The sequence below is a fragment of the Bradyrhizobium sp. WSM4873 genome (assembly GCF_055811355.1).
This window is the reverse complement of record NZ_JBVVPS010000008.1, coordinates 56,744-109,023: the sequence shown is the minus strand read 5'-3', so window position 1 is coordinate 109,023 and position 52,280 is coordinate 56,744. Positions and strand designations below refer to the sequence as shown.

The 52,280-nt window shown below is 64.1% G+C and carries 51 protein-coding genes and 1 tRNA gene (1 of these 52 cut by a window edge); 25 read left to right on the top strand and 27 right to left on the bottom strand.

Features of this window, described 5'->3' with window-relative positions:
- Positions 1–334 precede the first annotated feature (334 nt).
- Positions 335–1,078, top strand: coding sequence for a polysaccharide biosynthesis/export family protein (locus AC0L21_RS14025; protein ID WP_473262378.1), 744 nt, complete (start codon positions 335–337; stop codon positions 1,076–1,078).
- A 24-nt stretch (positions 1,079–1,102) separates the two neighbouring features.
- Here the strand turns inward: AC0L21_RS14025 and AC0L21_RS14020 are convergent, their stop codons facing one another.
- From AC0L21_RS14020 to AC0L21_RS14005, 4 genes are all read right to left on the bottom strand, one after another.
- Complete coding sequence (locus tag AC0L21_RS14020) at positions 1,103–1,585, bottom strand: hypothetical protein (protein ID WP_473262375.1); 483 nt, start codon at positions 1,583–1,585, stop codon at positions 1,103–1,105.
- Positions 1,586–1,724: 139 nt separating this feature from the next.
- A complete protein-coding gene (locus tag AC0L21_RS14015; protein ID WP_473262372.1) occupies positions 1,725–2,396 on the bottom strand; it encodes a dienelactone hydrolase family protein in 672 nt (223 codons plus the stop codon).
- A gap of 204 nt (positions 2,397–2,600) precedes the next feature.
- A complete protein-coding gene (locus tag AC0L21_RS14010) occupies positions 2,601–2,936 on the bottom strand; it encodes a hypothetical protein (RefSeq protein ID WP_473262370.1) in 336 nt (111 codons plus the stop codon).
- 20 nt (positions 2,937–2,956) lie between these two features.
- Positions 2,957–3,721, bottom strand: coding sequence for an alpha/beta fold hydrolase (locus tag AC0L21_RS14005; protein WP_473262368.1), 765 nt, complete (start codon positions 3,719–3,721; stop codon positions 2,957–2,959).
- 306 nt (positions 3,722–4,027) lie between these two features.
- Between AC0L21_RS14005 and AC0L21_RS14000 the strand changes: the two genes are divergently transcribed.
- The 3 genes from AC0L21_RS14000 to AC0L21_RS13990 all read left to right on the top strand — a co-directional run bounded on the left by AC0L21_RS14000 (position 4,028) and on the right by AC0L21_RS13990 (position 8,160).
- Positions 4,028–4,519, top strand: a complete 492-nt coding sequence (locus tag AC0L21_RS14000) for a (2Fe-2S)-binding protein (RefSeq protein WP_211395185.1) — start codon at positions 4,028–4,030, stop codon at positions 4,517–4,519.
- Entirely contained in the window at positions 4,516–6,798 is a 2,283-nt protein-coding gene (locus tag AC0L21_RS13995; RefSeq protein WP_473262362.1) for a xanthine dehydrogenase family protein molybdopterin-binding subunit, read from the top strand. The genes AC0L21_RS14000 and AC0L21_RS13995 overlap by 4 nt, the downstream gene beginning before the upstream one ends.
- Before the next feature lie 267 nt (positions 6,799–7,065).
- On the top strand, positions 7,066–8,160 hold the full coding sequence (locus AC0L21_RS13990; RefSeq protein WP_473262360.1) for an HD-GYP domain-containing protein: 1,095 nt from the start codon (positions 7,066–7,068) through the stop codon (positions 8,158–8,160).
- A 154-nt stretch (positions 8,161–8,314) separates the two neighbouring features.
- Here the strand turns inward: AC0L21_RS13990 and AC0L21_RS13985 are convergent, their stop codons facing one another.
- Complete coding sequence (locus AC0L21_RS13985; RefSeq protein ID WP_473262357.1) at positions 8,315–9,895, bottom strand: AMP-binding protein; 1,581 nt, start codon at positions 9,893–9,895, stop codon at positions 8,315–8,317.
- 213 nt (positions 9,896–10,108) lie between these two features.
- Complete coding sequence (locus tag AC0L21_RS13980) at positions 10,109–10,528, bottom strand: VOC family protein (RefSeq protein ID WP_473262353.1); 420 nt, start codon at positions 10,526–10,528, stop codon at positions 10,109–10,111.
- A gap of 125 nt (positions 10,529–10,653) precedes the next feature.
- Here AC0L21_RS13980 and AC0L21_RS13975 point away from each other — a divergent pair, with 125 nt between their 5' ends.
- Positions 10,654–11,628, top strand: coding sequence for a Bug family tripartite tricarboxylate transporter substrate binding protein (locus AC0L21_RS13975; protein ID WP_473262349.1), 975 nt, complete (start codon positions 10,654–10,656; stop codon positions 11,626–11,628).
- A 167-nt stretch (positions 11,629–11,795) separates the two neighbouring features.
- On the top strand, positions 11,796–12,074 hold the full coding sequence (locus AC0L21_RS13970; protein ID WP_473262346.1) for a DUF3551 domain-containing protein: 279 nt from the start codon (positions 11,796–11,798) through the stop codon (positions 12,072–12,074).
- 76 nt (positions 12,075–12,150) lie between these two features.
- Here AC0L21_RS13970 and AC0L21_RS13965 read toward each other — a convergent pair whose 3' ends face one another.
- Positions 12,151–13,398, bottom strand: a complete 1,248-nt coding sequence (locus AC0L21_RS13965; RefSeq protein ID WP_473262342.1) for a S1C family serine protease — start codon at positions 13,396–13,398, stop codon at positions 12,151–12,153.
- Between the two features lie 202 nt (positions 13,399–13,600).
- Between AC0L21_RS13965 and AC0L21_RS13960 the strand changes: the two genes are divergently transcribed.
- From AC0L21_RS13960 to AC0L21_RS13940, 5 genes are all read left to right on the top strand, one after another.
- The gene (locus AC0L21_RS13960; RefSeq protein WP_473262340.1) at positions 13,601–14,218 is read left to right on the top strand and encodes a hypothetical protein; all 618 of its coding nucleotides are present in this window, start codon (positions 13,601–13,603) and stop codon (positions 14,216–14,218) included.
- Positions 14,205–14,579 (top strand): winged helix-turn-helix domain-containing protein, encoded by a 375-nt coding sequence (locus AC0L21_RS13955; protein WP_007616058.1) that lies wholly within the window; start codon positions 14,205–14,207, stop codon positions 14,577–14,579. The genes AC0L21_RS13960 and AC0L21_RS13955 overlap by 14 nt, the downstream gene beginning before the upstream one ends.
- A 31-nt stretch (positions 14,580–14,610) precedes the next feature.
- Complete coding sequence (locus AC0L21_RS13950; RefSeq protein ID WP_473262338.1) at positions 14,611–15,351, top strand: di-trans,poly-cis-decaprenylcistransferase; 741 nt, start codon at positions 14,611–14,613, stop codon at positions 15,349–15,351.
- A gap of 122 nt (positions 15,352–15,473) precedes the next feature.
- Entirely contained in the window at positions 15,474–16,022 is a 549-nt protein-coding gene (locus tag AC0L21_RS13945) for a GNAT family N-acetyltransferase (protein ID WP_473262335.1), read from the top strand.
- A gap of 57 nt (positions 16,023–16,079) precedes the next feature.
- Positions 16,080–16,565 carry a Crp/Fnr family transcriptional regulator gene (locus AC0L21_RS13940; protein ID WP_007598226.1) on the top strand — a complete coding sequence of 162 codons (486 nt, stop codon included), beginning with the start codon at positions 16,080–16,082 and terminating at the stop codon, positions 16,563–16,565.
- Here the strand turns inward: AC0L21_RS13940 and AC0L21_RS13935 are convergent.
- A complete protein-coding gene (locus AC0L21_RS13935) occupies positions 16,504–17,331 on the bottom strand; it encodes a metallophosphoesterase family protein (protein ID WP_473262329.1) in 828 nt (275 codons plus the stop codon). The two genes, AC0L21_RS13940 and AC0L21_RS13935, sit on opposite strands and share 62 nt — an antisense overlap.
- A 220-nt stretch (positions 17,332–17,551) precedes the next feature.
- Between AC0L21_RS13935 and AC0L21_RS13930 the strand changes: the two genes are divergently transcribed.
- Both AC0L21_RS13930 and AC0L21_RS13925 read left to right on the top strand, forming a co-directional pair.
- Positions 17,552–18,238 (top strand): DNA-3-methyladenine glycosylase I, encoded by a 687-nt coding sequence (locus AC0L21_RS13930; protein ID WP_473262325.1) that lies wholly within the window; start codon positions 17,552–17,554, stop codon positions 18,236–18,238.
- Positions 18,239–18,479: 241 nt separating this feature from the next.
- Positions 18,480–18,773, top strand: a complete 294-nt coding sequence (locus tag AC0L21_RS13925; protein WP_007598221.1) for a hypothetical protein — start codon at positions 18,480–18,482, stop codon at positions 18,771–18,773.
- A 115-nt stretch (positions 18,774–18,888) separates the two neighbouring features.
- Here AC0L21_RS13925 and dinB read toward each other — a convergent pair whose 3' ends face one another.
- On the bottom strand, positions 18,889–19,992 hold the full coding sequence (dinB, locus tag AC0L21_RS13920; RefSeq protein WP_473262323.1) for a DNA polymerase IV: 1,104 nt from the start codon (positions 19,990–19,992) through the stop codon (positions 18,889–18,891).
- A gap of 43 nt (positions 19,993–20,035) precedes the next feature.
- Here dinB and AC0L21_RS13915 point away from each other — a divergent pair, with 43 nt between their 5' ends.
- Positions 20,036–20,506, top strand: coding sequence for a TspO/MBR family protein (locus AC0L21_RS13915; RefSeq protein ID WP_473262320.1), 471 nt, complete (start codon positions 20,036–20,038; stop codon positions 20,504–20,506).
- Between the two features lie 94 nt (positions 20,507–20,600).
- Positions 20,601–20,810 (top strand): hypothetical protein, encoded by a 210-nt coding sequence (locus AC0L21_RS13910; RefSeq protein WP_211395202.1) that lies wholly within the window; start codon positions 20,601–20,603, stop codon positions 20,808–20,810.
- A gap of 91 nt (positions 20,811–20,901) precedes the next feature.
- Here the strand turns inward: AC0L21_RS13910 and AC0L21_RS13905 are convergent.
- From AC0L21_RS13905 to AC0L21_RS13860, 10 genes are all read right to left on the bottom strand, one after another.
- Positions 20,902–20,978, bottom strand: a tRNA-Arg gene (locus AC0L21_RS13905).
- 74 nt (positions 20,979–21,052) lie between these two features.
- On the bottom strand, positions 21,053–22,108 hold the full coding sequence (locus tag AC0L21_RS13900) for a sensor domain-containing diguanylate cyclase (RefSeq protein ID WP_473262317.1): 1,056 nt from the start codon (positions 22,106–22,108) through the stop codon (positions 21,053–21,055).
- Position 22,109: 1 nt separating this feature from the next.
- A complete protein-coding gene (locus tag AC0L21_RS13895; protein WP_473262315.1) occupies positions 22,110–25,220 on the bottom strand; it encodes a bifunctional diguanylate cyclase/phosphodiesterase in 3,111 nt (1,036 codons plus the stop codon).
- A 136-nt stretch (positions 25,221–25,356) separates the two neighbouring features.
- The gene (locus tag AC0L21_RS13890) at positions 25,357–26,442 is read right to left on the bottom strand and encodes a branched-chain amino acid ABC transporter permease (protein WP_473262311.1); all 1,086 of its coding nucleotides are present in this window, start codon (positions 26,440–26,442) and stop codon (positions 25,357–25,359) included.
- The gene (locus AC0L21_RS13885; protein WP_027566072.1) at positions 26,439–27,449 is read right to left on the bottom strand and encodes a branched-chain amino acid ABC transporter permease; all 1,011 of its coding nucleotides are present in this window, start codon (positions 27,447–27,449) and stop codon (positions 26,439–26,441) included. Before AC0L21_RS13885 ends, AC0L21_RS13890 begins: the two co-directional genes overlap by 4 nt.
- The gene (locus AC0L21_RS13880; RefSeq protein WP_473262308.1) at positions 27,446–28,168 is read right to left on the bottom strand and encodes an ABC transporter ATP-binding protein; all 723 of its coding nucleotides are present in this window, start codon (positions 28,166–28,168) and stop codon (positions 27,446–27,448) included. The genes AC0L21_RS13885 and AC0L21_RS13880 overlap by 4 nt, the downstream gene beginning before the upstream one ends.
- The gene (locus AC0L21_RS13875) at positions 28,165–28,941 is read right to left on the bottom strand and encodes an ABC transporter ATP-binding protein (RefSeq protein WP_473262306.1); all 777 of its coding nucleotides are present in this window, start codon (positions 28,939–28,941) and stop codon (positions 28,165–28,167) included. Before AC0L21_RS13875 ends, AC0L21_RS13880 begins: the two co-directional genes overlap by 4 nt.
- A gap of 221 nt (positions 28,942–29,162) precedes the next feature.
- Complete coding sequence (locus tag AC0L21_RS13870; RefSeq protein ID WP_473262533.1) at positions 29,163–30,329, bottom strand: substrate-binding domain-containing protein; 1,167 nt, start codon at positions 30,327–30,329, stop codon at positions 29,163–29,165.
- A gap of 237 nt (positions 30,330–30,566) precedes the next feature.
- Complete coding sequence (locus tag AC0L21_RS13865) at positions 30,567–32,303, bottom strand: putative bifunctional diguanylate cyclase/phosphodiesterase (RefSeq protein ID WP_473262303.1); 1,737 nt, start codon at positions 32,301–32,303, stop codon at positions 30,567–30,569.
- Between the two features lie 208 nt (positions 32,304–32,511).
- A complete protein-coding gene (locus AC0L21_RS13860; protein WP_473262532.1) occupies positions 32,512–33,477 on the bottom strand; it encodes a sensor histidine kinase in 966 nt (321 codons plus the stop codon).
- 195 nt (positions 33,478–33,672) lie between these two features.
- Between AC0L21_RS13860 and AC0L21_RS13855 the strand changes: the two genes are divergently transcribed.
- Positions 33,673–34,512: an SDR family NAD(P)-dependent oxidoreductase gene (locus tag AC0L21_RS13855; protein ID WP_473262300.1), complete on the top strand. Its 840-nt coding sequence runs from the start codon at positions 33,673–33,675 to the stop codon at positions 34,510–34,512.
- Between the two features lie 140 nt (positions 34,513–34,652).
- Here AC0L21_RS13855 and AC0L21_RS13850 read toward each other — a convergent pair whose 3' ends face one another.
- A complete protein-coding gene (locus AC0L21_RS13850) occupies positions 34,653–36,041 on the bottom strand; it encodes a cytochrome P450 (RefSeq protein ID WP_473262297.1) in 1,389 nt (462 codons plus the stop codon).
- Between the two features lie 228 nt (positions 36,042–36,269).
- On the bottom strand, positions 36,270–37,505 hold the full coding sequence (locus tag AC0L21_RS13845) for an LLM class flavin-dependent oxidoreductase (protein WP_473262295.1): 1,236 nt from the start codon (positions 37,503–37,505) through the stop codon (positions 36,270–36,272).
- On the opposite strand from AC0L21_RS13845, the gene AC0L21_RS13840 reads away from it, so the two are divergent.
- Positions 37,449–37,793 carry a hypothetical protein gene (locus AC0L21_RS13840; RefSeq protein WP_473262538.1) on the top strand — a complete coding sequence of 115 codons (345 nt, stop codon included), beginning with the start codon at positions 37,449–37,451 and terminating at the stop codon, positions 37,791–37,793. The genes AC0L21_RS13845 and AC0L21_RS13840 overlap by 57 nt on opposite strands.
- 195 nt (positions 37,794–37,988) lie before the next feature.
- Positions 37,989–39,155, top strand: a complete 1,167-nt coding sequence (locus AC0L21_RS13835) for an extracellular catalytic domain type 1 short-chain-length polyhydroxyalkanoate depolymerase (RefSeq protein ID WP_473262293.1) — start codon at positions 37,989–37,991, stop codon at positions 39,153–39,155.
- Position 39,156: 1 nt separating this feature from the next.
- Here AC0L21_RS13835 and AC0L21_RS13830 read toward each other — a convergent pair whose 3' ends face one another.
- Complete coding sequence (locus AC0L21_RS13830) at positions 39,157–39,459, bottom strand: hypothetical protein (RefSeq protein ID WP_247463976.1); 303 nt, start codon at positions 39,457–39,459, stop codon at positions 39,157–39,159.
- Positions 39,460–39,590: 131 nt separating this feature from the next.
- On the opposite strand from AC0L21_RS13830, the gene AC0L21_RS13825 reads away from it, so the two are divergent.
- On the top strand, positions 39,591–39,971 hold the full coding sequence (locus AC0L21_RS13825; protein ID WP_473262290.1) for a winged helix-turn-helix transcriptional regulator: 381 nt from the start codon (positions 39,591–39,593) through the stop codon (positions 39,969–39,971).
- Positions 39,972–39,974: 3 nt separating this feature from the next.
- Here the strand turns inward: AC0L21_RS13825 and AC0L21_RS13820 are convergent, their stop codons facing one another.
- A complete protein-coding gene (locus AC0L21_RS13820; RefSeq protein WP_473262286.1) occupies positions 39,975–40,655 on the bottom strand; it encodes an MBL fold metallo-hydrolase in 681 nt (226 codons plus the stop codon).
- Positions 40,656–40,826: 171 nt separating this feature from the next.
- Here AC0L21_RS13820 and AC0L21_RS13815 point away from each other — a divergent pair, with 171 nt between their 5' ends.
- A complete protein-coding gene (locus AC0L21_RS13815) occupies positions 40,827–42,431 on the top strand; it encodes an alpha-amylase family glycosyl hydrolase (protein WP_473262284.1) in 1,605 nt (534 codons plus the stop codon).
- Positions 42,432–42,587: 156 nt separating this feature from the next.
- On the opposite strand, the gene AC0L21_RS13810 is transcribed toward AC0L21_RS13815, so the two are convergent.
- Positions 42,588–44,285 carry an alpha-amylase family protein gene (locus tag AC0L21_RS13810; protein ID WP_473262282.1) on the bottom strand — a complete coding sequence of 566 codons (1,698 nt, stop codon included), beginning with the start codon at positions 44,283–44,285 and terminating at the stop codon, positions 42,588–42,590.
- Between the two features lie 242 nt (positions 44,286–44,527).
- On the opposite strand from AC0L21_RS13810, the gene AC0L21_RS13805 reads away from it, so the two are divergent.
- Entirely contained in the window at positions 44,528–45,016 is a 489-nt protein-coding gene (locus tag AC0L21_RS13805) for an MmcB family DNA repair protein (protein WP_473262279.1), read from the top strand.
- 153 nt (positions 45,017–45,169) lie between these two features.
- Here AC0L21_RS13805 and AC0L21_RS13800 read toward each other — a convergent pair whose 3' ends face one another.
- Positions 45,170–45,724 (bottom strand): ActR/PrrA/RegA family redox response regulator transcription factor, encoded by a 555-nt coding sequence (locus AC0L21_RS13800; RefSeq protein ID WP_007598178.1) that lies wholly within the window; start codon positions 45,722–45,724, stop codon positions 45,170–45,172.
- A gap of 102 nt (positions 45,725–45,826) precedes the next feature.
- On the bottom strand, positions 45,827–47,137 hold the full coding sequence (locus AC0L21_RS13795; protein ID WP_473262531.1) for an ActS/PrrB/RegB family redox-sensitive histidine kinase: 1,311 nt from the start codon (positions 47,135–47,137) through the stop codon (positions 45,827–45,829).
- 105 nt (positions 47,138–47,242) lie between these two features.
- On the opposite strand from AC0L21_RS13795, the gene AC0L21_RS13790 reads away from it, so the two are divergent.
- The 4 genes from AC0L21_RS13790 (at position 47,243) to AC0L21_RS13775 (ending at position 51,504) form a co-directional block, all read left to right on the top strand.
- Positions 47,243–48,046: an ABC transporter ATP-binding protein gene (locus tag AC0L21_RS13790; protein ID WP_473262276.1), complete on the top strand. Its 804-nt coding sequence runs from the start codon at positions 47,243–47,245 to the stop codon at positions 48,044–48,046.
- A gap of 132 nt (positions 48,047–48,178) precedes the next feature.
- A complete protein-coding gene (locus AC0L21_RS13785) occupies positions 48,179–48,997 on the top strand; it encodes an ABC transporter permease (RefSeq protein ID WP_473262273.1) in 819 nt (272 codons plus the stop codon).
- 121 nt (positions 48,998–49,118) lie between these two features.
- The gene (locus tag AC0L21_RS13780) at positions 49,119–50,447 is read left to right on the top strand and encodes a polyhydroxyalkanoate depolymerase (protein ID WP_473262269.1); all 1,329 of its coding nucleotides are present in this window, start codon (positions 49,119–49,121) and stop codon (positions 50,445–50,447) included.
- A 217-nt stretch (positions 50,448–50,664) separates the two neighbouring features.
- A complete protein-coding gene (locus tag AC0L21_RS13775) occupies positions 50,665–51,504 on the top strand; it encodes a M48 family metallopeptidase (RefSeq protein WP_473262266.1) in 840 nt (279 codons plus the stop codon).
- A gap of 175 nt (positions 51,505–51,679) precedes the next feature.
- On the opposite strand, the gene AC0L21_RS13770 is transcribed toward AC0L21_RS13775, so the two are convergent.
- On the bottom strand, positions 51,680–52,280 hold the 3' portion of the coding sequence (locus AC0L21_RS13770; RefSeq protein ID WP_473262263.1) for a hypothetical protein. The gene runs 59 nt beyond the window's last position; 601 of the gene's 660 nt are visible here — the last part of the coding sequence; its start codon lies beyond the right edge, outside the window — the gene reads right to left on this strand; the stop codon is at positions 51,680–51,682.

The following is a 52,280-nucleotide window of genomic DNA, read 5'->3' as shown; positions in this document are numbered from 1 at the left end:
CCGGAACGGGAGCCTAGTTCCGTTCTTATACTAACACAAGCCCTAAAATGCCGCCGGCTTTGGTGAGTGGTTGGGCTTGAGCGGCGGGTGCGGTGCACCTCTCCCGCTTGGGGGTGTGGTCGCTGCGCTCGTAGAGCGCGGCGGGTGAGGGCTGTATCCTCTGGGGGATTGTCCCGTCTTGGAGAGACCCTCTCCCCAACCCTCTCCCGCAAGCGGGAGAGGGAGCGCATCAGGTCCCGTTGCGCACGCTGCTGTCGCGCCACCCACCCCTCAACGCTTTATTAACCATAACCGGTGCATCACTGAAGCTGTCTCGTTTCGAGGGATAAGTCCGGTGCCGGTTGCACGCGCGTTTCGATGGTCGATCTCGGCAGCGTCCCTGGCAGCGTCCGCCGCGCTGACCCTTGGCGGCTGCATGCAAACCGCTGGTCCCGCCTATGTGCAGCCGCGCGCCGATCTCGATTCGATGGCCTATGGCCAGCCGTACAACGCGCCGCAGCCGGTCGTCGTCGGCAGTGGCGGGGGTGCCATCGCAGCACTCAGCAATTCCTTTGCCTCTTCGCCTGCACCCATGCCGGTCGGTTATGCCGCGCCGATGGCGGCGCCGGTTCGCTACGATTCCTCCTACCATCTCGATGCCGGCGACAGGCTGCGCGTCGTGGTCTATGGCCAGGAAGGTCTCACCAACAGCTACGCGATCGACGCCGGCGGCTCCATCACGATGCCGCTGATCGGCGGCGTGCCGGCACGCGGCCGCACCCCGGCGGGCCTTGCCGGCGAGATCGCCGCGCGGCTGCGCAACGGCTACATCCGCGAGCCTTCGGTCGCCGTCGAGATCGAGGCCTATCGCCCGTTCTTCATTCTCGGCGAAGTCTCCGCGCCCGGCCAGTATCCGTATGTGCCGAACATGACGGTCGAAAGCGCCGTCGCGATTGCCGGCGGCTTCTCGCCCCGCGCCAAGCGCGACGTGGTCACCGTCACCCACACTGAAGCCGGCGGCGCCATGCGCGCCGTGGTGCCGCTTGGCACTCCCTTGAGTCCCGGCGACACCGTGTTCGTCGGCGAGCGCTGGTTCTAGAGCGCTTTCGAGCGAAGCTCTAGCTCACCGCCTGAAATCCAGCCGCCCGTTCGGAAAACATCCGTCGATCCTGGTGGCATCGACCACCAGCCCAACCCATGGCCGTGTGATCGCCGGATTGGTCAGGTTGATATATTTCCCGACCAGGCGACCCGCGCAATCGCGCGCCGCATCGATCAGCCCGTGCCGGCGGCCATGGTCCCAGTCGAAGCGCAAGAAGATGCGCTCGCCTGTGACCCGCACTTCCGCGCGTCCCTCTTTCCAGGCTTGCGCCGTATCGCCGGCAATGGTCGGATCTGCGCCGCCATTCCAGCGGCTGGCCCAGATGCCGTCGAGCGGGTCTGACTGTGCCGCGATTTTTGCCCAAGCCGCCGCGTTGAGGTCGGCGACATCGCCGGCAAGCGTGGCGATTGCGGCGTAATCCATGACGTCGCGATCATCCGGCGCGGGCACGTCCATGGTGCCGAACGGATTGCGGATGACGATGTTCGTATTGGCTTGCTGCATCACGATCTCCCGGCGTGGGTTGGCTTGATCAGCCAGCTCTATCGCCGTGCGGCAGGATGCAGCCACCCGATTCCTGCTCGTCATTCCGGGTGCGCGAAGCACGAGCCCGAAATGACAGCGAAGACAGCCGCGCGCGCTTCTATTTCAAATGCCTCGCGAAAAATTCCATGCTGCGCGGCCAGGCGATGTCGGCGCTGGCCTTGTCGTAGCTCGCCCGCTCGTCGCAGTGAAAGCCGTGCTGCGCCCCCGGATAGACGAAGACCTCCACGTCCGGCCGCTTGGTCTTGATGGTCTCGACGTCGGTCAGGGGAATGCCGGCATCCTTCTCGCCAAAATGCAGCTGCGTCGGCGCTTTGGGTGTCTCGTCGGCAAAGCGCACGACGGCGCCGCCGTAATAGCCGATCGCGGCCTTCAGGCCCGACAGCCGGGTCGCAGCGACGAAGGCGACGCTGCCGCCCAGGCAAAAGCCGATGATGCCGACGGGGCCGACGCTTTTCACCGCATCGATCGCCGCCTGCGTGTCGCGCAGCATCGCGTCCCAATCCGGACTGGCGACGAATTTGCGCGCTTCGGCGATCTCGTCAGGCGTGTAGCCGGACTGGAAGCCCGGCGAGGTCCGGTCGAAGATCGACGGCGCGATCGCGACATAGCCTTCCCCGGCGAGGCGATCGCAGACCGAGCGGATGTGATGGTTGACCCCGAAAATTTCCTGGATCACCACCACCGCGCCCTTCGCCGTGCCCGCGGGGTCGGCGCGATAGGCACTGAGCTGGAAATTGTCGGAGGCCGTCAGCTTGATGTCTTGTCCCACGCGGGTTGTCCTTTTTAGTTAGTCTTCGATTGCGCGTTCCGCTCGTTCCACAAACTCGTCATGCCCGGGCTCGTCCCGGGCATCCACGTTCTTGGTGAGGCAGGAAAGACCGTGGATGGCCGGGACAAGCCCGGCCATGACGATGTGGCAGCTTCAACGCATGATGGCGCAGACAGGATTGCTCTGCGTCACGAAAAGCCACTCTCACTCCCACATCCAGTTCTCGCCGTAATCCTCCTTCCATCCCGCCAACCGGCCATGACGGAATTGCAGGAACAGGCGGTGACGGTTGGAGATCAGTCCGCCGCCGCCGATGTTGCGAAGCGCGAGATAGATCTCGTTGCCGGGGCGTCCGCGCACATATTGCAGCGGCTGGCCGAGGGCGCGCGCGGTTTGCCCGGCATCCATGCCGAAGGCGAGCGGCGTGTTGTTCGACAAGGTCGCGACGAAGGGCAGGCGGGGCGGTGTCCCGCCGAATTGCTCGGCCTGCGCGGATACCGACAGCAACACCGCGCCCGCAGCCAACATCGTTCGCTTCATCGCCACTGTTCCCGTCCGACCTATTCCGGCAAGTTCTTCAGGAAAGGCAGCACCGCGTCAACAAAAGCCTGCGGCTGGTCGATGTTGACGGCGTGTCCGGCGGCGGGAATCACGATTTTTTGTGCGCCGGGAATTTTCGCGGCCATGTAGTCCGACGCTGCGAGGAACGGTGTGTCGTCGGCACCGACCACGATCAGGCTGGGCACCTTGATCTCCGGCAGCAGCTCGATCACCTGCGCGTCGCGCTGGGTCAGCATGCCGCGTGCGGCGAGCGCCAATCCCCTGGCATTGCGATGGTTCGCGGTGGCGCGCTCGCGCGTCGCCGCCTTCAGCACGTCGAGCCCTTCGCGATCGAGCTTGTCGGCAGTGGCGAGCGCCCGCGCGTTCCAGACCTCGCGTGCATCGTCCTTCTTGAAGCCCGGGCCGGTGTCGATGATCAGCAGCGCGCGAACGCGCTTTGGATGCGCGCGAGCAAAGGCAAGCGACATGTAGCCGCCGAGCGACAGTCCGCCGATGATGGCGCGCTCCGTGCCGACCGCATCGAGGATCGCCGCCATGTCGCCGACCGTGAGCCCTTCGCTGTAGGCGGCGGGATCGTCGGGATAGTCGGACTGGCCGTGACCGCGCATGTCCCACAAGATGAGCTTGTGATCCCTGGCAAGCGCCTCGACCTGCCCATGCCACATCGCCGACGTCGATGAGTAGCCGTGGGTCAGCAGCAGCGGCGGACCTTCGCCATGAACCTCGTAGTAGATTTTGACGCCGTCCCGATCGATCCGAGGCATTGCATCCACCCTGTTAACTCGTTTCTTCGCTCATCCTAACGCGGTCGGTTACTCGGAGGAAACTGCCGTGCCGCGATGGCCTGCATGCTTGGCGTGCACTCTATTGCGTTCAGTCGCTGCATCACCGCCGCTCTCGCGACGCACAACGAGCAGACGTCGCGTTTGTTCGACCGATTCCAAATTGCATTTGCCTCCGCGCTCGAACGCGATCATTCTTGCGATCAAGGCTGGCGCCGGCCCGGTGGGCGTCCGCCAATACAAGTTGCCGTCGTAAGCGGCTTCATGCACCGGCAGGGGAAGACGCCTATGCCAACTCTCACCATCAACGGGCGGAGTCTGTCCGTGGATGCGGCGAACGATACGCCGCTCCTTTGGGCGATCCGCGAGCAATTGCAGATGACCGGCACCAAGTTCGGCTGCGGTGCCGGGCTGTGCGGGGCCTGCACCGTGCACGTCAACGGCGAAGCCGTGCGCTCGTGCCAGACCATGGTCGGCGATGTCGCCGGCAAGAAGATCACCACCATCGAAGGCCTCGCCGCCAAGGGCGACCATCCCTTGCAGAAGGCGTGGATCGCCGAGCAGGTGCCGCAATGCGGCTACTGCCAGTCCGGGCAGATCATGCAGGCGGCCTCGCTGCTGGCGAAGAATCCCAACCCGACCAAGGAAGAAGTCGTGGCGCATATGGACGGCAATCTCTGCCGTTGCATGACCTATTCACGGATCCAGAAGGCAATCATGCGCGCCGCAACCGAGATGCGCACTGCGTCCGCCACCGGCAACGAGCGGAGGCCCACATGAATAAGCACATCAAGAGCGTCTCACCTGAGACATCAGATCTCAGCCGCCGCTCCTTCCTGGTCGGCACTGCAGCAGCCGGCCTCGTGCTCGGTTATGCCGGCGTGCCCGGCATCGGTGAGGCGCTCGCTGCGCCCCAGAACTTCGAGCCGAGCGTCTGGTACGCGATCGCGCCCGATGGTCTCGTCACCGTCACCTGCGGCAAGGCCGACATGGGCCAGCACATCGCCTCCACCATGGCGCAGATCGTGGCCGAAGAGCTGGGCGCCAAATGGAGCGACATGCGGGTTCAGCTTGCCTCCAATGATCCGAAGTTCAACGATCCCGTGCTCGGCGCGCAGATCACCGGCGGCAGCTGGTCGACCATGATGAACTTCGAGGCCATGAGCCGCGCCGGCGCCGCCGGACGGATGGCCCTGACCGAAGGCGCAGCCGCCGCGATGGGCGTGCCGGCATCCGAGCTCGTGGTGCGCGATTCCATGATCTCGCACCCGAAGTCGAAGAAAACGATGTCGTTCGCCGATGTCGTCAAGAGCGGCAAGGCGACAAAAACCTTCACGCCGGACGAGCTCAAGGCGATCGTGCTGAAGACGCCGGATCAATACACCATGATCGGCGTGTCGGTGCCGCAGCTCGACATCCCCTCCAAGACCAACGGCACGGCCAAATACGGCATCGACGTGATGCTGCCGGGCATGGCCTATGGCGCGGTGGTGACGCCTCCGGTACGCTTCGGGGCCACGGTGAAATCAATCGACGACAGCGCCGCCAAGAAAGTGCCGGGCTTCATCAAGGCCGTCACCCTCGACGACAAGACCGGAACGACCTCGGGCTGGGTCGTCGCAGTCGCCAGCACCTACGCCAACGCCAAGAAGGCGGCGCAGGCGCTCAAGATCGACTATGACGGCGGTCCGAACGCGAAAGTGTCGAGCCAGTCGCTGCTCGAAGAGGCCAAGCGGCTTCAGAAGCAGGAGGATTCCGGGCAGTTCTTCGTCAAGGACGGCGATCCTGCGGCGGCGTTCGGCACGGCGGCCAAGGTGCTGGAGGCAGAGTACACCACCAGCATCAACATCCACGCGCCGATGGAGCCGATGAACGCCACGGCGGAGTTCAAGGGCGAGATCCTGCACATCTATTCCGGCAACCAGTTCGCAACGCGCTCCGGCGCGATCGCGGCGGGTGCGGCCGGGATCGATCCGAAGTTCGTGGTCATGCATCAGATGTGGCTTGGCGGCGGCTTTGGCCGCAGGCTCGATGCCGACATGATGATTCCGGCGGTGCAGGCGGCGAAGGCGATCGGCAGGCCGGTAAAGGTGATCTACACGCGCGAGAACGACATGACGATGGATTTCTCGCGTCCGCTCACCTATCAAAAAGTAAAGGCGGGCGTGGACGGCGACGGCAAGCTCGTCGCGCTCAGCCACGACGTGGTTTCGGCCTGGCCGACTCAGCGCTGGGGCATTCCCGATTTCCTGACGCCCTCGGTCGACAAGAAGGGTCCGCTGGACTCCTTCACGGTGAACGGGGCCGACTTCTTCTACACCGTGCCCAACCATCATGTGCGCGCGATCAAGAACGAGATGGCGCACAACGCGACGCCGTCCGGCCAGCTCCGCTCGGTCGCGCCGGGTTGGACCTTCTGGGCGGTCGAGAGCATGATCGACGAGATCGCGGCGGCGGCGGGCAAGGACCCCGCGCAGTTCCGCATCTCGCTGCTCGACGGCGCCGGCAAGAACGACGGCGGCGCGCAGCGGCTGCGCAACACGTTGCTCGCCGCGATGGGCCTTGCCGGCTACGGCACCAGGAAGCTGCCGAAGGGTGAGGGCATGGGCGTAGCCTGCGTCTCGTCGCAGGAACGCGCGACCGCAAGCTGGACGGCCTGCGTCGCCCACGTCGCCGTCGCGCCCTCGGGCGAGGTCACCGTGAAGAAGCTCACGGTCGCCACCGACGTCGGCACGCAGGTGCATCCCGACAACATCCGCGCCCAGGTCGAGGGTGCGGCGCTGTGGGGCCTGTCGCTGGCGATGTACGAAAAGGCGACGCTCAAGGATGGTGGCATCGAACAGACCAATTTCGACAGCTACACGCCCTTGCGCATGAGCCAGGTGCCGGAGGTCGCGATCGCCGTGATCGCCAATGGCGAGAAGGCCACCGGCGTCGGCGAACCCGCGGTGACGGTGATCGCACCCGCGATCGGCAACGCCATCTTCAACGCCTCCGGCGCCCGCGTCCGTGCCCTGCCGATCACGGCCGAAGCCGTGAAGGGCGCGATGAAGGCGTAAGGCTGGTTGCGATTGTTGACCTGACATGATCCGCCGGGGGGCAGTCCCCCGGCGGATTTGTCGTTAAAAAAGCTTTGTGTTTGCAAGCACATCTCTACTGTGCATGGGGTTGTTTTCGACGTTTTTCTGATTGGAACCGGGAGGAGCCGAACTCCGTAAAATTGTCCCTGATTCCGCAGGGTTCCTTTGAGCACGCCTCTTAAGGGCCGGAGAACCTGATCCGGCATAGGCTTTGGCCCGAAACACGCCCGTGCTCTTGGGGAAGCCATGAACGCCTCAGCCAAACCCGCCGCCAAACGCCGGCTTCTGCTCGCCTCCGACCGGAGCGACGAGAGCAGCGAGCTCGCCAGCATCCTCAAGGCGGTCGGCGACGTCGCGACGGTGACGACGCAGGAGCTCCCCGAGCAGCCCTCGCGCGATCTCTCCGGCCTCGTGGTCGACATCAATCTGCGTTCGCCCGAGAGCGTGCAACGGGTGCGCAACAAGCTACGCGGCGATGCCTATCGTTCGATGCCTCGGCTGTTCGTGCTTGCGGACGCCCTGCATCACGGCACCATGCAGGCTTGGGCGCTGGGCGCCACCGACACCATCTCGCGGCCGCTTCAGCCCGAGGACATCCTGCAGCGCATCCGCGCGGCCTTCCCCGACACCGCCGTCTATGATGCGACCGATCGCGGCAAGACGCTCAATCGCGGCGTCGAGGCCGCGCATGCGGTGCTGAAGAAGATGTTCGAGAAGCTGCCGCTCGGCGTGCCCCTGACCTTCGACGACGTCATCGCCGCCGAGAGCAAGATCCTGAAGGCGATCAAGCACTCCTCGCTGCGCGAGTGGCTCACCACGGTGGGCTGCCACCATGTCGGCAGCTATCGGCACTGCTTGTTCGTGACCGGATTTGCGGTCTCCTTCGCCCAGCATCTCGGCATGCGCGAGGACGACCAGCGCCGGCTGACCCGTGCCGCGCTGCTGCACGACGTCGGCAAGGCCTTCGTTCCCTCCGCGCTGCTCGACAAGCCCGGCAAGCTCACCGACGAAGAGATGGCCGAAATCCGCCAGCATCCGCGCCGCGGCTATGACGCGCTCGCAGCTCAAGGCGGCTTCCCGCCGGAGATGCTGGACGTCGTGCTGCATCACCACGAATTCCTCGACGGCTCCGGCTATCCCAACAATCTCTCGTCGAACCAGATCAGCGATATCGTGCGGGTCACGACCATCGTCGACATCTACGCGGCCCTCGTGGAGAAGCGCGCCTATCGCATGCCCTTCACCCACGCGCGCGCGTTTGCGATGATGGAAGGCATGGGCGGCAAGCTGGACCAGCAGCTGCTGCAAGCGTTCCGACCGGTGGCGCTGGGGTCGTTCTGATCCCTCGATGTCGTCCTGGCGAAAGCCAGGACCCATTACCCCGAGCGCTCGTTTGGCGAAGACTGTAGCAACGACCATCCGGGCCATTGCATAGATCACGCGGTATGGGTCCTGGCTTTCGCCAGGACGACGTCGTGGTAATCGCCCGTGCTACCTATCCCACCATCTTCCTCAGCTCCGCCTTCGCGACCTTCTCCAGCGTCGAGCGCGGCATGTCGTCGACGAAACGGATCTCGCGCGGCACCTTGAAGTCGGCGAGGCCGGCGCGGCAGGCGGCCATCACCGCCTCGTGCAGATCGGGCCGCGCGGCGGCGACGCCGCCCTGCGGGATGACGAAGACGACTGGCACCTCGTCCAGCATCGGATGCGTCTTCGCCACCACGGCGGCCTCGCGCACGCCGGGGACGAGTGCGACCACCTGCTCGATCTCGGACGCGGCGACGTTCTCGCCGCCGACCTTGAGCATGTCCTTGCTGCGGTCTGCGAAGCGGATATAGCCGTTCTCCAGCCGCACCACGCGATCACCGGTGAGAAAGAAGCCGTGCTCGTCGAAGCTCTCGCGTGTCGCTTTCTCGTTGTGCAGATATTCGGCGAACAGCGACAGGCCGACAATGCCCTTGATCGAGAGATTTCCGGTGCCGCCGACCTCAGTCGGCCGCCCGTCGTCGTCGGTGATGCGGATTTGATATTCCGGCGCGGCGCGGCCGATCGACATCGGGATGTTGGGCTGGTCGATTTCGCCGAGGATGCCGTGGGTGATGGTCTCGGTCATGCCCCACCAGCCGATGATCTTGACGCCGAAGGCGGCGAAGGCCGGCGGCTCGTTGATCGCGGTGCCCCACAGACGGAATTTGTGATCGCGCGGGATGTCCTGCTCGAGCAGCGCCTTCATGCAGAACGGGATCGTCGAGGTCCAGGTCGAGCCGTGCTCGCGCGCGGCGCGCCAGAAGCGGCTGGCGGAAAAGCGTGGCTGGATCACGCAGGTGGCACCGACCCATAGCGTCGCCAGCATCGAATAGGCCAGCGCGTTGGTGTGGAACAGCGGCAGATAGGCCTGGTGCACGTCGCTTGCGTGCAGGTCCTCATGCGCGGCGTTGATCTTGGCACCCCACAGCGCGTTGGCGTGGGTCCACAGCACCGCCTTGGGGCGCGATGTCGTGCCCGAGGTGTATTGCACGCTGCACGGCGCGCGCGGATCGGTCGCGCGCCTGGGACGGTCGGCACTGTCGGCGAACAGCGATTCGAAACTATCGCCGCGCGAGCTCGCTTGCTCTGGAGCCGCACCCGCATCATGCGAGGTCACCGCTATCCAGCGGATGTTGCGGCAGTTCTGCGCGACGATCTCGGCATAGGCGGGCTGCGTGATCGCGCCGACCGCGCCGCAATGATCGGCATAATAGTCGAGCTCGGCCGGCGCCGATCGGGTGTTGGTGGTCACCGCGATGGCGCCGAGTTCGACACAGGCGAACCAGGCCAGCAGCGCCTCGATGCAATTGTCGAGGTGAATGAGCACGTATTCGCCCGGCTTCACGCCGCGCTTCGTCAGTCCCGCCGCGAGCGCGCCGACCCGCTCGTAAAACTCGCCATAGCTCCAGCCCCGCGCGGGCGCGTCGAATGGCGCCCAGATCAGGAACGGATGCGAGCTGCGCACCTCGGCCCGCATCTTCAGCAGCCAGGGCACGCCGAGCCCGTCGAACGGGCCTACGATTCCGGCGGCGGTTTGTTGAACTGGCATGGCTCCTCCCGTGCAGCCTGCATCTTGCCGGCGGCTGCGTTTTCTTTATTGCGTCTTCCTGCCATCGGACGGCGCGGGGCGCAAATGCCGTGCTCTCTCTGCCGTCATGGCCGGGCTTGTCCCGGCCATCCACGCGTTGACGCATGGTACGAAGAACGTGGATGTCCGGGACAAGCCCGGGGCATGACGACGGAGTGCGTGGCTCGAAGCGCCTTACCGGCCGCCGTCCTCATACGACGAAATCTCGATCAGGCTGCCATCCGGATCTCTGCAATACACCGAGCGCAGGGTGCCGCTGGCGCCCTGCTTGAGAACCGGGCCTTGTTCGATCGCGACGCCATGTGCCTTCAAATGCGCCACCACCTCGTCGGGGCTGGCGGAGGTGAGGAAGCACAGATCCTCGCTGCCCGCCGTCTGGTGGTCCGCGGTGAACCACTCCACCTTGTCGGCATCGCGCGGCCGGACGTTGATCTTCTGGTTACCGAATTGAAGCGAAGTCCGCGGCGCTTTGCCGCCGCCGGGGTCGAACACCTTGACTTCCATGCCGAGAATCTTGCCGTACCACTCGGCGGTCACTGCCACGTCCGCGACGTTGATCACGAGATGATCGAGGGCTTCGACCTTGACCGCCATGCCTTATCCTTTCGTCGTGATGCGCCCCGTGCACTTTCCGCCTGCGGCAAGCTTTGTTACAACCGCGCCGACGCCACTTTCAAGCTATCTGGCTTCAAGAACAACACGTTGGGAGAACCCTTGAGATGATCACTCGCCGTACCGCGCTGAGCCTGCTCGCCGCCAGTCCGCTTGCAGCCAGCCCGCTGTCGAAGGCGCTTGCCGCCGATTACCCGACCCACCCGGTGAAATGGGTGGTCGGCTATCCGCCGGGCGGGGCCACCGACATCCTGGCGCGGCTGATCGGTCAGCGGCTGTCGGAGAAGTTCGGCCAGCAATTCGTGATCGAAAACAAGCCGGGTGCCGGCAACAATATCGCCACCGAATCGGTCGTCAACGCCGAACCCGACGGCTACACGCTGCAGCTGGTCAATCCGGCCAACTACATCAACGCCTCGCTCTACAGCAACCTGAAGTTCAACTTCGTGCGCGACATCGCGCCGGTCGCCTCGTTCCAGCGCGTGCCGAACGTGATGACCGTCAACAAGGACGTGCCGGCCAAGACCGTCGCCGAATTCATCGACTACGTGAAGGCCAATCCCGGCAAGGTCAACATGGCCTCCTCCGGCAACGGCACCTCGGTGCATCTGTCCGGCGAAATGTTCATGGCGCTCACGGGCTGCAAGATGCAGCACGTGCCCTATCGCGGCGCCGCGCCCGCGATCACCGACATGCTCGGCGGCCAGGTGCAGGTGATCTTCGACAACATGCCCTCGATCATCCAGCACATCCGGTCCGGCTCGCTCCGCGCCATCGGCGTCACCACGGCGGAGCGCTCGCCGCAGCTGCCCGACGTGCCGGCGATCGGCGAGACCGTGAAGGGCTACGAGGCGAGCGCGCTGTTCGGCATGGGTGCGCCGAAGAATACGCCCAAGGAGATCATCGCCAAGCTCAACAGCGAGATCAACACGCTGATAAAGGAGCCGGACATGGCCAAGCGCCTGGTCGAGCTCGGCGGCGAGCCGCGGGCGCAGACGCCCGAGGCGTTCGGCGAGGAGATCAAGGCGGAGACCGAGAAATGGAAGAAGGTCGTCGAGTTCGCCGGCCTGAAGGTCGAGTAGCGATCTTGTGACGTCCGTGACTGGAGCCCTGCCCGTTCGGCAGGGCTTTTTTCTTGCGTATCAAGGTTTCTTGCGTGTCAGCGTCCGTCGATCTGGAATAAAACGGCGTGGCGAAACCTGATGTTGTATGGCGCGTATCTCGCGCTGTGAGGATAGGAGTTGGGATCATGCGCAAGACGCAATTGGCACTGCTGGGCCTCGGCGCGACGGTCCTTGCCGGCTTCGCCGCCGTCACGCCCGCAGCGGCGCACGACTATCCCTGGTGTGCCCAGGGTGGCGGCTACGATTATCCAGGCGATTGCACCTACAGCACCTATGGACAATGTCAGGCCAGTGTGTCGGGCCGGCTCATGGCCTGCGGGGCCAACCCGCTCGTCGCCTACGGTCAATCATCCCTGCCGCAACCGCGGCAGCCGCGGCGCACGCGGCCCGTCGCGCCGTATTGAGGAACTCGCGGTTTGACTGGTAGCCCGGATCGCATTCGCGCCATCCGCGGCCGCGCAGACGCGGCCTGCGTTGCCGCTACCGCTTCGCCTCGGCCTGCTCCGTGCCGTTGCACGAGATCAGCATCGTATAGGGCCGCGCGTTGCCGGCGATGTCGGTGGTCTTGATCTCGCCCTTCGGTTCGGCAGTCTGGTAGGGCACCACGGAGTTGTCGAGGAAGTCGCGCAGCGCGCCGGTCTTGATCGCAAAGTTGATGTTTTCGGGGATGTTACCGGTCGCAGCGGCGATGCGCAGTGCAGGGATCTTTGCGGTGACCACGCCCACGATCTGCCCGGTGGTGTCGAACAGCGGGCCGCCGCTGTTGCCGGGCTGCACCGGCGCGCTGATTTGCAGGAAACGCGAATCGTTGCGCAAGCCGCTGAGCGAGCTCACGATCCCGGTCGTTACGGTGAAGTCCGAGGTCAGCAATCCGTGAAAGGGAAAGCCGATCACGACGACGGAATCGCCGGACCGGATTGAGCGGTCGCGTATCCGCGCATAGTCCTTGAATGTCGCCGTCGACGGCGCCTGCAACAGAGCGAGATCGTTGTTGGCGTCGCTCGACACGACGCGCAGCACCATCGAGGCGTCGCCGGTGAGGTTGCCCTTGATGTCGCCGACGCAGCCATCGATGACATGGTTGTTGGTGACGATGTGTCCGCCGGCGCTCACGACAAAGCCAGTGCCGCTCTTGGCTCTGGCAGGTTTGCTGCCGTTGGCTGGCGGTGCCTGCTTGTCCGGCGTGGCCTGCGGCTTGGCGGCAACCTTTGTGAAATCGCCGGCCTTGCTCAGCCCGTCGGCTTTGACCCTGGTGACGCAATTGGCCAATGCCGCAATCACGGGCCCGGCCGAGGTCAGGTCGAAATTCAGCACGGTGCGGCCGCTCGTCGCGACAATCAGGCTCGCCTTCTGAAACGTTCGTACCACGTTGGCAGGCATGACGGAGCTGAGCATGTTCGTCTGGTTGGCCGTGGCGAACAGTCTGGCCTGCTCCTGTCCGTCAAAGATGACGTCGATCGCGGTGTTCTCGCCCTTGGTGAAGCGGTAGCTGGGACTCGCAAAGCTCAATATCCACGAGCCCCCAGAATTCTGGCCGACGACGAGAATGACGCCGTTGGCATAAGGCGCCGTCGCGGCACAATGCGAGAAGGCTCCCGTTTCGTCATTGCTGAACGCACCGCCGACCCAGTTGCCGATTTTGACGCTGCCGAACGGCCCGGCCGCATGCGCTCCGATGACGACGCTCAGCTGCAATAAAGACGCAACGATGAATGACTTAAGCCACATACTTTTCCCCCAGAGCGCATTCCCGCGCATCTTATCTGGGGGAGGAGGTGTCGCGCAACCGGCAGTTGTCTGGTGGGGGATTAGTGTCAAGAGGCGACGTTCGGGCTTGCCTTTGCTTTGCGATCCGATATACTTTGCAGTACAAAGTGTACCGGACCGATAGTCCTGGCAAGCATGGGCGGAGCGAGGTTTGGCGTTGCCAATGCGCGATCTCGACAAGGCACTGGCTGACATCGTGGCGATCCGCAGCCAGATTGCGGCCGGCACGGCGTTCCGCGGCTACGGCCCGGCCACCATGGCGGCGACCGGCGCGGTCGCGCTTCTCACCGCAATCCTGCAGTTCTGGCTGCTTGGTGATGCCACCAGCGAACCGCTCGGCTTCTTCTTCGGCTGGTTCATCGCCGCCGGGCTCTCCGCCCTGATCATCGGCATCGAGATGCGCGCGCGTTCGCGCCGCCATCATTCGGGCCTCGCCGATGCCATGATCCACCAGGCCGTCGAGCAGTTCCTGCCGGCAGGCGTTGCCGGTGTACTGCTTGCGGTGGTGATGTGGAAGTTCGCGGGCGAAACGCTGTGGCTGCTGCCAGGCTTGTGGCAGATCCTGGTGTCGCTCGGCATTTTCGCCTCCGTCCGCTCGCTGCCGCGCACCGTGGCGCTCGCCGGCGCCTGGTATTTCATCTCCGGCTTCGCAGTCGTCGTGCTCGCGAGCCAGACCCACACGCTGTCGCCATGGACCATGGGCCTGCCCTTTGTGATCGGGCAGTCGGTGATGGCGGGCATTCTGCATTTCGCATCCGGAGACCATGATGTCGAAGATTGACAGCGCACCCTTCTCTTATGAAGGACTGGACCGCGTGATCCACGAGAAGGCGAGGCTCGGACTTCTGACCTCGCTGATGGCGCATCCGAAGGGTCTGGCGTTCGCCGATCTCAAGCAGCTCTGCGGCCTCACCGACGGCAATCTCAGCCGGCATCTCGCCGTGCTCCAGGAAGCCGGCCTCGTCGAGGTGACCAAGGGCTATGAGGGCAATCGCCCGCACACCACCTGCCGCCTGACCAAGGCCGGCCGCCGCCGCTTCCTCGACTATCTCGCCGTGCTCGAGCGCCTGGTGCGCGACGCCGCCAAGGCCGCCGGCCGCGAGGCGGCGCCGCTCGGCCGTCTCGGTATCGTCTCGACCTGATCCTCCCCCTTTTTTGACCGGAGACTTTGCAATGCAAAGTGACCTTGCGTCCCTCAACGAGAAGCTTCACGTCGGCATCATCATGGACGGCAACGGCAGATGGGCGACGCGGCGCGGCCTGTCGCGCGTTCGCGGCCATGAGGCCGGCGTCGAGGCGATCCGCCGCATCGTCGAAGCCGCGCCCAAGCAGGGCATCGGGACGCTGACGCTCTACGCCTTCTCCACCGACAATTGGCGAAGGCCGAAGGCCGAGGTCGCCGCGCTGATGACGCTTCTGCGATTCTACCTCGCCAACGAGGTGCAAAGCCTGGTCAAGAACGGCGTGCGCCTCACCGTGATCGGCCGCCGCGACCGTCTGCCCGACGGCATTGCCAATGCGATTTCGCGTGCGGAAGACGCCACCGCGCAAGGCAGCACGCTTCATGTGCGTATCGCGGTCGACTATTCCGCCCGCGACGCCATCCTCAACGCGGCGGCGAAGGCGGCGGCGCTGACGAGTCTCACCCGCGAGGCGTTCTCGCAGCTCGTCACCGGCGAGGCCGGTTTGCGCGACGTCGACCTCATCATCCGCACCTCGGGTGAGAAACGGCTGTCGGACTTCCTGCTCTGGGAAGGTGCCTATGCCGAGCTGCACTTCACCGAACGGATGTGGCCCGAATTCGACGCGGGCGATCTCGCTGCGGCCCTGGTCTCCTTCCACGGCCGCGAGCGCCGCTTCGGCGGGCTCCAGGCGATCGTGCCGGAGGAGGTGCCTTCACTCTCTCGCGTGTGATGCCCGGCACTGAGGCGCGAAACAGTTCGCTTTCGGCCGCAAGATTGGCAGCCCCGTCCAAGCGCTAAGCGGGCGGTCCCGGCTAGGTCTGCATTCAATGCAACCTGCCGAGAGCCTCGCGCATGTCACAGTCATTGCTGGATGCCGTTGTCGAGTCAGCCGAAGCCAGCGCCACGGTCCGTATCAGGCCGGCCAGCGCGTCCGATGTCGAGGGCCTCTCGATTTATTTCACGAGCCTCTCCACGACATCACGCAACAAGCGCTTCATGGGCGCGCGGGCGGACCTTGGCGTGGTCGCGGCCGAGTGCGTCGCCAAGACCAGCCATCCCGGTCATTTCACCCTGCTCGCCGAGATCAGGCAGGAAGGGCAAGGCACGATCATCGGCGAAACCAGATACGCCTACGATGCGGCTGCCCGGCATGGTGATTTCGCCATCTCCGTTGCCGATGTCTTTCAGCGCAAGGGCGTCGGCCTCCGCATGATGACAGCCATGGAGAAGCACGCGAGCGATCTCGGTCACGAGATGATTGCAGCCGAGACCGCGCGCGTGAACGCCGAGATGCGCGGCCTTGCGAAGAAGGCAGGATTCGAGGACACCGGTCTCGGAAACTGGCAGTCGGTCCATCTCGCGAAGCGTCTGTCGCGGGTGCGGGTCTTGCCACAAATTTGAGCAAGCGCGCGACGCCGATCGTGCCCTAGTATCTCCCTACGACGGGAGCTTGGTCGGATGCGCGCAGTTCTGGATTATTGCACCGGTGGGACGGAGCGGCAGGTTGCGGCCGGCACGCTTATCGTCGCCGAGGGTGGCACCACCGGTCATCTCTATGTGCTGATGCAGGGCAAGCTCGAAGTGCTCAAGGGCGAGATGGTGGTCGCCACGGTGGCCGAGCCCGGCGCGGTGCTGGGGGAAATGTCGGTGCTGCTGGGGCAGCCGCACACGGCGACCGTACGGGCCTGCTCTGATTCCGTCGTCTACGAATTCGAGGACGCCGCCTCGTTCCTCAAGCAGGAGGCGGGCGTGGCGCTTCTGATCGCCAAGATGCTGGCGCAGCGGCTCAATGTGGCCAACACCTATCTCGCCGATCTCAAGCAGCAATATGCCGGCCACGGCACGCATCTGGCCATGGTCGGCGAGGTGCTCCAGAGCATGATCAACCTGCCGCCGCTCGAGGTCTCGCCAGGCTCGGATCGGCAATCCGATCCAAGAATGTGAGCCAGTCGGGCGCCGCCTCGATCGGAGCGGCGGGCCGCTGCAGCGGCGCGCCAAGATCGATCCATTGCGCCTCACCGGCCGCAAGCCAGAACGCCCTGTCCGCATCGAGGTCCAGTACGATATATGTCGGCGGGCGGCCGGGTTGCAGGCCGGTGTTGAAGACCCAGGTCTGGCCGAGCCGGTCGAACCACGAGCCATCGGTAGTGAACGGCGACTGATGCACATGGCCCGAGATCACCATCGAGGGCTGGTACTGCATGATCCATTGCACCAGATCGACGTCACCGAAGAAGCGCTGGCCGCCCCAGCTCGTCGGTGAATCCGCCGGCGGCGCATGATGGATCCAGATCCAGCGCTGCGGCCGGTTGGCCGCGGCGGCGCCGAGCTGCGCGACGAGACGTTGCTTGACCAGCGGCCCATCCCACCATGGGCACACCGTGAACAGCGTGTCGCCGACGGTGAGGCTGTCACCGTCGCAGGCAATGCCCAACTCGCGCACCTCCGAGATCCAGCGCGAGATCTTTTCGCCTTCCGCATTGCGCTCGTCGAGATCGTGATTCCCGGAGCACAGGATCACCCGGGTCTTCGTGGCGAGCAGCGCAAGGTACTTCTTCACCACCACGATCTGCGCGCGAAAATCCACCATCGAGCCGATGTCGAGTGCATCGCCGGCGAAGATCACGAGGTCGAATTGCGGAGCGGCGCTGACGAGCCAGTCGAGCTGAGGCAGCGAATAGTGCAGGTCGGCCACGACCAGGCATCGCATTGGAAATCCAGGGGTGAGACGTCAAAAATGCTCAGGGATTGCAAAATATCTGAACGCAAGAAGCAGACCAGCCGCATCTCTCGCCAATTCAATGCGGGCAGTATGCTGCGGCCCATCCGCGGGTGCAAGCATCGAAGCGTCGCCGGGCTGGACCGGATCATCGAATTCTGATGTCGTGGCGTACCCTCAACAGCTCGTATCCCCAACAGCTCGTGTCCGCATGACCTCCTTCAAGACCATTCGTGCTCGCGCCGAAAAACGCAAGGGCGGGCCCAAGGCGCTCGAAAAGCTGATGCCCGAAAAGCCCGACCTGAAGGGCCTCGTCAAACGCAGCGACGACCGCATCCTCGCAGAGATGACGAAGCGTGTGTTTTGCGCGGGCTTTGCCTGGAGCGTGATCGAGACGAAATGGGACGGGTTTGAAGACGCCTTCCTGCGTTTCCAGCCGGCCAAGCTCACCTTCCAGCCGGAGGATTATTGGGAGGGCCTGCTGCGCGACGCGCGCATCGTGCGCAACGGTGCCAAGATCATGTCGGTGCGCGACAACGCCGCCTTCATCCAGGAGATCACAAGAGAGCACGGCAGTTTCGGCAAGTTTCTGGCGAAATGGCCGCCGTCCGACCAGATCGGCCTGCTCGATCTCCTGAGCAAGCGCGGCAGCCGGTTGGGTGGCAACACCGGCCAGATGCTGCTGCGGTTCGTCGGCTGGGACGGCTTTGTGACGTCCAGGGACGTCGTGGCGTGCCTGCGCGATGCCGGTCTCGATATTGCCGAAGAGGTCAAGTCGAAGGGGGATCTGGCAAAAGTGCAGGCGCAGTTCAACGCTTGGGCCGAGGAGACCGGGCTGTCCTACACATATCTGTCACGCATCTGCGCACTGTCCGTCGGCGAGAACAGAAGCGAGTAGCGAACTCGGCTCTTGGAATTCAGCTGTTGGAATTTGGCTCTTGGGATGTCGAATCATGTGCGTCCTGTGGCGATCTCGTGCCGCAAGCGCGGCAGACGCGACACGCGATCACGAAATGCATTTCTCCGGAACATTTGTGCGTAGCACCTGTTCGGGAGATTGGGCCGGGCGAACATCGGCGCAGGGAACGCCCGCTTTGGCTCAGCTCAATGAAACCGACGTGACAGAAACGGAGCAGCTCATGAAGCTCACATCCGAACAGGTGAAGCAGACCGTCAACCAGCTCGGCGCTCAGGTGCTGCCCGACGAGCATCCCGCCATGCCGCAGCTCAACAGCATGTTCGGCGAGCATACTTTCTTCGTCGACGAGACAGGGCTGAAGGTCGTCGAGCCCACGGCGCCACCCGGCACCGAGCGCCAGAGCGGCGAAGTCGTCAGCCTCGCCGATTGGGGCGATTCCGAGCTGACCCGCCTGATGGCGCACGAGCCCGAGCCGACGGGCGTGATCGTCGTGTTCGAGCACGTGAGGCATTGATCCAGCCCAGCGGATCGACCTTCGGTGGCGAGGCTGAAAGCCCGCCGCCGTTCATTCACGGAGTGAGCGCGCTCTGCGCAGCTGTCCGCGTTCGCCGAAAGCCCGTTAGATTGGTTCAGATGCCGAGAGTCAGCTGCGGCGGCTCCGCATCGTCCCCGGCCTGGAGGGAAGACAGCGAGACTCCCAGCAGCCTGACGCTCTTGGGCAGCGGAATCTCGCCTTCGAGCAGGCCGCAAGCCAGCCGCTCAAGATCGTCCCGGCCTGCGACCGGCGAAGGGGCCGACCTGCTGCGCGTGATGATCTCGAAGTCGGCAAACTTGATCTTCAAGGTGACGGTGCGGCCACGGCTGCCCGTCGCCTCGCAATGGCGCCACACCTTATCGACAAGCGGCTTGAGCTCGGGGACCAGCGTGTCGAATTCGGTGAGATCGCTTGAAAACGTGGTCTCCGCGCCGATGGACTTGCGGACCCGGTTGGCCCGGACCGGCCGTTCGTCGACACCGCGCGAGATCCAGTAGTAATAGGCGCCCGACTTGCCGAAATTCGCATTCATGAACTCCAGCGTCTGACGACGAATATCGAGACCGGTGAACATGCCGAGCGCGTTCATCTTCGCGCCCGTGGCCGGGCCTATCCCATGGAATTTTCCGACGGGCAGCGTCTCGACGAAGGCGGGTCCCATCTCCGGTGAGATCACGAACTGACCGTTGGGCTTGCGATGATCGGAGGCGAGCTTGGCCAGGAACTTGTTGTAGGAGATGCCGGCCGAAGCGTTGAGGCCCGTCTCGGCCTTGATCCTCTCGCGGATCCTGAGTGCAATGTCGCGCGCCAGCGGGATGCCTTGCAGGTTTTCGGTCACGTCGAGATAGGCCTCGTCGAGCGACAGCGGCTCGATGATCGGGGTATGCTCCGCGAAGATGTCGCGGATCTGCCTGGAGATCGCTTTGTAGACCTCGAAGCGCGGCTTGACGAAGATCAGATCGGGACATTGTCGCTTCGCCGTCACGGATGGCATGGCAGAGCGAACGCCGAATTCGCGGGCCTCATAGCTGGCGGCCGCGACAACGCCACGTTCCGCCGAGCCTCCGACCGCGACCGGCTTTCCGCGCAGCTCCGGGTTATCGCGTTGTTCCACGGACGCGTAGAAGGCATCCATGTCGATATGGATGATCTTGCGGACGGGCGAGGCCTCGCCCGTCGCCGTGTCGGATTCGCTCATGGAAAGATGATACAATTGCGCGAGGTGAAGCGCGAGGTGATGGATGTTTCAGTTGTTGGTCTTCGTCGTCGGAGTGGTCGGACTCGGCTGGCTGATCGGCGCGACCAATCTCCCCGGAGACTGGTATGCGGCTCTCGCCAAGCCGGGTTTCGTGCCGCCGAACTGGGCGTTTCCGGTGGCGTGGACTATCCTTTATATCATGATCGCGGTCGCGGGCTGGCGAACCTTCCGCCGTGAACCCAGCCGTGAACCCATGGGCGAAGCGATGATGGGCAAAGCGATGCAGGCCTGGGCCGCGCAACTGATCCTCAATTTCGCCTGGTCGCCGGTGATGTTCACGATGCACCGGATCGGAGCTGCGCTCGTCATCCTCATCTGCCTGTTCGTCGCGATCGTGACCTACATCCGTCTGGAGGCATCACGAGACAGGCTGGCCGCCGCATTGTTCGTGCCCTACGCAGCCTGGGTCGCGTTTGCCGGCGTGCTCAATGCGGCCATCTGGCGTTTGAATTGAGACGTTCAGTCCAGAGCTCATCAAAGAACAATCTCAGGCTTGTGAGTGGCAAGCATCGGCGGGCGACCTAATATGAGCTGGCGGAGGACAGCACATGCAATACAGCTCCGAGCTCGTTCACACGATGCGTCAGGCACTCGAGACCGTGATGGCAAACGTCCCGGCCCATCAGTCGGTGTTCGGTCTCAAGGCCGCCGTCGCCGAATGCATTTTGAAGGCTGCCGCACACGGCCAGACGTCATATGACGGACTGGTGACGTCGGCTTCCGACCAGATCCAGGCGATTATCTCGATGCTGACCTGAGCGAGTGCTCGGCTGAGCAGGCGATGACTCCAGCGCGAGCGGTAACAAGGCAGCTCGGGTGAGGGGAGCTCCAGCGCGCACTGGAAGAGACTGGCGCACCCGACACGATTCGAACGTGTGACCTTTGCCTTCGGAGGGCAACGCTCTATCCAGCTGAGCTACGGGTGCTAGTCGAGGTTCATTTAGCCGATTGGCGAGGGGCGGGCAACCGCTTCCGCCGTCTCCCGCCAGGCTGATTTGGGCTAGGCTGATTTACGGGCCGTGCGGCCAGGAACCGGCACGCCGTCCCGCCCGAGCTTGGCGAACTCGGCGAGCAGCCGTTCGGCGCAGATGATGCGGTTGCGGCCGAGCCGTTTGGCCGCATAGAGCGCCTGGTCGGCGGCGCCCAGCAGCCGGTCGGGGCTGCCGTCGGTTTCGCCGGGAACGTGGCTGGCGACGCCGACGCTGAGGGTGACGTGGTCGCCGGCCCCGATGGCGCCATGCGCGATCCGCAAGGCCATCACGGCGCAGCGGATCTCGTCGGCGATGACGCAAGCGGTATCGCAATCCATGTCCGGCAGGATCAGCGCGAATTCCTCCCCGCCATAACGGCTGGCGAGATCGAGCGGGCGCACGGCATAGCGGCTGACGACGGACGCGACCGCGCGCAGGCATTCGTCGCCGCTCTGATGGCCGTGGCGGTCGTTGAACAGCTTGAAATGATCGACGTCGACGAACAGCAGCGCCATCGGCTTCTGCGTCCGCTGGGCGCGGGCCCATTCGGTCATCAGCATCTGGTCGAACGCGCGACGATTCGACAGGCCGGTCAGTCCGTCCTTGGTGGCAAGCTCCTTCAGGGCCATCTCGGCGCGCTTCTGGTCGGTAAGGTCGCGCAACGTCTCCACCACCGCGATCAGATGGCCGGCCTCGTCGTGGATGGGGCCGGCGTCGATGGCGAGATAGAGCTGGCTGCCTAGCTTCGGCATCACGCACCAGTTCTCGGCGCTGAAGCCGAGCCCGTTATGGCCGCGCGCGGCATACTCCGAATAGAACTCCGGCAGCTGTTCCGGGCGGTCGAGCGCAACGAGGTCGGCGAGGCAAGGGCGCCTGGTCTCGTAGAAGGCCTGCCAGTGCTTATTGGTGCCAATCACCTCGGAGGCGGCGACGCCGGTCAGCCGCTCGCAGGCTCTGTTCCAGATCACGACGCGGCGCTTGGGGTCGATCACGAAGGTCGGCACCACCAGATGCTGCATCAGCCGCACGGCATAGGAATCCGCAACGTCGACCGTCTTGGCTGGCGCTTTCCCCGGCTTCGCCATCTCAGGCCACCGCCGCCACCGGCAAGGCATGGTTTGGGCCGAACAGCTTTCGCACTTCGCTGGCCGGCTTCGGCTTGCTGAAGAGATAACCCTGCATCTCCGTGCAGCCGAGCGCGCGCAGCATCTCGCGCTGCGCCTCGGTCTCGACGCCCTCCGCGACCGTGGTCATGTTGCTGGCGGCGGCGATGTTCACCACCGCCTGCACGATCACGGGCGCGCCGCTCGCCTCGGCGATATCAGCGACGAAGCAGCGGTCGATCTTGATCTTGTCGAACGGGAAGCGCTTGAGATAGCTCAGCGAGGAGTAGCCGGTGCCGAAATCGTCGAGCGCGATGCGCACGCCGATGGCGCGGAGCTGGTGCAGGATCGAGAGCGCCGCCTCGTCGTCGCGGATCAGCACGGCCTCGGTGATCTCGAGCTCGAGCCGGCACGGGGCAAGTCCGGAATCCGCGAGCGCGCCGGCGATCCGCAGTGCCAGCGTCGAGCATTTGAGCTGTACCGGCGAGACGTTGACCGCGACGCGCACATGCGCCGGCCAGGTCGCGGCCTCGTTGCAGGCCATGCGCAGCACCCAGTCGCCGAGCTCGTTGATCAGGCCGGTGTCTTCGGCAATCGGGATGAACTCTGCCGGCGACACCATGCCGCGCTGGGGATGCCGCCAGCGCAGCAGCGCCTCGCAGCCCGAGACCTCGTTGGTGCGCAGGTCGACCAGCGGCTGATAGTGGATCTCGAAACCGCCGTTCACGAGGGCCTGCCGCAAATCCTGCTCCAGGCTCAGGCGCGCCTTGGCGCTCGCATCCATCTCCGGCTCGAAGAAGCGGTGGGTGCGGCGTCCCTCGGCCTTGGCGCCGTACATCGCGAGATCGGCATTCTTGATGAGCTGGTCGAGATCGGTGCCGTCCTGCGGCGCCATGGCGATGCCGATGCTGGCGTCGGTGGAGAGCTGATGGCCGAAGCAGTGATAGGGCCGGCGGATCGCCTCGAAGATCCGTGTCACGAATGACACCACGTCGGCGGATGATTTGATCCCGGTCTGGATCACCGCGAATTCGTCGCCGCCGAGCCGCGCGATCAGGTCGCCCGGTCCGAGGCAGCTGCGGATGCGGGCCGCGATCCCCTTCAACAGCTCGTCGCCGACGTGATGGCCGAGCGAATCGTTGATGCCCTTGAACTCGTCGACGTCGATATAGAGCAGCGCGAATTGATTGCCGCCGCCGATCTTCTCCAGTTCGCGCTCGATCTGCTCGCGGAACAGCGTCCGATTGGGCAGGTCGGTGAGCGCATCGTAATGCGCCATATGCGCGATCTTCTCGTCGGCGCGCCGCCGTTCGGTGACATCCTCGACGACGTTGATGAGGTAACGCGGCTCGCCGGATTCATCGCGGATTCCGATCCGGGTCGAGGTGATGTAGCGCATCCCCTTGGCCTGGCTCTGCCAGGCATGTTCGTCCTTGAACAATCTCTCGCCCGACTTCAGCGCCTTGCTGTCGTCGTCGGTGACGATCCTGGCGGAGGCATCCGGGTAGATGTCGAAGGGAGTCTTGCCAACGATGTTTTCACTCGATTGGCCGAATTGCTCTTCGGCGGTCCGGTTGACCAGCAGATATTGCCGCGTTTGAGCATCCTTCACCGTAATCTGCGATGGGATGTGGTCGATGATCTCGCGCAGGAACATGTAGTTGCGGTCGCGTTCCTGCTCCAGCTTGCGGCGCTCGGTGATGTCTTCGATCGTGGCCACCCATCCGCCCTGCGCGAGCGGAGTATTGATGACCTGAAAAGCTCGGCCACTTGGCAACTGATGGGTTCTCGTGGAGACCGTGCCCTCCGCGACGATCCTCATGACGTCGGCGCAAAATGCCTCGACATCGCCTTCGAACGCGCCGCGCTCCTTGCGATGATACATCGCCTCGCGGATGTGACAGCCGGGCTTGATGACGTCGTGAGAGAGGCCGAACATGTCGGCGTAGCGGCGGTTGCAGGTGACGATGTATCCGGCGGCATCGTACAGGATCAACCCTTGCGACATGTTGTTCAAGGCGGTGTCGAGCCGCCCCCGTTCAGCCTCCAGCCGTTGCTGCGCCTCGCGGTTCTGCCGGTTGATCTGGCGAACGATCAGGAACAGGATCAGCGCAATCACGGTTGCCGAAAGCGCGGCGGTGGTGACCATGAAACCGGTCTGCTGCCGCCAGTCGGCCAGCGCCGCGCTCGTGGTGTTGGTCGCGACGATGATCAGCGGGAAATGCGAAAGCGAGGCCCCGGAGCCGAGGCGCTCGTCGCCGTCGATCGGGCCCCTGACGCGCAGGGTGTGCCGGCCACCTTCGGTCAGCATCTTGCGCATCAGCGGCGCGTCCTTGAAGTCCCTGCCGATCAGCTCTTCGACATGCGGGTAGCGCGACAGCATCCTGCCATTGCGGTCGAACAGCGAGATCGCCGTGCCCTCCGCCAGCGCAACGGATGCGAAATAGTTCTGGTAGCTGTCCGGATCGATCCGGCGGACCAGCGCGCCATAGAAGCTGCCGTCCGCGCCGTTCAACCGGCGCGCGACGACCGTGGTCCATTTTCCGATGATGAAGCTGCGGACCGACTCCAGAATCACTGGTTCGGCCGTCGGATTGGATTTGAACGTCTGAAAGTATCCGCGCGAGGTGATGTTGATCTTGGGGAGCGGCTGGGCCCGCGACCAGTTGATCAGTTCGCCGTCGGCATCGTAGATCGCGATGTCGCCGAGGTAAGACACGGAGCTGATCTTGCTCCGCAGCATCTGGTTCGTCGCGGGCCCGGACATGCGCTCGCGAAACATCGCGGCCGAACTGATCTCCGGCAGGTTCATCTGCCCGATCACATCGGCGGCGACGACGTCGGAATCCTCGAATTGCTGATCGAAGTGCCGCGCGATCAGCTGCACCGTATTTTCCAGCTCGCGCTCGCGGTTGGCCAAGGTACGTTCGCGAAATTCGCCGACGGCCATCGCGGTCACCGCGAAGATCCCCGCGACCAGCAACACGCCGCACAAAGTGAGCCACAGCACCGGTCCGCGCCGAACGGCTGCCTCCCAGCCGTGCTTCGCGGCTAGGAACATTCCGGCTGCAATTCCTGCAAAGACCTGGCGCATGCCCCCTCCCTGGAGGGACAGGAATACAGCACACAAATGGCGTAAAGCTTAGGAAAGCCAGTTACCTGAGCGTTAATCCCGTTGCGCGATCGCAGTCGTGTCCAGCGAGCTGCCGCGCTGCATCATGAATCGCGTGTTAATGCGAGCTGCCCGCGCTCTTGTCGCCGCCGAGATTGCGCAGCCGCCCGACCACGCCGGTCGGAAAGAAGTAGACGCTGGCGATGAAGAGCAGCCCGAGCCACAGCAGCCAGCGGTCGGGATGTAACAGCCCCGGCAGCAGCGGCAGACCGGCTTCCGACGCCGCCTTGGAGGCGACGCCCATCAGCGCCTGCAGATAGTTCTGGGCGAGGATGAAGATGGTGGCGCCAATGATCGCGCCGTAGATCGTGCCCATGCCGCCGATCACGACCATCAGCAGAATGTCCAGCATGATCGAGAAGCTGAGCGAGGTATCGGGGCCGGCATAGCGCAGCCACAGTGCATTGAGAATGCCGGCGCCGGCGGCGACCAGTGCGGCGATGCAGTTGGCGTAGCTCAGGTGGAAGACGGTGCGGAAGCCGAGCGCCTCGGCGCGGAAGCGGTTTTCGCGGATCGCCTGCAGCACGCGCCCGAACGGCGAATTCACCACCCGCAGCAAAGCGAGGATCATCAGGGCAGAGACGGCGAACACCAGATAGTAGGTCAGGATGCGGCCGTTGAGCTCGAATCCGAGCACGTTCCTGGAGATCAGCACCGTGCCGGGCCTGAGCAGCTCGGGCAGCTGAAAGCTGCGCCCGTCTTCGCCGCCGGTCAGCCAGGACAGCTGCGAGGCCAGCACCTGGAAGGCGGATGCGACCGCGAGCGTGATCATGGCAAAGAAGATCGCGGCCACCCGCAGCGAGAACAGTCCGATCGCAAGCGCAAGCAGCGCAGCAAGCGGCAGGCCGACCACGATGCCGGTTGCAACCGCACCCCAATTCGGGCCCATCCCGTACAGCGCGATCGCGATCGCGTAGCTGCCGATCCCGTAGAACATGGTGTGTGCGAACGAAACCGAGCCGGTATAGCCGAGCAGCAAATCGTAGGAAGCTACCAGCGCGGCGAAGACGCAGATCTTGGCTGCGACGTTCAGCGCCTTCGCCCCGGGGAACAGGAACGGCGTCGCCAGCAGCGCCAGGATGATGAGGACGAGAATGAGCGTGAGCACGCGGCTGCGCGGCGGGTCGCCTGACAGGATCATCATCGGCTGGTCACCGCATAGAGGCCGCGCGGCCGCCACATCAGAATGGCGACCATCAGCAGGATATTGGAGACGAGGGCGAGCTTCGGCACCAGGAAGCCGCCGTAATTGGCAATCATCGCCACCAGGATCGCGCCGATGAAGCAGCCGCCGATCGAGCCTAGGCCGCCGATGATGACGACGATGAAGATCAAGACGGTGAGGTCGTCGCTCATGGAGGCGTGAACCTGCTCGCGATACAGCGCCCACATCACGCCGCCGAGGCCGGCCAGCGCCGATCCCGTCATGAACACGCCGAGGAACAGGCGGCGGATGCGATAGCCGAGCGCCTCGACCATCTCGCGATTCTCGACGCCGGCGCGGATCAAAAGCCCGAGCTTGGTCCGGTTGAGCACGAGCTGGATCGCGATGAAGACGGCGAGGCCGATCAGCGTCGCCAGCACGCGGTATTTCGCGATCGCGACATCGCCGAGGATGAAGGAGCCGCGCAGCGACGTCGGCAGCGGCGTCGGAATGATCTGCGGCCCCCACACCGCATAGAGCGTCTGCTCGGCGACGATCAGGCCGCCCGTCGTCATCAGGATTTGCTTCAGATGCTGGCCGTAGACGGGCAGGATCAGTACCCGCTCGACGATGAGGCCGAGCGCGCCGGAGACCGCCATCGACAGCAGTGCCGCCGGCGCCAGCACCGCGAGGTTGATCCACAGCGAATCCGCCTGGAGGGAGGCCGCGAACGGCGCCAGCACCAGGGTCGCGACATAGGCCCCGACCGCGATAAAGGCGCCATGGCCGAAATTGAGCACGTCCATCAGGCCGAACACGAGCGTGAGGCCGGAGGCCATGATGAAGATCATCATGCCCATCGCGAGGCTCGCGGCCGTCAGCGTCAGCCAGGTGCTGGGCGAGCCGATCAGCGGGATCATCACCAGGGCGACCGCGATCGGTAGCAGGATCGGCGCGATGTCACGCTTCGGCTTCGGCAGCGGATCGGTTGCGGCGAGCTCGGTCATTGATGCGTCTCCAGGCTGAGGCCGAGCAGCCGCTCCTGCAGCGGCACGTCGGAGGCCAAGGCCGCCATCTCGCCGCGATGGACGATGGTGCCGTTGTCCATCACCAGCACGTCGTCGCCGAGCTCGCGGGCGGCAAAGAAATTCTGCTCGACCAGAAGGATCGTGGCGCCCTTGCGCTTGATCTCCTTCAGGCACTCGATCAGCGCCATCACGACCGCCGGAGCCAGTCCCTTGGTCGGCTCGTCAATCAGCAGGAGCTTGCGCGGTTCGATAATGGCGCGGGCAATCGACAGCATCTGCTTCTGCCCGCCCGAGAGACTTCCAGCGCGCGACAGCCAGAACCGGCGCAGCGCCGGAAAGAAGCCAAAGATCCAGTCGAGCTGGGCGTCGTCGAGCGGCCCGTCGCGCGCCGCCAGCACCAGGTTTTCCTTCACCGTGAGGTCGGAGAACACCGCCATGCTCTCCGGCACGTAGCCGACACCGAGCCGCGCGATGTCGGGCGTCGTACGGCTCTCGATGCGCTCGCCGGCAAGGCTGATCTCGCCGGAGGAGGCCTGCCAGAGGCCCATGATCGTGCGCAACGTCGTGGTCTTGCCGGCGCCGTTGCGGCCGAGCAGCATCGTGGTCTGCCCCTGCGCGACAGCGAGATCGATGCCCTGGAGGATGTGATAGCGGCCGATATGGGTGTGCACCCCGGAGAGCTTCAACAGATCGGTCATGCTGCGCTCCCTCCAACTTTATTCGGCGCGACGCCGAGATAGGCTTCCTGCACGATCGGCGACGCGATCACTTCGGCCGGCGGGCCGTCCGCAACAAGTTGGCCGTTATGCAGCACGATGATGCGGTCGGCGAGCGATCGCACCACGTCCATCTTGTGCTCGACGAGCAGAATGATCCTGCTCTTGTCCTGCTTGAGCTGCGCGATCAGGTTCAGCACGAGCGGCACCTCGTCGATGCTCATGCCTGCGGTCGGCTCGTCGAACATGAAGACCTTTGGCTCGAGCGCCATCATCAGCGCGACCTCGAGCTTGCGCTGATCGCCATGCGACAGTGCGGTCGCGGCGACGCCACGGCGGCCGCCGAGCGCGACCTGATCCAGGATAGCATCGGCGCGGGCGATCAGATCGCGGCGGACCATCCAGGGCCGCAGCATATCGTAGTGAGTGCCGTCGGCGGCCTGCACGGCGAGCCGGACGTTTTCCTCCACCGACAGATTCGGAAAGAGGTTGGTGAGCTGGAAGGCGCGCCCCAGGCCTGCGCGCGTCCGCATCGGCGCGGAATGCTGGGTGATGTCGGTGCCGTCGAACAGGATGCTGCCGCTCGATGCGTGGAGCTGACCGGAGATCAGGTTGAAATAAGTGGTCTTGCCGGCGCCGTTCGGACCGACGATCGCGGTAAGTTCGCCCGGGCGGAAGCTGCAGGTGACACTGTTGACCGCGACATGGCCGCCGAAGCGGATGGTGAGGTCGCGGGTTTCGAGGGTCAGCGTCATGGACGATCTGGCAAATGATGAAATGAGATGTATCAGCGGCCGCGCTGCGCCCCCTCCCCCGCTTGCGGGGGAGGCACAGGCGGCCCTCGGCCGCCGTTCTTGAAAGAACGCCGATGCGGAGCATCGGCTATGGGAGAGGGTGTCTCGGCAATCGAGAACCCCAAGAGGATAGAGCCCTCTCCCGGCCTCTCCCGCAAGCGGGAGAGGTGAAGTCAAAAAACTCAGCGCTTGTTCTTGATCGGAACGTCCATGTCCTCGATCTTCAGCTCGCGCACCGGCTCGAGCACGGCCCAGGCGACATTCGGATCGACCTTGACCTTGAAGTGATACATGCTCTGGAGCGCCTGATGGTCTTCCTTGCGGAACATCATCTTGCCCTTCGGCGTGTCGAACTCCAGGCCTTCCATCGCGCTGATCAGCTTCTCGGTGTCGGTCGACTTCGCCTTGGTGACGGCGGCGACGACGGACATCGCGGCGGCGAAGCCGCCCGCGGTGAAGAAGTCCGGCGGCGCGTTGAAGCGCTTCTGGTGCTCGGCGACGAGCCAGTCATTTACCGGGTTCTTCGGGATCGCGTAGAAATAATAGGTCGCGCCTTCCATGCCGGGCAGGCCCTTATAGGCGGCGAGCGCCGGCAGGATGTTGCCGCCGGTGGACAGCTCGATGCCGTAGCGCTTCGGATCCATGTCCTGGAGTTTCGCCAGCGGATTGCCGGCGCCGGCCCAGATTACCCAGATCACCTTGCGGCCCGGCTTGTCCTTCAGCGCGTCGAACAGGCGCTGGCCGACCGCGGTGAAGTCGGTGGTCGAAGTCGGGGCATATTCTTCGGCGGCGAGGGTCGCGCCGGTCTTGCCGAGCGCCTCCTTGAAGGCTGCGACGCCGTCGCGCCCGAAGGCGTAGTCCTGCGCCAGCGTCGCGACGGTGACGCCCTGCTTGCCGATCGCGACCGCGTTCGAGATCGCGTCCTGCGACGAGTTGCGCGCCGTGCGGAAGATGTAGCGATTCCACTTCTCGCCGGTAATCTGATCCGCGACCGCGGGCTCCACGATTAGGATCTTCTTGTTCTCCTCGGCGACCGGCAGGATCGCGAGTGCGGCGGCCGACGAGGTCGTACCGATCGCGATGTCGACCTTGTCGTCCTGATAGGCTTCCGCGAGCGCGGCCTTGGAGAGATCCGGCTTGCCCTGGTCGTCCTTGGTGATGACGACGATCTTGCGCCCGTCGAGCGTCATGGTGCCCTTGGTGGCGTATTCAAAACCCATCTGCAGGCCGGTCTCGGTCTGCTTGGCATAGGCTTCGAGCGGACCGGTCTTGCCATAGATCAGCGCGATCTTGAGATCGTCGGCCTGTGCGGAGGTGCCCGCGGCGAGGGCGAGGATGGTGGTTGCCATGACGAGTGATCGACGCACGGTGGTCCCTCCTGATGAAATGCTTTGGCCATAGCGATTTGCACAACCACGCAGACATTGCAATTCCACCTTCCGGCGAACCACGGGAACGGCGTGTGTGATACTGTCTCGGTCCGGCCGCGCCGGATCGCTTCCGCCGAGGAAATCGGCAGAAGCGATTGTCGACATCACCCGTGGAACGGGTTGCTCAAGCTCTGAAAAGTAACGATCAGGCCCGGGTTACCGCCGGTATCCGTTCGCGCGGGAATAGCCCTGCCGGTTCTGTTGCGTCGCGCGGTTTGTGACGCTGGCGCGTGCTTCGCTGGAGATGGGCGTTGCGAGCTTCAGCTCCTCCAGGAAGATCGGCCGGGAGAAATAATAGCCCTGGGCGTAGCGGATCTTGGTCGCAGCCTGGAGGTAGGCGAGCTCCTCGTAGGATTCGATGCCTTCGGCAATCACGGTCATGCCGAGCGCCTCGCTCAGGGATTCGATTGCGCGCAGAATCCCCTGGTTGCGTGGACGCTTATGGATATCGGTGATGAAGGAGCGGTCGATCTTGATCTCGTCCGCGGTGATGTCGGCGAGCGCCGAGAGCGAGGAATAGCCGGTACCGAAATCGTCGATCGAGATGGCGACGCCGAGCTTGCGGAACATCGGCAGGATCTCGGCCTGGAAATGATTCTTGGCGACGAAGGCGTCTTCCGTCACCTCGATCATGAAGCGCTGCGGAAAACCGGTGTGGTCGAGCGCCTGGGCAAAGCTGCGCATGAATTCGGGGTTGCCGGCCTGCTTGGCCGCGACGTTGATGCTGATGGTCGCTTCCGCACCGAATGTCTCGTTGATCAGGTCGATCGACTTGACGATCTCGGCGAGCACGAGATGGGTCAGCTCGTCGATCAGCCCGAGTTCGGTGGCGAGATTGATGAACGAGCCCGGCGCCTGGATCACGCCCTCGTCGTCGCGCAGCCGCACCAGGGCCTCGATGCCCTTCACCTCCTGCGTGCGAATGTCGACCTTGGACTGGAAGGCGCAGCAGAAGCGTTTCTCGAGGATGGCCTGCCGCAGCGACTGCTCGATCTTCATCCGGGCCAGCGCCTCGCGCTCCATGCTGGAATCGAAGAAGGCCGCCGATCCCTTGCCGTCATTCTTGATGCGGTACATCGCGATGTCGGCATTCTGGCGCAGTGTCTCGAAGCTGCTTCCGTGCTCGGGGTAGAGGCTGATGCCGACCGAGGTTGAGGCGAACACTTCCGAATTGTCGATGAAGAACGGCGCCGTCAGCCGTTCCAGGGTCGACTGCATGAATTCGGCGACTTCCTCCTGGTTCTGGATCGGCGACAGCAGCAGCAGGAATTCGTCGCCGGAGATGCGCGACAGCATGTCCGAATCGCGCAAGCCGCGTCCAAGCCGCTTCGACAGCTCGACCAGCAGGGCATCGCCCACGGTGTGACCGTAATAGTCGTTGATGTGCTTGAAATTGTCGACGTCGAGAAAGGCGAGCGCAAAGCGCTCGCCGGCGAGCCCCTGCGCGAGCAGGCTGGCGGCGCGATGCTCGATCACGCGCCGCGAGGGCAGGCCGGTCAGCTCGTCGAAATAGGCCGAGCGGAACAGCTGGTCCTCGAAATTCTTCTGCTCCGTGATGTCGGAGGAGGCCGAGATCAGCAGCTCGCGTCCGTCGAGACGGATCGGACGATGGGTGGTCAGCAGCACCTGGCGTGCGGCTCCGTCGTGGAGCGCTTCCTCGGCGACGACCGCCTGGCCGGAGCTCAGGGCCTGCCGGCAGGCTTCGAGGCGCGACGCGAGATCGCGCGAGGGGCGGCTGCCGTCAATGCCCAGCTGGGCGGCCGCGACATCGTTGACCAGGAGAAGTTCGCCTTGCGCGTCCTGCACAGTCAGGCCGGCAGGCAGCATTCTAACGATTTCCTTGAGGAATCCGAGTTCGGCTTCGCTCGCGCCGGAATATTTGTTGTCGTTCATAGAAGTCATGAATCTTGTTGTTTCAGCGCGCTTTTGCAATGGCCGCGATCTTGCGCGGTTCCCTCTTAAGTTTGGTTAAGGGGTCCGGAGAATTACGGTGGTGTTTTGCGGCGATGCGACGCGCGCAGCCCATCGTCATTAACAGGGCGTCAACGCGTCCGGCGAAACCGCGAACGACGCGCGTGAGCGGGTTTCGTTTGCGCCGCGTCTAACCGTCCTTGGGGATACGGCATTGCATGGTGCAATGAAGTCCGGTCCTGAGATAGGAGACCTCCGTCTTGCCGTCGAAGGCCGACAGCGCCGACTTCAACAGCTTGGTGCCGAACCCGGGCTCGGAGATCTTGTCGACACTCGGGCCCTCGGTTTCATCCCAGGTCACAGTCAGGCGGTCGTCGCTGACGGTCCATGACACCTGCAACAATCCTCGCGGCGCGGAAAACGCGCCATATTTGCCCGCGTTAGTGGCGAGCTCGTGAAACATCAGGGACAGCGTGACCGCAAGCTTTGGCGGCAGGAACAGCCGGTCGCCGTTGAGCGTGAAGCGGACATGGCCATAAGGGCCGAGTTCGGAGATCAGGAGGTCGCGAATGTCGCAGCCGCCCTTGTCGATCCGCGAGATCAAATCGTCGGTCGCTGCAAGCGATCGCAGCCGCGGATCGATCCGGGCCCAGATTTGCGGCTGATCGTGCAGCACCTGATGCAGCACGGCATGCACCGTCGACAGCTTGTTCTTCAGCCGGTGCTGGAGCTCGTCGACCAGCAGCTTGCGGTAGTCTTCTTCCTCGATCAGGCGTCTGGAAATCCGGCGCTGCTCGACGAGGAGCGAGCGATAGTGCTCGACGCCCCAGATCGTGAGCGCGCAGACCGCCCAATAGAGTGCCAGCAGCGCGAATCGCGCGTTATCGGCAAGCGCATCGCCAAAATTCACGACGACGCCGAGCACACCGCCGACCAGCGCCGTGATGATGCCGATGCGGAAGCCGCCGAACGCGGCCGCAAAGAACACGGCCGGGAAATACGGCGTGAAATAGACGTCGGGCCGCACATGGGCGAGAGCCCAGCGCGCCAGCGTCGCAACCAGCAGGCAGGCAACCGCAAACGCAAGGCTCAGGCCGAGCGATGGCGGTGCCACGCCCTGCCAGCCCTTGCGGAATTCGTCGATCAGCTTCCCCATGCGCAGTCCGGTCGCGATACGCATTCGACAATCGAGCGGTCGCCAGGAATGTTACGCATGTCGCCGGCCCCAAGCAAAGCTTGCCTTGTCGGAAGCCGGCAGGAATAGTGCCTGCTGCGGCGCCGACCGTCGTGGCGCCGTCGTCGATCGGTGTCCGCCATTTGGCGTCAAGGGGTTCGAAAACAGGGACATTCCATGGGCAGGCTGGATGGCAAGGTCGCGGTGATCACGGGCGCGACGAGCGGGATCGGGTTGCGGACTGCTGAAGTCTTCGTTGCCGAAGGTGCCAAAATTGTGATCGCGGGGCGGCGTATACCGGAAGGCGAGGCGCTGGCGAAGCAGCTCGGGGCGAATTGCGTCTACCGCCAGACGGATGTGACGGACGAAGCGCAGATGCAGGCGCTGATCGCGCTCGCCATCGAAAAATTCGGCCGCATCGACTGCCTGTTCAACAATGCCGGCGGCCCGGCGCAGACCGGCGGCATCGAAGGCCTCGAGGTCGAGCGCTTCGACGCGGCGATGGCGACCCTGCTGCGCAGCGTCATGCTCGGCATGAAGCACGCCGCGCCCCACATGAAGAAGCAGGGATTTGGCAGCATCATCAACAATGGCAGCATCGCCGGCCGTCTTGCCGGCTTCTCGTCGTCGATGGTCTATGGTGCGGCCAAGGCGGCGGTGATCCACCTCACCAGATGCGTGGCGATGGAGCTCGGCGAGTCCAACGTCCGCGTCAACTCGATCTCGCCCGGCGCCATCGCGACCGGCATTTTCGGCAAGGCGCTCGGCCTTTCGACCGACGCGGCGGAGAAGACGCCGGCGGTGATGCGCGAGGTCTACAAGACCGCGCAGCCAATCCCGCGCGCCGGCCTTCCCGATGACATCGCCCATGCAGCGGTGTTCCTGGCCAGCGACGAATCCAGCTTCATCAACGGCCATGACCTCGTCATCGACGGCGCGATGACCGGCGGCCGCAACTGGAGCCAGCAGCAGCAGGGCTATGTCGCGTTGCGCAAGGCGTTCGATCAGGGGGCGTAGGAGGTTGGTCTCGTGCCCCGGACGCGGCGCGGCGCGAAGTGCCGCTCCGCAGAGCCGGGGGCCATCTCTCGCACGGAACGTGGCTCACTATTCTGGATCCCGGATCGCGCTTCGCGCGTCCGGGACACGCAAGTGGAGCGCTAAACCGCCTTTACCCGCACCCGCAATCCGTCGCGCGGTTTCGGGATCGGCCACATCTGCCAGTCCGGCTTGTAGCCGTGCTCCAGCGACACCTCGATGTTCTGCAAGAAGTGCCGCGCGAAGCATTTGGCCTGCATGTAGGCGAAGTGCAGGCCGAGGCACATATGCGCGCCGCCGCCGAACGGCACCCAGGCGAAGCGGTGTCGGTTGCGCTGGGCCTCCTCGGTGAAGCGAGAGGGATCGAAGCGGTCCGGCTCCGGCCAGATGTCCTTCATGTGGTGGGTGTAGAGCGGATTGACGCCGATCGCGGTGCCGGCCGGAATCGAAAAACCCTTGAAGGTGAAATCGCGCATGGCGCGGCGCGGCATCGAGGGCACCGGCGGCTTGATCCGCAGCGCTTCCTTGAACGCCATCTCCGACAGCGGCATCTTTTCGAGATCGTCGAAGCTGCTCGGCGCACCAGGGGCGAGTCCCAGCGCCATGACTTCCGCGCGAAGCTTGTCCTGCCAGTCGGGATTTGCCGCGAGCTCGCCGATGAACGACGTCAGCGACGAGGTCAGCGACGAGGTCAGCGTGTCGTGCGCCGCCATCATCAGGAAGCTCATGTGGTCGATGATGTCCTGTTCCGACAGTAGCGCGCCGTCCTCGTGGGTTGCGCGGCAGAGCTGCGAGAACAGGTCATCGCCGCCGTGATTGCCGCGTCGCAGCGGAATCTGCTCGCGGAAATAAGCGACGATGCGCTTGCGCCCCCTGACGCCCGCCGCCATTTGCGTGCCGGGCAGGGGCCGGCGGATCGGGGCGACGGCGGCGGCGACCATGTCGACGAAGGCGCGGTTGATCTCGTCGACCTCCGGCCCGATATCGGCGCCGAGAAAGGATGCGGCGGCGAGATCGAGCGTGAGCTGCTTCATCGCCGGATAAAGCTGCATCTCGCCGGGTTTCGCCCTCCACTGCGCGACGCGGGCGGCGATGCCGCGGTCGAGATCGCTCAGATACGACTTCATCGGGCCGGACTTGAATGCGACCGACAGCGCCTTGCGGTGCAGCCGGTGCTCCTCGAAATCCAGCAGCATCAATCCGCGCGGAAACAACAGGCCGAGCACCTTGTTCCAGCCATGGGTGGAGGAGAACAGCTTTTGCTGGTCGAACAGCACGAGCTCGTTGGCTTCGGGGCCGAGCAGCACGACATTGGTCTCGCCGAAGAAATGCGTGCGATAGACCAGGCCGTACTTGGCGCCGTTCGACTCGATGTGTCCCTTGGGGTCGGCGAGCACCTGAAAGGTCTTGCCGATGATCGGCCAGCCTTCGTCGCCGGGGATATGTGTCAGCTCGTTGCGCTTGGGCGGAGTGAAGCCGAGCGCAGGCGCGGCTACATTCTGCATCGACATGACGGTCGCTCCGGTTGGCTGGACCCAACATAACACAATCCCGGTCCGCTGATGCGCCGGTGCTTCGCTGTGGCCATCCTTCGAGACGCCCGCCTCTGGCGGGCCCAGGACAGCGTTGTGCGGCAGCAGTTTCAACGGACTCCGATGCCGCTTAGCCTCATCCTGAGGAGACCGCGGAGCGGTCGTCTCGAAGGACGAGGCGTTCGCCGGGGCCGGCGGGCCCTGAACTTATCGCTTCGCCGCTTCCTTCTGCAAATCCGGCGCGTTGACGGCCGGAATCGCAACGCGGCCGGCGCCGGTCACCTTCAACGCCTCGGCGGCCTTCTCGTTTTCCATGATCTTGGCCATCACGGCCTGTCCCGCACGCTCGAAGATCGCGCGGTTCTCGATCACGAACTTTTGCGACTTGCGCAAGCCGTCGATGTAGCCGTTGATCTCGGGCACCACGTAGCGCGCGACCATGTCCCAGCTCCGGCGCGTGTTCTCCGGATTGGCCCAGTCGTGCACGAAGCCGATGACGGCGCCGACGCCACCGGAGACCTGCATCACGTTCTTGATCATCTTGACGAGATCGTCGGGCGTGCCGATGACGGAGGCCGCGCCCTCGACGAAGGCGGTCTTGTCGACGGCCTCGTCGGGTGAGGCGAACGCGGTGAGCCCGGGCCGTTGCAGCGTGCCGACATTATATTCGTTGTGCCAGCGCATCAGCCCGGCGCCGGCCTCGCGGCGCGCCTGCTCGCGGGTTTCGGCGATGTGCCAGGTCAGCAGCACGCGCCAGTTCGCGCGATCGACCTTGGTGCCGTGCTTTTTCGCCGCATCCTCGGCGAACTGCCATTGCTGTTGCAGCGACATCAGACCCTGCGTCGTCATCGAACCCAGCGAGATGATGCCGATGCCGTATTTGCCGGCGAGCGTCATGCCGGAGGGCGAGATCTGCGAGGCCACGACGAACGGCATTTCCTCCTGCAGCGGCAGGAGCTGCAGCGCGGCGTCGTTCATGGTGAACCAGTCGCTCTTCGCAGTGACGCGCTCGCCGTCGAAGAGACGGCGGATCACGCCGATCGCCTCGTCCTGGCGGTCGCGCTGCGTCATCGGATCGATGCCGAGCGTATGCGCGTCGGAGGCGAGCGCGCCGGGGCCGGAGCCGAAGATGGCGCGGCCGCCGGTCATGTGGTCGAGCTGCACCATGCGCTGCGCGACATTGTAGGGATGATGATAGGGCAGCGACACCACGCCGGTGCCGAGCTTGATCCGCTTGGTGCGCTCGCCGGCCGCCGCCAGGAACATCTCCGGCGAGGCGATCATCTCCCAGCCGGAGGAATGATGCTCGCCGCACCAAAACTCGTCATAGCCGAGGCTATCTAACTGCTCGACCAGGTCGAGATCGCGCCGGAACTGGAGCATCGGATGCTCCCCGATCGGATGATGCGGGGCAAGAAAGGCTCCGAACTTCAGGCGCGCCATGGCGTTCTCTCCGGCTTACATTTTTTGTTTGTTTGTGGCGCGAAGCTACGTGCTGAAGACAGCGAACGCAATCGCGGGATGTCCCGCGCGGTGGAATGCAGCCATGCGATGGAGCGATCAAACCGTCACAAAGCAGATCGATTCATGGCGCGAGTTGGCGAGCGACGTCCGGGGCACCAAAAACGTCTTCTGGCCGGCCTGCTCGGCTCCACCCTGACTTTGCCGTTCAAGCCCTGCAATCAGCGCGCGCAGGTTTCCTCGTCTCGCTTGCGCTGTTCGCGACATTAATCATGATCTGCGCCGCATTCCTGGCGTGGATGCGCCTGGCATCTGCACGAAGTTGAGGCATTGCGGTTAATACGTGCGGATTTCTGCAGGTTTCCCGTGATTTAGCGCGCATCGACAGCACACGGTCTTTTTATTTTGCGCTGCAGCAACTATTTGGTTTGGGTGGACGTTGAACGTCGCCTGCCAGGAGCTGCCGTGTCGTTAACCAGAAATGTCGACCTCTTGAGACGTCTGCCAAAGCTGGACGGATTGCGCTTCGCCGAGTTTGGCCGGAGCGCCGATGCGTCCAGTCCGTTGCAGGAGGTTACGGGCTTCGGCGACAACCCCGGCAATCTGCGCCTGTTCGCGTTCGTGCCGCCGCAACTGCAGAAGCCGCGCGCACTCGTCGTCGTCTTGCACGGCTGCGGCCAGACGGCGGCAAGCTACGACCTCGGCGCCGGATGGTCGACGCTCGCCGAGCACTACGGCTTCGCGCTGTTGATGCCCGAGCAGCAGCGCGTCAACAACAGCAACACCTGCTTCAACTGGTTCAATCCGGAAGACACGGCGCGAGACAGCGGCGAGGCGTGTTCGATTCGCGAGATGATCGCGCACATGATCGAAACGCATCGCGTCGATCCCAGGCGCATCTTCATCACGGGCCTGTCGGCCGGCGGCGGCATGACGTCGGTGATGCTCGCGACCTACCCTGAAGTGTTCGCGGCCGGTGCGGTCATCGCGGGACTTCCGTACGGCATCGCGACGAATCTGCGCGAGGCGCTCGACGGCATGTTTCATTCCCCGGAGCGGCCGGCGCGCGAACTTGGCGATCTGGTGCGGCGGGCCTCGGATCATCGCGGGCCCTGGCCGAGGATCTCGGTGTGGCACGGCAGCGCCGATCGCACCGTCAATCCCGGAAATGCCAACGAGATCGTCAAGCAATGGCTCGACTTGCACGATCTGCCCGAGGCGCCGATGGCGGAAACTGACATCGACGGCTATCCGCGCCAGGCCTGGTGGAACAAGGACGGCGAGACGCTCGTCGAGTCCTACGCCATCACCGACATGGCCCACGGCACGCCGCTCGGCCTTGCCGATAACGACCAGCGCTATGGCGTGGAAGGCGCGTTCCTGATCGAGGCCGGCATCTCCTCGTCTTATCACATCGCCAAATTCTTCGGCCTCACCGGCTGGATTCCCGACGCGGCGAAGAAGGCCGAGCCAAAGCCGACGCCGGCCCGCTCGCCCGCGCCGCATCTGGCACGCTCGATCCGCGCCGCGGTCGCCGAAGAGACGGCCGAGCCGAAGCGCGAGGAGGCTCGCGGCTTCGATCTCGGCCAGATCATCACGCGCGCGCTCACGGCCGCGGGATTGATGAAATAATTCAGGCCGTCGCGCCGATCCATTCGATCGGCGTCGCCGTCACCTCGCCGCCGGCGACCTTGCGCGTCATCTCCTGATAGGCCTTGAAGAAGTCGCGCGATTGCAGCGCCTTTTGCGCGGCATCGTCACTGACGCTGGCGAGATGGAAATAGCTGCCATTGTCGCGGTTCTTCAGGACGCGATACCCGATCCGTCCTTTCAACTCCGGATCGCCGTCGATCGCCTTGATGAAGCGGCCGACCTCCTGGTGCCAGGCCTCCGTCGTGCCGTTCTTGAATTCGTACCGGATCATGAAGTGCTTCATGTGACGCTCCCTGTTCTCGTTGTGCGTCATCATCTGCGTGCTGGGCGCGAACCTGCAAGTATGGACAAAATTGATAGTATGGACTTTTTCGGCGTCGCTCCTATGCTCACCTCCCACATGGAGGAAACGACATGGCCAGGGAAAGGACAAAGCCAGTCCCCGCGCGCAACTGTCCGGTCGCGGCCTTTCAGAAGATGATCAGCGGCAAGTACAAGCTGCGCATCGTCTGGGACCTCAAGGACGGCCCGCGCCGCTACGGCGAGATCAGGAGCGGCCTGTTGCGCGGCACGGAAGGCAGCGCCGAGATCACCCCGCGCGTGCTGAGCCGGGAGTTAAAGGCGCTGACTGAAAGCGGCCTGATCGATCGCAAGGATTTTGGCGAGGTGCCGCCGAAGGTGGAATATCGCCTCACCCGCAAAGGCAAGAGCTTCGTGCCGGTGGTCGCCGCGATCCGCGACTGGGGCGACCGCAATCTGAGTGCGCCCCAAGTGCTGGCGGACGCCGCCGAGTAGGGCCTACATCTCGCCGGTGATGAACGGATTGGTCATCCGCTCCTGGCCGATGCTCGAGCCGGCGCCGTGGCCGCAGATGAAGCCGACATCGTCGCCGAGCGGCAGCAGCTTGGTCTTGATCGAGTCGATCAGGGTCGCGTGACTGCCGCCGGGCAGATCGGTGCGACCGACCGAGCCGGCGAACAGGACGTCGCCGACATGGGCGAAGCGCAGATCCTTGTTGAAGAACACCACGCTGCCGGGCGAGTGGCCGGGGCAATGATAGATCTCGAACTGGAGATCGCCGATCGCCACGCCGTCGCCTTCGTCGAGCCAGCGGTCCGGCTCGAAATTGCGCACCCCCGTCATGCCGAACCGGGCGCCGCTCTCGACCACGTTGTCGAGCAGGAATTTGTCCGCGACATGCGGGCCCTCGATCGGCACCTTCAGCGCGTCGCGCAGTTCGGCCGCGCCGCCGACGTGGTCGATATGGCCGTGAGTCAGCCAGATCTTCTCCACGGTGACGCCGGTCTGCTTGATGGCGTCCAGGATCTTCGGCACGTCGCCGCCGGGATCGATCACCACGGCCTTCTTGGAAGGCTCGTCCCAGATGATGGTGCAATTCTGCTCGAACAGCGTCACGGGAACGATGATCGCGCCCGCCTTCGCGGCTGCCTCGGCTTGTGTCTCGTTTTGCTCGGTCATGGCGCCACAATGCCGATTTTTGCCATGACGCCAAGCAAAAGAGTTGCTCCCGGGCTCGGGAACAGCCGCGGACATCGTCACACGGACGTCCCAATTCGCCTGCTGTTTTGAACCGGGGCGCGCCTTCCGCGTTCTCCCGCGCGACGAGCAGTTTTTGGATGGATTTCCCGTATGGCTCAGGGCGGCGAAAATTGGTGGCGCGACGGCATCTTCTATCAGATCTACCCGCGCTCCTTTCAGGATTCAAACGGCGACGGTGTCGGCGATCTCGCCGGAATTTTGCAGCGGCTGCCTTATGTGAAATCGCTCGGCGTCGACGCGATCTGGCTGTCGCCGATCTTCCCCTCGCCGATGGCCGATTTCGGCTACGACATCTCCGACTACACTGGCATCGAGCCGCTGTTCGGCACGATGGCGGATTTCGATGCGCTTCTTGCCGCCGCGCACGACAACGGCCTCAAGCTGATCCTCGACCTCGTGCCGAACCACACCTCGGACCAACATCCCTGGTTCGTCGAGAGCCGTTCCTCGCGCGACAATCCCAAGCGCGACTGGTACATCTGGCGCGACCCGGGCGAGGGTGGCGGCGTGCCGAATAATTGGCTGTCCGAGTTCGGCGGCAGTGCGTGGCAGTTCGACGAGGCGACCGGTCAGTACTACTATCACGCCTTCCTCGCCCAGCAGCCGGACCTCAACTGGCGCAATCCCGATGTCCGCGCGGCGATCTACCACGTGATGCGGTTCTGGCTGGAGAAGGGCGTCGACGGCTTTCGCGTCGACGTGATCTGGCATCTGATCAAGGACGCCGAGTTCCGCGACAACCCGCCCAATCCGCATTATGCCGAGGGCCGGCCGCCGAACGAAAAGATCCTGACGCAATATTCCACCGACCAGCCGGAGGTGCACGACGTCATCGCCGAGATGCGGCGCGTCACGGATGCCTATGATGCCCGCGTCCTGATCGGCGAGATCTATCTGCCGCTGCATCGCCTCATGGCCTATTACGGCAACGATCTCACCGGCGCGCAGATGCCGTTCAATTTCGCGCTGCTCTCGACCCTCTGGAGCGCGCGGTCGATCGAGAAGATCGTCGAGGATTACGAGAAGGCGCTGCCGAAGGGCGCCTGGCCGAATTGGGTGCTCGGCAACCACGATCGTCCGCGCGTCGCAAGCCGCGTCGGGCCGGAGCAGGCCCGAATCGCCGCCATGCTGCTGTTGACGCTGCGCGGCACGCCGACGCTCTATTACGGCGACGAGATCGGCATGCATCAGCTCGCGATCGCTCCCGAGTTCGTGCGCGACCCATTCGAGAAGAACGTACCCGGCATCGGTGTCGGCCGCGACGGCTGTCGCACGCCGATGCAGTGGGATTCGTCTAACTTCGCCGGGTTCTCGGACGTCAGGCCATGGCTGCCGCTGCCGGAGGATCACATCCGCAACAACGTCGTCGATCTCGAGGCCGATTCGCGCTCGATCCTGACGCTCTACAAGCGCCTGATCGCGTTGCGGCAAGGGTGTCCGCCGCTGGTCGCGGGCGATTATCATCCGATCGCGGCACAAGGCGATCTCCTGGTCTATCGCCGTGCGACCGAGGGCAGGGCGGTGATCGTGGTGCTCAATCTCGGCCCCGAGCCGATCGCGGTCACCACCAGCGCGATCAAGTTTGGCAGCGAGATTCTGCTGTCGACATTCCTGGATCGCGAGGGAGAGCGGCTCGAAGGCGTGCTGGATTTGCGCGGCAATGAGGGGGTGGTGGTGATGCCGCCGCAGCCTTAGTCGTCGTCCTGGACAAGCGAAGCGCAGATCCAGGACCCATTACCCCAGCGAGTGGTTTGGCGAAGATCGTGGTGAACACTTCCTACGACAACGCGCGATTGGGGTAATGGGTCCTGGCTTTCGCCTTGACGACAACGGAGTGTGTGCTCGCACCGCCTACCCCGGATGCTTGTTGCCCCGCAATGTCTCGTCGATATCGCTGCGCTTCAACAGATAATCCAATCCACCGACGCGGTACCAGCGATAGCCGTAGGGCTCCAAGACGACGCGGTGCTGGCCGCGCTTGTCGGCGTGGCTGTGGTCTTCCGCGAGCAGATTGATCAGGTGCGCGCCGGCCTCATCAGGCAGCCCCGTCGAGAACGCGATCTCGCGCGGCTTCTCGTCGAGATTGTGCACGAACAGCACGGAATTGTTGCGCCAGTCGTAGCGCATGATGAACACGGCGGGATCGCGCGTCGCGATGATCGAAAAATCGCCCCAGCCGATCTCCGGCACCTCCTTGCGCATGCGGACGATGCGCTCGGTCCAGTTCAGCATCGAGTTGGGATCGCGCCGCTGCTTGGCGACGTTGACGTGCGGATAACCGTAGGGTCCCTCGTCGATGACGGGCAAGGCCGGCTTGTCGCTGGTGGTGAAGCCGCCATGCGGCTCCGTCGACCATTGCATCGGCGTGCGCGCGCAATTGCGTTCCGGCAGCGAAAGATCGTCACCCATTGCGATCTCGTCGCCATAGCGGATCACCGGCGTTCCCGGCAGCGTGCACATCAGGCTGTAGGCGAGCTCGAGCCGCCGGCGGTCGCCACCCAGCATCGGTGCCAGGCGACGGCGAATGCCGCGGTCGTAGAGCTGCATGTCCTTGTCAGGACCGAAGCTCTTGAACACGGTGTCGCGCTGCGCCTTGGTCAATCGCCCGAGATCGAGCTCGTCATGATTGCGCAGGAACAGGCCCCATTGCGCCGAGGCGGGCCGCGGCTTGGTCGCCTTCAGCGCTTTCCCCAGCGGGCGGGAATCGGACGAGGCCAGCGCATAGAACAGATGCTGGTTGACCTGGAAATTGAACATCATATGCATGCGGTCGGCATCGCGGCCGAAATATTCCATGTCCGTCTTTGGCAGCACGTTGGCCTCGGCGAGGATGATGGCATCGCCCTGCCGCCATTGCAGGAATTCACGAAACGTCCGCAGCATGTCGTACTGCTCGGTCGGCTTTTTCACCTTGGCGCCTTTGGTCGCGATGACGAAAGGCGCCGCATCCATGCGAAAGCCCGAGACGCCGAGCTGGATCCAGAAGCCCATGATTTTCAAAATCTCGGCCTGCACATGCGGGTTCGAGGTGTTGAGATCGGGCTGGAAATCGTAGAAGCGGTGGAAGTACCAGGCGCCGGCTTCCTTGTCGCGCGTCCAGGTTGATTTCTGAACGCCGGGAAACACCATGCCCTGATTGGCGTTGGCCGGCTTCTTGTCGGACCAGACATACCAGTCGCGGTAGGGCGAATTCCTGTCGCTCCGCGCCGCCTTGAACCAGGGATGCTGGTCGGAGGTGTGGTTGACGACCAGATCGATGATGACGCGAATGCCGCGCTGCTTGCAGCCATGGGTGAACTCGACGAAATCGCCGAGCGTGCCGTAGCGGGCATCGACGCTATAATAATCGGCGACATCGTAGCCATCGTCGCGGCCGGGCGAGGTCTGGAACGGCATCAGCCAGATCGTGGTGATGCCGAGGCCGTGCAGATAATCGAGCCGGCGCAACAGGCCCTTGAAATCGCCGATGCCGTCGCCGTTGGCGTCCATATAGGTGCCGACCGACAGGCAATAGATGATGGCGTTTTTGTACCAGAGATCGTCGATCATGCGCGCGCAGCCTCGGTGGTTCCGCCGAGGTGCGGCGGCTGCGTGATAAGTGTTAAGAGCGAGAGCGGTTCCGTACCCCGCCGTCGTCCTGGACAAGCGAAGCGCAGATCCAGGACCCATTACCACCGGGTGTAGTTTGACGAGCACTGGTGGTTATCAGCTCGCGCACCAACGATCCCTTGGGGTAATGGGTCCTGGCATTCGCCAGGACGACGAGGGAGGAATCGGCTATTCTCCTCGCCATGGACAACACCGCCCGCATCGCCATCGTGCCGCCGCCGGACCGCCGTCAATCCGAGACGGCGCTGGCGATCGCGCGCGGCACGGCGCGGTTGCTGCGCTCGCTCGGCTTCACCTGCATCAGCGAATTGCCGCTGCCCTCGGGGCGGCGCGCCGATCTCGTCGCGCTGAACGAGCGCGGCGAGATCTGGATCGTCGAGATCAAATCGTCGGTGGAGGATTTGCGCGCCGATCAGAAATGGCACGAATACCGGGCGCATTGCGACCGGCTGTTCTTCGCCTTCACGCAGGACCTGCCTTGCGAGATCTTTCCGCAAGATACCGGTCTGATCATCGCGGATGCCTATGGCGCGCACCTGCAATGCGAGGCGCCCGAGCACAAGCTCGCCGCGGCCACGCGCAAGCAGATGACGGTGCGGTTCGCGATGGCGGCGGCGTTGCGGATCAACCGGCTGGTCGATCCGCAGGGGCATGCGGAGCTTTGGGAGTGAGTCCGGTCTCGTGTCCCGGACGCGCTGCAACGCTTCCGCGTTGCTGCGCAGAGCCGGGACCCAGCAGGCGACGTTCGAGCTGAGGCATGGGCCCCGGCTCGGCAGCGCATCACTCCGTGCTGCGCAGCGTCCGGGGCACGGTAGCCGTGACTATCAGCGCGGCGCGCGCTTGGCCAAAATCCGCTGCAGCGTGCGCCGGTGCATGTTGAGGCGCCGCGCCGTCTCCGAGACGTTCCGGTTGCACATCTCGTAAATGCGCTGGATGTGTTCCCAGCGCACACGGTCAGCTGACATCGGGTTCGCCGGCAATTCGGACTTGTCCGAGCCGGTCGACAGCAGCGCCGCGACCACGTCGTCGGCGTCCGCGGGCTTCGAGAGATAATCGACCGCGCCCATCTTCACCGCGGTGACGGCGGTGGCGATGTTGCCATAGCCGGTCAGCACGATCGCGCGGGCGTCGGGGCGCTTCTTCTTCAGCGCCGAGACCACGTCGAGACCGTTGCCATCACCCAGCCGCAGATCGACCACGGCGAATGCGGGAGCGGCCTTGCCGATCTGCGCCAGACCGTCCGAGACGGTGTCGCATGACGTCACCGCAAAACCGCGCGTTTCCATGGCGCGCGACAGCCGCTCCAGGAATGGCTTGTCGTCCTCCACGATCAGCAGCGAGCGGTCGGTCTGTTCATTCAGTTCGGCGATGGCGTTCAAGGTTTGTCCTCTCTCCAACGCGTCTACATATGGCCTCGCAATCGGGCGGTGCCAAGGCCGCCAATGGTCGATCGGCCCCGTTGTGCGACGCAAGGTCGCGGCCTATCCTATTGTTTGTTCGAAGGTCTCGATAGCCTCAAAACGCTCTCTCGGCCACGTGATCTGGACCACTGCGCCATGGTCCGGAAAGGTCCGGTTGGTAAACGAGACCTTGGCGCCGGTGCGCTCCAGCAAGGTGCGCGCGATGAACACGCCGAGCCCGAGACCGCCGCCTTCGTCCTGGCTGCGCCGCCGCGACAGATAGGGCTCGCCGATCCGGTTCAGAATGTCAGGCGGAATGCCGGGACCATCATCGGAAATCACGAGCTCGATCGTGTCCTTGTTCCACCACGCATTCACCTCGACGGTGGTGCGGGCGAAATCGACCGCGTTCTCGACGATGTTGCCGACGCCGTAGAGGATCGCCGGATTGCGCGAGCCGACCGGCTCGGCCACGATGGCGACGGCGATACGCACCTTGATATCGACGCCGAAATCGCGGTGCGGCGCCACCACCTCCTCGATCAGCTCCGACAGCTTCATTCGGTCGAACGGCGCCCCGGTGGAGGAGAGCTGGGTGATCTTGCTCAATATGTCGCGGCAACGCTGCGTCTGCTCGCGCAGGGTCTTCAGGTCGGCGGCAAAGTTCGGCTCCTTCACCGTCTTCTCCAGCTCGCGCGAGATCAGGAAGATCGTCGCGAGCGGCGTGCCGAGCTCGTGCGCCGCGGCCGCGGCCAGGCCGTCGAGCTGGGTCAGATGCTGCTCGCGCGTCAGCACCAGCTCGGTCGCGGCCAGTGCGTCGGCGAGCTTGCGTGCCTCTTCGGTGACCTGGAACGAGTAGAGGCTGGTGACGCCGATCGCGAGCGCGATCGAGAGCCAGACGCCGACGAGATAGACCGGCGGCAGCACCAGCGGATCGTCGGAATCCCAGGGCAGCGGCAGATGGAAAAAGAACAGCACCGAGGCGCAGGCGACAGCCAGCACGCCGAGACCGAAGGTGAAGCGGGCCGGCAGCGCGGTCGCCGAGATCAGCACGGGCGCGAGGAACAGGAACGAGAACGGGTTCTGGAGTCCGCCGGTGAAGAACAGGAGACCCGCCAGCTCCACGATGTTGAGCGCGAGCAGTCCGGCCGCCTGCATCGGCTCCAGCCGCTGCAGCGGATTGGACACGGTCTGGAGCGCCAGATTGAGCGCCGCCGACAGGGCGATGATGCTGACGCAGGGAACGATCTCGACATTGAATTCCAGTCCCTGCGCCACGATGAAGATCGCGGCGAGCTGGCCCAGCACCGCGAGCCAGCGCAGCCGCAGGATCGTATCCAGGCGGATATGCCGCTGCGCGGGGCGAAAGTCGGAAGCGGCAAGTTCGGTCATTTCGGCCAAGGGGGCGGTGCCTTCTCGATCACAAGCGCGCGGCTCACGGAACCACCGGATTACAAGCCTTGCGCTCTCCGCTGCAATAGCAGAAGAACGCCCAGCATGACCGAGAATGACCAGGCTTCAAGCTGGCCGACTGTCGCGGATCGCAGCCTCTCCGCGGCCATCGCGGTCGATCACCTCGTCAAGGTCTACAAGCAGACCCGTGCCGTCGACGACATCTCCTTTTCGCTACCGGGCGGCAGCATCACCGGGCTGCTGGGCGGCAACGGCGCCGGCAAGACCACAACCATCGCGACGATCATGGGCCTGGTGCTGCCGACCTCCGGCCGCGTCCAGGTGCTCGGGCATCGGATGCCGGAGGACAGCGCATCCGTGCTGGGTCGGATGAACTTCGAGAGCCCCTATGTCGACATGCCGATGCGGCTCACGGTGCGTCAGAACCTCGCCGTGTTCGGCAAGCTCTATGCGGTGAAGAACCTTTCCGATCGCATCGCTGAGCTGGCCTGCGACCTCGATCTCACCGAGTTCATCGACCGCGCCAACGGCAAGCTCTCCGCGGGACAAAAGACGCGCGTTGCGCTTGCCAAGGCGCTGATCAACCAGCCCGAGCTGCTGTTGCTGGACGAGCCGACCGCCTCGCTCGATCCTGACACCGCCGACTGGGTCCGGGGTCATCTGGAGCGTTATCGCAAGGCGAATAATGCCACCATCCTGCTGGCCTCGCACAACATGCTCGAGGTCGAGCGGCTCTGCGACCGCGTCATCATCATGAAGCGCGGCCGTATCGAGGACGACGATACGCCCGAAGCCATCATGGCACGCTACAACCGCACCACGCTGGAAGAGGTGTTCCTGGACGTCGCGCGCGGCCGGGTGAACGGCGCGCAGGAGGCGGCACGATGAACGGGCCGGGGGCGCTTCTTTCGTCATTGCGAGCGAAGCGAAGCAATCCAGAATCTCTCCGCGGAAGAATTCTGGATTGCTTCGTCGCAAGGGCTCCTCGCAATGACGGTGCGTGCAGATCCCGGAGCGGCCATGATTGATTCCTCCCTCCATCGCGGCATCTCCCTCCACCGCATCGGCGCGATGATCCTGCGCTATTGGTATCTCCTGCTGTCGTCCTGGCCGCGGCTGCTCGAGCTGCTCTACTGGCCGGCGCTGCAGGTCATCACCTGGGGCTTTCTCCAGCTTTACATCGCGCAGAATGCAAACTTCTTCGCGCGTGCCGGCGGCACCCTGATCGGCGCCGTCATCCTCTGGGACATCCTGTTTCGCGGGCAGCTCGGCTTTTCGATCTCGTTTCTGGAAGAGATGTGGGCGCGCAACCTCGGCAATCTCATGATGAGCCCGTTGAAGCCGATCGAGTTTCTGCTGTCGCTGATGATCATGAGCCTGATCCGGCTCGCGATCGGCGTCATCCCGATGACGCTGCTCGCGCTGGTCCTGTTTCACTTCAACGTCTATGCGCTCGGGGTGCCGCTGATCGCGTTCTTCTGCAATCTGATCTTCACGAGCTGGTCGGTCGGCATTTTCGTCTCCGGCCTGGTGCTGCGAAACGGCCTCGGCGCCGAGAGCATCGTCTGGACCTTGATGTTCGGAATCATGCCGCTCGCTTGCGTCTACTATCCCGTCAGCGTGTTGCCGGTCTGGTTGCAATATATCGCCTGGACGCTGTCGCCGACCTATGTGTTCGAAGGGATGCGCGCGCTGTTGATCGAAAACACCTTCAGGACCGATCTGATGCTGAGCGCGTTGGCCATCAACGCGGTGCTGTTAGTTGCATCTTTTGGGGCATTCCTTGCCCTTTTGCGCAGCGCCCGGATGCAGGGCTCGCTGCTGTCAGGCGGCGAATAACGTCACTTTCTCGTGGATTCAGCCCGGTTTTGGCACCTGGGCCACGTAGATGTACGGAACCATGCATTGACGCAATATTACGCATTCGGCAGTATGCTGCGATGCGAAGAGGAATATAGCGATGCCGATTGGTGAGTTTGGCGGCGCGCCGCCCCTGGTGGCCGAAGGCAGTCCGGTCCTGACGACGCCGATGTACTGGATGTACGAGATGGGGCAAGCCTCTCTCAATCCGGCGCGTGCGATCACGGACGCGACCAAGCTGCTGTTTCAAAATCCCCTCAATCCATGGGCACGCACCGAGGTCGGCAAGTCGGTTGCCGCGGCCTGCGAACTGTTCGAACGCACCACGCGCCGTTACGGCAAGCCGGAATGGGGCCTCAACGACACCGAGGTCAACGGCATCCGTGTCCCCGTCGAGGTCCGCTCGGTCTGGGAAAAGCCGTTCTGCCGCCTGCTCTACTTCGATCGCAAGTTCACCCGTCCGCTGCGCAGCCCGCAACCGCGCGTGCTGATCGTCGCGCCGATGTCCGGCCATTACGCGACGCTGCTCCGCGGCACCGTCGAGGCTTTCTTGCCGGCGCATGAGGTCTACATCACCGATTGGGCCGATGCCCGCATGGTGCCGCTCAGCGGCGGCCGCTTCGATCTCGACGACTACATCGACTACGTCATCGAGATGCTGCATGTCCTCGGCGGCAACACGCATGTGCTGGCGGTGTGCCAGCCCTCGGTTCCCGTCGTCGCTGCCGTTTCGATCATGGAAGCGCGGCGTGATCCCTTCGTGCCGACTTCGATGACTCTGATGGGCGGCCCGATCGACACCCGCCGCAATCCGACCGCAGTGAACAACCTTGCGCAGGAGCGCGGTATCGACTGGTTCCGCAACCACGTCATCACCAAGGTGCCGTTCCCGCATCCGGGCATGATGCGCGACGTCTATCCGGGATTTTTGCAGCTCAACGGCTTCATCAGCATGAATCTCGACCGGCATATGGATGCCCACAAGCAGCTGTTCGCCAATCTGGTGAAGGGCGACGGCGACCTCGTCGACAAGCATCGCGACTTTTACGACGAATATCTCGCGGTGATGGATCTCTCCGCCGAGTATTACCTGCAGACCGTCGACACCGTGTTCGTGAAGCATTCGCTGCCGAAGGGCGAGATGACCCATCGTGGAACACGCGTCGATCCCTCCAAGGTCACGCGCGTTGCGTTGATGACGGTCGAAGGCGAGAACGACGACATCTCCGGCATCGGTCAGACCGAAGCAACGCACACATTGTGCAGCTCGATTCCCGATCATCGCCGCGTTCATTACGTCCAGAAGGGCGTCGGACATTACGGCGTGTTCAACGGCTCGCGCTTCAAATCGGAAATCGTGCCGCGCATCCATGACTTCATGGTCTCGGCGGCGAATCCGAGCTCATTGCAGGCGCTCGCGGCTGAATAATCGCATATTTCGGCTTTCCCGCTGCAAATCGACGCCCTGTCGGAGGCTCCGACAGGGGCAAGTTCCCGCCAGATTCGCGGTATTCAGGTAGCTTTGTAGGAGTGAGTCCAACCTCACCCCTTGGGGGTGCCGCATGCGCCGAACGGGGGCGAAAAAAGCCGGTTCCAACCCCAGTCTGTAGGGTCTCCCGGACGCCAGACCCCTGTATATTGGGCAAATGATTTGTTTTTGCGCCGAGCGCTTTCCCTGGCGGCGGTTATGGCAGAATCCGGGCGCTCTCCTGCCCCCCGGACTGACAGACATGGCCACTCGCGCACTCCTCTATCGCCGGCCCCACGAGCCGAAGACCCTCCTGATCACCCATGGATCGCAATATTTTGCGATTCGGCTGCGCCGGCATCGCCGCGCGCGTCGTTACACGCTCAGAATTCATCCGAGCGATCGCGAAGCCATCCTCACCATGCCGCCGCGCGGGACGCTCGCCGAAGCAAAAGACTTTGCGCAGCGCCACGGCGCGTGGATCGCGGCACGTCTCGGCCGTTTGCCGAAGGCCGCACCGTTCCAGCCTGGCACAGTGATACCGCTTCGCGGCGTTTCTCATCGCATCGTTCATCGCGCCGGCACCCGCGGTACGGTGTGGACGGAAGTGCGCGATAGCGGTGAGCGCATTCTCTGCGTCGCCGGCGGCGTCGAACATGCGGACCGTCGCGTCAGCGACTTCCTCAAGCGCGAGGCCCGCCGCGATCTTCAGCGTGCCGCGGAAGCCTATGCCGGCGAGCTCGGCGTCAAGGTCAAGCGGCTCTCGATCCGCGATCAATCGAGCCGCTGGGGCTCCTGCACCTCGGCCGGTTCGCTGTCGTTCTCCTGGCGCCTGATCCTCGCGCCACCCTACGTGCTCGACTACCTCGCCGCGCACGAGGTCGCCCATCTCGTCGAGATGAACCACTCGGCGCGGTTCTGGCGCGTCTGCGGCAAGGTCTGCCCGTCGATGGAGCGCGCCAAGAAGTGGCTCGATACGTACGGCAACGATTTGCACCGGTACGGGGTCGAGGATTAGGTCCTCGCTGCCAGCCTCCATCTGACGCTGTCATCGCCCGGCTCGACCGGGCGATCCAGTGTTCCGAGGCGGTTGTTATTGAACCGAGAGGCCGCGGCGTACTGGATTCCCGCGTTCGCGGGAATGACAGTTGAGAATGCGGCGACGTCCGCGCGAACTCAATTCATCCCTCTGCTCAGGCGCTGACATCCGCGCTTGTCCCCGGCTGCCTGCGCGAGGCGAGATAGGATGACTGCAATTGCGCGGCCGCCTTCTGGCCCTCGGCCAGCATCGCCTGGAAGGCCGCGTCGAGTTGATCGCGGCTATAGGTTGCGGAGCTGCTTTCACGCGGGGTCCATTGCGATTGCGTGATCGCGGTGGAAGCTTTTTCAACGGTGCCACCGAGCCGCTCGGCATAGCTATCGGCCCGCCACTGCGCCAGATCCGGTCCACTCAGACCGGGTGGATCCTCCAGCTTGCCGATCTTTGCAGCCGCCTCGTTGGTCATCGTCGAGGACCCGCCATTGTACAGGGTGGCGACCACCTTGCCGTCGACCTTCACCTGAGCATAGGTATTCTCCGGTGCACCGTCCGAGACGGCCGATTGAGTCGCGCTCGTGTCATGGGTCATCAGCCAGTTCGTTGCCATGAGGTCGCGCAGGTGAGGATTGTCCGCCGCGGATATCGACTTGGCGCCTGTCAGGGGCTTGACCTGCGAGACGTCGATCCGAAAGCCGTCGGTCGCAGCATCAGTCGCATCCGGTCCCGCCGGCTGAAGACTCGATGTCCTGTTCGAA

Excerpts from the sequence above, each read along its gene's own strand:
- AC0L21_RS13935 (WP_473262329.1), bottom strand. The coding sequence starts at position 17,331 with ATGCGATGCCTGGTCGTGGCCGACCTGCACTATTCGCTGCCTCAGCTC.
- AC0L21_RS13960 (WP_473262340.1), top strand. The coding sequence starts at position 13,601 with ATGCGCGATCTCGACAAGGCACTGGCTGACATCGTGGCGATCCGCAGC.
- AC0L21_RS13910 (WP_211395202.1), top strand. The coding sequence starts at position 20,601 with ATGCAATACAGCTCCGAGCTCGTTCACACGATGCGTCAGGCACTCGAG.
- AC0L21_RS13965 (WP_473262342.1), bottom strand. The coding sequence starts at position 13,398 with ATGTGGCTTAAGTCATTCATCGTTGCGTCTTTATTGCAGCTGAGCGTC.
- dinB (WP_473262323.1), bottom strand. The coding sequence starts at position 19,992 with ATGAGCGAATCCGACACGGCGACGGGCGAGGCCTCGCCCGTCCGCAAG.
- AC0L21_RS13865 (WP_473262303.1), bottom strand. The coding sequence starts at position 32,303 with ATGAACGACAACAAATATTCCGGCGCGAGCGAAGCCGAACTCGGATTC.
- AC0L21_RS13950 (WP_473262338.1), top strand. The coding sequence starts at position 14,611 with ATGCAAAGTGACCTTGCGTCCCTCAACGAGAAGCTTCACGTCGGCATC.
- AC0L21_RS13870 (WP_473262533.1), bottom strand. The coding sequence starts at position 30,329 with ATGGCAACCACCATCCTCGCCCTCGCCGCGGGCACCTCCGCACAGGCC.
- AC0L21_RS13780 (WP_473262269.1), top strand. The coding sequence starts at position 49,119 with ATGCCGATTGGTGAGTTTGGCGGCGCGCCGCCCCTGGTGGCCGAAGGC.
- AC0L21_RS13890 (WP_473262311.1), bottom strand. The coding sequence starts at position 26,442 with ATGATGATCCTGTCAGGCGACCCGCCGCGCAGCCGCGTGCTCACGCTC.
- AC0L21_RS13840 (WP_473262538.1), top strand. The coding sequence starts at position 37,449 with ATGCTCCCCGATCGGATGATGCGGGGCAAGAAAGGCTCCGAACTTCAG.
- AC0L21_RS13855 (WP_473262300.1), top strand. The coding sequence starts at position 33,673 with ATGGGCAGGCTGGATGGCAAGGTCGCGGTGATCACGGGCGCGACGAGC.
- AC0L21_RS14000 (WP_211395185.1), top strand. The coding sequence starts at position 4,028 with ATGCCAACTCTCACCATCAACGGGCGGAGTCTGTCCGTGGATGCGGCG.
- AC0L21_RS13885 (WP_027566072.1), bottom strand. The coding sequence starts at position 27,449 with ATGACCGAGCTCGCCGCAACCGATCCGCTGCCGAAGCCGAAGCGTGAC.
- AC0L21_RS13880 (WP_473262308.1), bottom strand. The coding sequence starts at position 28,168 with ATGACCGATCTGTTGAAGCTCTCCGGGGTGCACACCCATATCGGCCGC.
- AC0L21_RS13900 (WP_473262317.1), bottom strand. The coding sequence starts at position 22,108 with ATGGCGAAGCCGGGGAAAGCGCCAGCCAAGACGGTCGACGTTGCGGAT.
- AC0L21_RS13945 (WP_473262335.1), top strand. The coding sequence starts at position 15,474 with ATGTCACAGTCATTGCTGGATGCCGTTGTCGAGTCAGCCGAAGCCAGC.
- AC0L21_RS13970 (WP_473262346.1), top strand. The coding sequence starts at position 11,796 with ATGCGCAAGACGCAATTGGCACTGCTGGGCCTCGGCGCGACGGTCCTT.
- AC0L21_RS13980 (WP_473262353.1), bottom strand. The coding sequence starts at position 10,528 with ATGGCGGTCAAGGTCGAAGCCCTCGATCATCTCGTGATCAACGTCGCG.
- AC0L21_RS13860 (WP_473262532.1), bottom strand. The coding sequence starts at position 33,477 with ATGGGGAAGCTGATCGACGAATTCCGCAAGGGCTGGCAGGGCGTGGCA.
- AC0L21_RS13790 (WP_473262276.1), top strand. The coding sequence starts at position 47,243 with ATGACCGAGAATGACCAGGCTTCAAGCTGGCCGACTGTCGCGGATCGC.
- AC0L21_RS13975 (WP_473262349.1), top strand. The coding sequence starts at position 10,654 with ATGATCACTCGCCGTACCGCGCTGAGCCTGCTCGCCGCCAGTCCGCTT.
- AC0L21_RS14010 (WP_473262370.1), bottom strand. The coding sequence starts at position 2,936 with ATGAAGCGAACGATGTTGGCTGCGGGCGCGGTGTTGCTGTCGGTATCC.
- AC0L21_RS13815 (WP_473262284.1), top strand. The coding sequence starts at position 40,827 with ATGGCTCAGGGCGGCGAAAATTGGTGGCGCGACGGCATCTTCTATCAG.
- AC0L21_RS13925 (WP_007598221.1), top strand. The coding sequence starts at position 18,480 with ATGAAGCTCACATCCGAACAGGTGAAGCAGACCGTCAACCAGCTCGGC.
- AC0L21_RS13895 (WP_473262315.1), bottom strand. The coding sequence starts at position 25,220 with ATGCGCCAGGTCTTTGCAGGAATTGCAGCCGGAATGTTCCTAGCCGCG.
- AC0L21_RS13995 (WP_473262362.1), top strand. The coding sequence starts at position 4,516 with ATGAATAAGCACATCAAGAGCGTCTCACCTGAGACATCAGATCTCAGC.
- AC0L21_RS13915 (WP_473262320.1), top strand. The coding sequence starts at position 20,036 with ATGTTTCAGTTGTTGGTCTTCGTCGTCGGAGTGGTCGGACTCGGCTGG.
- AC0L21_RS13955 (WP_007616058.1), top strand. The coding sequence starts at position 14,205 with ATGTCGAAGATTGACAGCGCACCCTTCTCTTATGAAGGACTGGACCGC.
- AC0L21_RS14020 (WP_473262375.1), bottom strand. The coding sequence starts at position 1,585 with ATGCAGCAAGCCAATACGAACATCGTCATCCGCAATCCGTTCGGCACC.
- AC0L21_RS13940 (WP_007598226.1), top strand. The coding sequence starts at position 16,080 with ATGCGCGCAGTTCTGGATTATTGCACCGGTGGGACGGAGCGGCAGGTT.
- AC0L21_RS13845 (WP_473262295.1), bottom strand. The coding sequence starts at position 37,505 with ATGGCGCGCCTGAAGTTCGGAGCCTTTCTTGCCCCGCATCATCCGATC.
- AC0L21_RS13820 (WP_473262286.1), bottom strand. The coding sequence starts at position 40,655 with ATGACCGAGCAAAACGAGACACAAGCCGAGGCAGCCGCGAAGGCGGGC.
- AC0L21_RS14005 (WP_473262368.1), bottom strand. The coding sequence starts at position 3,721 with ATGCCTCGGATCGATCGGGACGGCGTCAAAATCTACTACGAGGTTCAT.
- AC0L21_RS13795 (WP_473262531.1), bottom strand. The coding sequence starts at position 47,137 with ATGACCGAACTTGCCGCTTCCGACTTTCGCCCCGCGCAGCGGCATATC.
- AC0L21_RS13875 (WP_473262306.1), bottom strand. The coding sequence starts at position 28,941 with ATGACGCTGACCCTCGAAACCCGCGACCTCACCATCCGCTTCGGCGGC.
- AC0L21_RS13825 (WP_473262290.1), top strand. The coding sequence starts at position 39,591 with ATGGCCAGGGAAAGGACAAAGCCAGTCCCCGCGCGCAACTGTCCGGTC.
- AC0L21_RS13830 (WP_247463976.1), bottom strand. The coding sequence starts at position 39,459 with ATGAAGCACTTCATGATCCGGTACGAATTCAAGAACGGCACGACGGAG.
- AC0L21_RS13805 (WP_473262279.1), top strand. The coding sequence starts at position 44,528 with ATGGACAACACCGCCCGCATCGCCATCGTGCCGCCGCCGGACCGCCGT.
- AC0L21_RS13985 (WP_473262357.1), bottom strand. The coding sequence starts at position 9,895 with ATGCCAGTTCAACAAACCGCCGCCGGAATCGTAGGCCCGTTCGACGGG.
- AC0L21_RS13785 (WP_473262273.1), top strand. The coding sequence starts at position 48,179 with ATGATTGATTCCTCCCTCCATCGCGGCATCTCCCTCCACCGCATCGGC.
- AC0L21_RS13930 (WP_473262325.1), top strand. The coding sequence starts at position 17,552 with ATGACCTCCTTCAAGACCATTCGTGCTCGCGCCGAAAAACGCAAGGGC.
- AC0L21_RS13850 (WP_473262297.1), bottom strand. The coding sequence starts at position 36,041 with ATGTCGATGCAGAATGTAGCCGCGCCTGCGCTCGGCTTCACTCCGCCC.
- AC0L21_RS13990 (WP_473262360.1), top strand. The coding sequence starts at position 7,066 with ATGAACGCCTCAGCCAAACCCGCCGCCAAACGCCGGCTTCTGCTCGCC.
- AC0L21_RS13775 (WP_473262266.1), top strand. The coding sequence starts at position 50,665 with ATGATTTGTTTTTGCGCCGAGCGCTTTCCCTGGCGGCGGTTATGGCAG.
- AC0L21_RS13810 (WP_473262282.1), bottom strand. The coding sequence starts at position 44,285 with ATGATCGACGATCTCTGGTACAAAAACGCCATCATCTATTGCCTGTCG.